The 57671-nt window shown below is 53.9% G+C and carries 48 protein-coding genes, 1 tRNA gene and 4 pseudogenes (2 of these 53 only partly in view); 29 read left to right on the top strand and 24 right to left on the bottom strand.

Translation table 11 applies throughout. The features are described from left to right. From K6K13_RS01840 to K6K13_RS01830, 3 genes and pseudogenes are all read right to left on the bottom strand, one after another. On the bottom strand, positions 1–856 hold the beginning of the coding sequence (locus K6K13_RS01840; protein ID WP_222159299.1) for an exo-rhamnogalacturonan lyase family protein. 1874 nt of this gene lie to the left of the window's left edge; only the first 856 of its 2730 coding nucleotides appear in the window; it begins with the start codon at positions 854–856; its stop codon lies beyond the left edge, outside the window. A gap of 4 nt (positions 857–860) precedes the next feature. After that, positions 861–2745 (bottom strand): annotated as a pseudogene (locus K6K13_RS01835) (TonB-dependent receptor). A gap of 87 nt (positions 2746–2832) precedes the next feature. After that, positions 2833–3840 (bottom strand): ABC transporter substrate-binding protein, encoded by a 1008-nt coding sequence (locus K6K13_RS01830; RefSeq protein ID WP_222159298.1) that lies wholly within the window; start codon positions 3838–3840, stop codon positions 2833–2835. Positions 3841–4303: 463 nt separating this feature from the next. Here K6K13_RS01830 and K6K13_RS01825 point away from each other — a divergent pair, with 463 nt between their 5' ends. The 5 genes from K6K13_RS01825 to K6K13_RS01805 are packed head-to-tail and all read left to right on the top strand — an operon-like array spanning position 4304 to position 8638. Next, a complete protein-coding gene (locus K6K13_RS01825) occupies positions 4304–5143 on the top strand; it encodes an energy transducer TonB (RefSeq protein ID WP_222159297.1) in 840 nt (279 codons plus the stop codon). A 10-nt stretch (positions 5144–5153) separates the two neighbouring features. Further along, positions 5154–5852 (top strand): MotA/TolQ/ExbB proton channel family protein, encoded by a 699-nt coding sequence (locus K6K13_RS01820; RefSeq protein ID WP_222159296.1) that lies wholly within the window; start codon positions 5154–5156, stop codon positions 5850–5852. 1 nt (position 5853) lies between these two features. After that, positions 5854–6255, top strand: coding sequence for an ExbD/TolR family protein (locus K6K13_RS01815; RefSeq protein ID WP_222159295.1), 402 nt, complete (start codon positions 5854–5856; stop codon positions 6253–6255). Between the two features lie 21 nt (positions 6256–6276). After that, a complete protein-coding gene (locus tag K6K13_RS01810; RefSeq protein WP_222160931.1) occupies positions 6277–7857 on the top strand; it encodes an ABC transporter permease in 1581 nt (526 codons plus the stop codon). Positions 7858–7876: 19 nt separating this feature from the next. Then, entirely contained in the window at positions 7877–8638 is a 762-nt protein-coding gene (locus K6K13_RS01805) for an ABC transporter ATP-binding protein (RefSeq protein WP_222159294.1), read from the top strand. Positions 8639–8649: 11 nt separating this feature from the next. Here K6K13_RS01805 and K6K13_RS01800 read toward each other — a convergent pair whose 3' ends face one another. From K6K13_RS01800 to K6K13_RS01785, 4 genes are all read right to left on the bottom strand, one after another. Further along, positions 8650–9420: a DeoR/GlpR family DNA-binding transcription regulator gene (locus K6K13_RS01800; protein ID WP_222159293.1), complete on the bottom strand. Its 771-nt coding sequence runs from the start codon at positions 9418–9420 to the stop codon at positions 8650–8652. Positions 9421–9457: 37 nt separating this feature from the next. Next, positions 9458–11104: an ABC transporter permease subunit gene (locus K6K13_RS01795; RefSeq protein WP_222159292.1), complete on the bottom strand. Its 1647-nt coding sequence runs from the start codon at positions 11102–11104 to the stop codon at positions 9458–9460. After that, positions 11101–12099 carry an ABC transporter ATP-binding protein gene (locus tag K6K13_RS01790; protein WP_222159291.1) on the bottom strand — a complete coding sequence of 333 codons (999 nt, stop codon included), beginning with the start codon at positions 12097–12099 and terminating at the stop codon, positions 11101–11103. The genes K6K13_RS01795 and K6K13_RS01790 overlap by 4 nt, the downstream gene beginning before the upstream one ends. Positions 12100–12206: 107 nt before the next feature. Continuing rightward, a complete protein-coding gene (locus tag K6K13_RS01785; protein ID WP_222159290.1) occupies positions 12207–13223 on the bottom strand; it encodes an ABC transporter substrate-binding protein in 1017 nt (338 codons plus the stop codon). A 407-nt stretch (positions 13224–13630) separates the two neighbouring features. Here K6K13_RS01785 and K6K13_RS01780 point away from each other — a divergent pair, with 407 nt between their 5' ends. Continuing rightward, the gene (locus K6K13_RS01780) at positions 13631–14968 is read left to right on the top strand and encodes an aspartate aminotransferase family protein (protein WP_222159289.1); all 1338 of its coding nucleotides are present in this window, start codon (positions 13631–13633) and stop codon (positions 14966–14968) included. A gap of 51 nt (positions 14969–15019) precedes the next feature. Here the strand turns inward: K6K13_RS01780 and K6K13_RS01775 are convergent, their stop codons facing one another. Beyond that, complete coding sequence (locus K6K13_RS01775; RefSeq protein WP_222159288.1) at positions 15020–16132, bottom strand: hypothetical protein; 1113 nt, start codon at positions 16130–16132, stop codon at positions 15020–15022. A gap of 108 nt (positions 16133–16240) precedes the next feature. After that, positions 16241–16441 carry a hypothetical protein gene (locus K6K13_RS01770; protein ID WP_222159287.1) on the bottom strand — a complete coding sequence of 67 codons (201 nt, stop codon included), beginning with the start codon at positions 16439–16441 and terminating at the stop codon, positions 16241–16243. 139 nt (positions 16442–16580) lie between these two features. Here K6K13_RS01770 and K6K13_RS23495 point away from each other — a divergent pair, with 139 nt between their 5' ends. The 6 genes from K6K13_RS23495 to K6K13_RS01740 all read left to right on the top strand — a co-directional run bounded on the left by K6K13_RS23495 (position 16581) and on the right by K6K13_RS01740 (position 22348). Then, complete coding sequence (locus K6K13_RS23495; RefSeq protein ID WP_350338147.1) at positions 16581–16991, top strand: helix-turn-helix domain-containing protein; 411 nt, start codon at positions 16581–16583, stop codon at positions 16989–16991. Between the two features lie 323 nt (positions 16992–17314). Further along, positions 17315–18481, top strand: a complete 1167-nt coding sequence (locus tag K6K13_RS01760; RefSeq protein ID WP_222159286.1) for an iron-containing alcohol dehydrogenase — start codon at positions 17315–17317, stop codon at positions 18479–18481. 305 nt (positions 18482–18786) lie between these two features. Beyond that, positions 18787–19995: an MFS transporter gene (locus tag K6K13_RS01755; protein WP_222159285.1), complete on the top strand. Its 1209-nt coding sequence runs from the start codon at positions 18787–18789 to the stop codon at positions 19993–19995. Between the two features lie 189 nt (positions 19996–20184). Then, positions 20185–20940, top strand: a complete 756-nt coding sequence (gene modA / locus K6K13_RS01750) for a molybdate ABC transporter substrate-binding protein (protein WP_222159284.1) — start codon at positions 20185–20187, stop codon at positions 20938–20940. Positions 20941–20967: 27 nt separating this feature from the next. Next, positions 20968–21753 carry an ABC transporter permease gene (locus K6K13_RS01745; RefSeq protein ID WP_222159283.1) on the top strand — a complete coding sequence of 262 codons (786 nt, stop codon included), beginning with the start codon at positions 20968–20970 and terminating at the stop codon, positions 21751–21753. Then, positions 21737–22348 carry an ATP-binding cassette domain-containing protein gene (locus tag K6K13_RS01740; protein WP_222159282.1) on the top strand — a complete coding sequence of 204 codons (612 nt, stop codon included), beginning with the start codon at positions 21737–21739 and terminating at the stop codon, positions 22346–22348. The genes K6K13_RS01745 and K6K13_RS01740 overlap by 17 nt, the downstream gene beginning before the upstream one ends. Positions 22349–22450: 102 nt before the next feature. Here K6K13_RS01740 and K6K13_RS01735 read toward each other — a convergent pair. From K6K13_RS01735 to lptF, 3 genes are all read right to left on the bottom strand, one after another. Continuing rightward, positions 22451–22535: transfer RNA gene (locus K6K13_RS01735), tRNA-Leu, on the bottom strand. A gap of 154 nt (positions 22536–22689) precedes the next feature. Beyond that, entirely contained in the window at positions 22690–23766 is a 1077-nt protein-coding gene (lptG, locus tag K6K13_RS01730; protein WP_222159281.1) for an LPS export ABC transporter permease LptG, read from the bottom strand. After that, the gene (gene lptF, locus K6K13_RS01725; RefSeq protein ID WP_222159280.1) at positions 23766–24866 is read right to left on the bottom strand and encodes an LPS export ABC transporter permease LptF; all 1101 of its coding nucleotides are present in this window, start codon (positions 24864–24866) and stop codon (positions 23766–23768) included. Before lptF ends, lptG begins: the two co-directional genes overlap by 1 nt. 281 nt (positions 24867–25147) lie before the next feature. Here lptF and pepA point away from each other — a divergent pair, with 281 nt between their 5' ends. The 3 genes from pepA to K6K13_RS01710 all read left to right on the top strand — a co-directional run bounded on the left by pepA (position 25148) and on the right by K6K13_RS01710 (position 30089). Beyond that, positions 25148–26659: a leucyl aminopeptidase gene (gene pepA, locus K6K13_RS01720; RefSeq protein ID WP_222159279.1), complete on the top strand. Its 1512-nt coding sequence runs from the start codon at positions 25148–25150 to the stop codon at positions 26657–26659. Positions 26660–26771: 112 nt separating this feature from the next. Further along, complete coding sequence (locus tag K6K13_RS01715) at positions 26772–27221, top strand: DNA polymerase III subunit chi (RefSeq protein WP_222159278.1); 450 nt, start codon at positions 26772–26774, stop codon at positions 27219–27221. A 12-nt stretch (positions 27222–27233) separates the two neighbouring features. Beyond that, on the top strand, positions 27234–30089 hold the full coding sequence (locus K6K13_RS01710) for a valine--tRNA ligase (protein ID WP_222159277.1): 2856 nt from the start codon (positions 27234–27236) through the stop codon (positions 30087–30089). A gap of 65 nt (positions 30090–30154) precedes the next feature. Here the strand turns inward: K6K13_RS01710 and K6K13_RS01705 are convergent, their stop codons facing one another. The 4 genes and pseudogenes from K6K13_RS01705 to K6K13_RS01690 form a co-directional block, all read right to left on the bottom strand. Beyond that, positions 30155–31189 carry a M48 family metallopeptidase gene (locus K6K13_RS01705; RefSeq protein ID WP_222159276.1) on the bottom strand — a complete coding sequence of 345 codons (1035 nt, stop codon included), beginning with the start codon at positions 31187–31189 and terminating at the stop codon, positions 30155–30157. A 9-nt stretch (positions 31190–31198) separates the two neighbouring features. Then, positions 31199–32380 (bottom strand): annotated as a pseudogene (locus K6K13_RS01700) (YjgN family protein). 436 nt (positions 32381–32816) lie between these two features. Next, entirely contained in the window at positions 32817–34433 is a 1617-nt protein-coding gene (locus K6K13_RS01695; protein ID WP_222159275.1) for a methyl-accepting chemotaxis protein, read from the bottom strand. 84 nt (positions 34434–34517) lie between these two features. Continuing rightward, entirely contained in the window at positions 34518–35579 is a 1062-nt protein-coding gene (locus K6K13_RS01690) for an alpha/beta fold hydrolase (RefSeq protein WP_222159274.1), read from the bottom strand. Positions 35580–35958: 379 nt separating this feature from the next. Here K6K13_RS01690 and K6K13_RS01685 point away from each other — a divergent pair, with 379 nt between their 5' ends. Then, the gene (locus K6K13_RS01685) at positions 35959–36444 is read left to right on the top strand and encodes a GNAT family N-acetyltransferase (RefSeq protein WP_222159273.1); all 486 of its coding nucleotides are present in this window, start codon (positions 35959–35961) and stop codon (positions 36442–36444) included. Positions 36445–36484: 40 nt separating this feature from the next. Here the strand turns inward: K6K13_RS01685 and rraB are convergent, their stop codons facing one another. Continuing rightward, positions 36485–36919, bottom strand: a complete 435-nt coding sequence (rraB, locus tag K6K13_RS01680) for a ribonuclease E inhibitor RraB (protein WP_222159272.1) — start codon at positions 36917–36919, stop codon at positions 36485–36487. Positions 36920–37082: 163 nt separating this feature from the next. Between rraB and argF the strand changes: the two genes are divergently transcribed. Beyond that, on the top strand, positions 37083–38090 hold the full coding sequence (gene argF / locus K6K13_RS01675) for an ornithine carbamoyltransferase (RefSeq protein ID WP_222159271.1): 1008 nt from the start codon (positions 37083–37085) through the stop codon (positions 38088–38090). 21 nt (positions 38091–38111) lie between these two features. Here the strand turns inward: argF and K6K13_RS01670 are convergent, their stop codons facing one another. Together K6K13_RS01670 and K6K13_RS01665 are read right to left on the bottom strand one after the other, a co-directional pair. Continuing rightward, complete coding sequence (locus K6K13_RS01670; protein WP_222159270.1) at positions 38112–39119, bottom strand: LacI family DNA-binding transcriptional regulator; 1008 nt, start codon at positions 39117–39119, stop codon at positions 38112–38114. Between the two features lie 203 nt (positions 39120–39322). Further along, positions 39323–39790, bottom strand: coding sequence for a NanQ anomerase/TabA/YiaL family protein (locus K6K13_RS01665; RefSeq protein ID WP_222159269.1), 468 nt, complete (start codon positions 39788–39790; stop codon positions 39323–39325). 460 nt (positions 39791–40250) lie between these two features. Here K6K13_RS01665 and pyrB point away from each other — a divergent pair, with 460 nt between their 5' ends. The 5 genes and pseudogenes from pyrB to nrdG all read left to right on the top strand — a co-directional run bounded on the left by pyrB (position 40251) and on the right by nrdG (position 45406). Continuing rightward, positions 40251–41186, top strand: coding sequence for an aspartate carbamoyltransferase (gene pyrB / locus K6K13_RS01660; protein ID WP_222159268.1), 936 nt, complete (start codon positions 40251–40253; stop codon positions 41184–41186). A 14-nt stretch (positions 41187–41200) separates the two neighbouring features. After that, positions 41201–41665, top strand: a complete 465-nt coding sequence (gene pyrI / locus K6K13_RS01655) for an aspartate carbamoyltransferase regulatory subunit (RefSeq protein ID WP_195314358.1) — start codon at positions 41201–41203, stop codon at positions 41663–41665. Between the two features lie 143 nt (positions 41666–41808). Beyond that, positions 41809–42195: a 2-iminobutanoate/2-iminopropanoate deaminase gene (ridA, locus tag K6K13_RS01650; RefSeq protein WP_222159267.1), complete on the top strand. Its 387-nt coding sequence runs from the start codon at positions 41809–41811 to the stop codon at positions 42193–42195. 482 nt (positions 42196–42677) lie between these two features. Next, positions 42678–44816: pseudogene (gene nrdD, locus K6K13_RS01645) on the top strand (anaerobic ribonucleoside-triphosphate reductase). 125 nt (positions 44817–44941) lie between these two features. Further along, positions 44942–45406, top strand: a complete 465-nt coding sequence (nrdG, locus tag K6K13_RS01640; protein ID WP_222159266.1) for an anaerobic ribonucleoside-triphosphate reductase-activating protein — start codon at positions 44942–44944, stop codon at positions 45404–45406. An 11-nt stretch (positions 45407–45417) separates the two neighbouring features. On the opposite strand, the gene K6K13_RS01635 is transcribed toward nrdG, so the two are convergent. The 4 genes from K6K13_RS01635 to exbB all read right to left on the bottom strand — a co-directional run bounded on the left by K6K13_RS01635 (position 45418) and on the right by exbB (position 48487). Further along, positions 45418–46083 (bottom strand): NAD(P)H-binding protein, encoded by a 666-nt coding sequence (locus K6K13_RS01635; RefSeq protein ID WP_222159265.1) that lies wholly within the window; start codon positions 46081–46083, stop codon positions 45418–45420. Positions 46084–46111: 28 nt separating this feature from the next. Further along, positions 46112–46561 carry a YhbP family protein gene (locus K6K13_RS01630; RefSeq protein WP_222159264.1) on the bottom strand — a complete coding sequence of 150 codons (450 nt, stop codon included), beginning with the start codon at positions 46559–46561 and terminating at the stop codon, positions 46112–46114. A gap of 462 nt (positions 46562–47023) precedes the next feature. Further along, positions 47024–47446: a TonB system transport protein ExbD gene (gene exbD / locus K6K13_RS01625; RefSeq protein WP_222159263.1), complete on the bottom strand. Its 423-nt coding sequence runs from the start codon at positions 47444–47446 to the stop codon at positions 47024–47026. A gap of 3 nt (positions 47447–47449) precedes the next feature. Continuing rightward, a complete protein-coding gene (exbB, locus tag K6K13_RS01620; RefSeq protein WP_252120391.1) occupies positions 47450–48487 on the bottom strand; it encodes a tol-pal system-associated acyl-CoA thioesterase in 1038 nt (345 codons plus the stop codon). A gap of 572 nt (positions 48488–49059) precedes the next feature. Between exbB and K6K13_RS01615 the strand changes: the two are divergent. The 6 genes and pseudogenes from K6K13_RS01615 (at position 49060) to dkgA (ending at position 55416) form a co-directional block, all read left to right on the top strand. Beyond that, a pseudogene (locus K6K13_RS01615) lies at positions 49060–50037 on the top strand (TRAP transporter substrate-binding protein). A gap of 178 nt (positions 50038–50215) precedes the next feature. Further along, positions 50216–50722 (top strand): TRAP transporter small permease, encoded by a 507-nt coding sequence (locus K6K13_RS01610; protein ID WP_222159262.1) that lies wholly within the window; start codon positions 50216–50218, stop codon positions 50720–50722. Positions 50723–50737: 15 nt separating this feature from the next. After that, positions 50738–52030 carry a TRAP transporter large permease gene (locus K6K13_RS01605; protein WP_222159261.1) on the top strand — a complete coding sequence of 431 codons (1293 nt, stop codon included), beginning with the start codon at positions 50738–50740 and terminating at the stop codon, positions 52028–52030. A 191-nt stretch (positions 52031–52221) separates the two neighbouring features. Beyond that, on the top strand, positions 52222–53415 hold the full coding sequence (gene metC / locus K6K13_RS01600; protein WP_222159260.1) for a cystathionine beta-lyase: 1194 nt from the start codon (positions 52222–52224) through the stop codon (positions 53413–53415). Positions 53416–53656: 241 nt separating this feature from the next. Further along, entirely contained in the window at positions 53657–54316 is a 660-nt protein-coding gene (locus tag K6K13_RS01595; protein ID WP_222159259.1) for a DedA family protein, read from the top strand. 254 nt (positions 54317–54570) lie between these two features. Next, positions 54571–55416, top strand: coding sequence for a 2,5-didehydrogluconate reductase DkgA (dkgA, locus tag K6K13_RS01590; RefSeq protein ID WP_222159258.1), 846 nt, complete (start codon positions 54571–54573; stop codon positions 55414–55416). Between the two features lie 443 nt (positions 55417–55859). Here the strand turns inward: dkgA and K6K13_RS01585 are convergent, their stop codons facing one another. Then, positions 55860–56597 carry a GntR family transcriptional regulator gene (locus K6K13_RS01585; protein ID WP_222159257.1) on the bottom strand — a complete coding sequence of 246 codons (738 nt, stop codon included), beginning with the start codon at positions 56595–56597 and terminating at the stop codon, positions 55860–55862. A gap of 806 nt (positions 56598–57403) precedes the next feature. Here K6K13_RS01585 and K6K13_RS01580 point away from each other — a divergent pair. Beyond that, on the top strand, positions 57404–57671 hold the beginning of the coding sequence (locus tag K6K13_RS01580; protein ID WP_222159256.1) for a purine-cytosine permease family protein. Its footprint extends 1133 nt past the window's final position; only the first 268 of its 1401 coding nucleotides appear in the window; its start codon is at positions 57404–57406; its stop codon lies beyond the right edge, outside the window.

Genomic DNA, 57671 nt, shown 5'->3' with positions numbered 1-57671 from the left:
AGACAAAACGCACGTGACGATCGTGCAACTCGCCCGCCAAGGGGACATCAAACGCCAACCCAATCCCCGCCAACTGTTGTCGTGCCTCATCGAGATCGTAGATCAACGTATGCACCACACGCAGCGAAGCCGAGCCAGCATAGGCGTACAGGCGAATAACGAAGGGAATGCGGTTTGCGCCTGGCTGTTGATGGTGCCCCCACAGCGCGATCACCGTTCGCTGTGAGCCTTTTTGTTCAACCTCCACGCGGTCGATCTGGCTGTGGTACGTGTGTCGCGCCAGCGTGTCTGCCTCTTCATCGCCCTGCTGCACGCGCAGCACTAACCGCGCACGCGTTAAGGCCAATCGATCCCCTTGCCATACGTCATCGATCAGATAGCGGCCGGAGCGCGCAATGCGGCAGCGGATACGTCCGGTATCTACCGTCCAGTCGGTGTCGTCTTCGCTGACGCCGTGCGATAGATCCGCCGTTATGGCAGACACGGGGCGCAGGGCCAAACCGATGCCCGGAGGCTGTTCGCCCCCCAACGCGTGCGCGGACCATTTCAGCGAACCGTCCGGCCAGCGTGCCAACACCCAGCTTTGCAGGGGATAGTCGCGCTGCTGTGCATCGCGCAATTGGAAACCACTGTCGCTGGCTACCTGGCCTTGCGGCCAGGGAACCCCCCAGGTTACCCCCGCAAACGCCGCAGGCACCTCCCCATCAAGCCAGCGCAGGCTGACGGGCGTTACGCCGTGTATCGCGCTGTCGCCGCGCGATGGCTGTGCCAGCGCCTGTGACCAGAGCGGCGCGGACAGCGCCAACAACGTGCCATCGCGCAGAAAGCGGCGGCGGGAGAAAGAGAAATGACGCATATCATCAACCCTTGAAGTCATAGCCAAAGGTGACACCAAAGGTACGCGGCTCACCCAATACCCCATAGGCCGAACTGTAATCGCCGTTTCTCACCGTGCGGTAATAGGTTTCATCCAAGGCATTTTTCAGCCACAGCGAGACGCGCCAGCGGTTATCCCCCTGCTTCCCGCTGATCCCCGTGGAGAGATTGAGAATGCCGTAGGCCGGAATGCGCGAGAAAGCAGAGTTGTTCACGGTACCGTAAGACCAGTCGCGCCATGACCACTGACCAGAGACAAAAGCATCCAGATTATTGGCCGTTTGCCAGTCATAGCGTATGCGCGAGTTGTAGCTGAAACGCGGTGATTTAAACACGCGTTGACCAGACAGATCGCACGATGCCGGCGCACCCGACACCAGCGTCACCTCTGCCGGGCAACGGGCGTTGTTAAAGGTGAGATAGCGAGCATCGAGCAACGTCCCCGCCATGCTGATGCTTAACCCATCAAGCGGGCGCAACGTCAGCTGCGTTTCTCCACCGCGAGAGCGGAATTTACCAGCGTTAATCAGGTAGCTGGTATCCGTTTCCACGTCATAAGCGTTGGTCTGGAAATCTTCCACCACGCTCCAGAACAGCGCGGTATTCCATTCCACTTTGCGCTGCAACCAGTTGGTTTTCACCCCAAGCTCCGCCGAGCGGGTCTTCTCCGGTTTAACGTACAGAGAATCGATACCCAACGCTTTTGCCGCCCCGGACGAGACGTTCAATCCACCCGATTTTTCGCCATACGCCAACGTCAGATAAGGCGTGACGTTCGGTGCGGCAAACCAGTTAAAACTCAACATGCCGGAAGGCAGGCGGTTAGAAATGCATCGGCAGATTGCGGCAATACGCGGAAATAGCGCAGCGAAGAGAGCGAATTCAGTGTGTAACCACTCTTTAGCGTCCAGTTGGCTTCAACAGAGCCACCGCCTTGTGCTACATGGCTTTCGCTTTCATCATCAAGCGCCACCTGCCGCCCTTTGATGGTATTAATTCCCAGACTGTCCGCCTTGGTACGGAAAGGATCGCTCCCGCCTACCGAGTAGCTGTCGATCAGCGTCATCACCGGGTTTTCTTTGATATCACTGTAATCGCCGGTGATTCGCAGGCTAAACGCGTCACTTGGCTGGTATAACAGTTGACCCCGTACCCCGTTTCGCGTGCTGCCACCGAGCTTATTGCCATTGAGCACATTGGTGACAAACCCGTCACGCTCGGTGCGCGACAGGTTAAGCCTGCCCGCCCAATGCTCGCTCAGCGGGCCAGATGCCATCAATCTCGACTGTAAATAGCCGCGCTGTCCCACTGACTGCTCCAGCGCGTATTCTGGTTTAAAGGTGGGTTTACGGGTGTGGATATCGATGGCACCGCCAGTGGTGTTGAAACCAAACCCTGCGCCCCTTTCAGGACGCGAATGTTGTCGATATCCAGCAAATCGTTGGAGACCGCCCCCGGACGCGACAGATAGACGCCATCAAGAAATACGCCCACGCTGCCCGGCATCCCGATATTGGTGCCGCTCTCGCCGCCATCGCCAATGCCGCGAATGGTGACAGTGGTATCCATGGCATCCACCGCATCAATATCCAAGCCAGTGACCAGTTGCGACAAATCTTCAAAGCGATACAGCCGCTCCTGCTCCAACGTTTGACCGTCGATCACCGAGGCCAGCGTAGCAGGGGGCTGCGACTGAGCCCGGCGCGCATTGACCGTTACGCGCTTGAGCTGAACCGCCGAGGCAGGGGCGGGAGTGGTGGTGGCGGGTTCGGGCGTGTCGCTGTCAGCCGCGAACGCGTTAACGGGAACCGCCAGCGCGCAACCGATTAATGCCGGGTGTAGCCATAGCGACTTCTTGGTAAACATCATGTGTGACTCCGCACAGACAAAAGGGTGCCTATTGCCGTGAATGCCACGGCAATAAGGGCGTAATAGAAGAATGAGGAAACGAAAGAATCAGGGCGTGGCTTGCAGGTGACGTTTATCCAGCCAGCTATCCACATCAAAAGGTTGGCGAATCAGGCGCGTTTCATAGGCCAGCTCCACCGCTTTTTTCAATTTCGCCACATAGGGGGCATCCAACTCAGGAGACAGCCGCTCTGATAACGGGGGCAAGGTATCCCACTCCACACGCAGAATATTTTCCGGATAGCCAGATTGGGTCGCCAGCAGACCAATGAACGCGTCTTTGTTTTTATCATCGCTGGCCCAAGCCGCCGCTTCTCGCTGCACCTTCACAAAGCGTTTGATGATCTCCGGATTCGCATTGGCGAAAGCGCCATCCGCCAGCACAAAACCACTTAATTGCCCAGCCCCTTGCAAGTCTCGCGTTGAGAGCGGAATATCCGCCAGCCCCTTGTCGCGCAGAGAGAGCGTGTTGCTGCCGCCCCAGGTGGCATCAATTTGTCCGGCCGCCAACGCCGCACTGGCCGCGGCAAAATCCAGGTTAATGATTTTGATATCGGCGGGTTTTACCCCCTGTGAATCCAGTGCGTTCACAAACGACAGCTCAGCGGCAGTACCGCGAAACAGGCCGACACGTTTCCCTTTAAGATCGGCAAGTTGCGTGATGCCAGAGCCTTTGGCAACCGCCAGATAGTGGTTAATGCCGCGCGATGCTACCGCGATCACACGCGTATCCAGCCCACGTGCGCGGCCTATGATACTGGCCAGATCCCCCAGATACGCCACATCGACCTGATGGTTACCAAAGGCTTCATTGATAATGGGGCCAGCGCCTTTGATAAAGGTCCAGCGCACTGTAATACCGTCCTTGGCAAATTCATGTTCCAGCAATTGTTGACTATGAATCACATCCAGTAATCCGCCGCCGCTGGGTTTGCTACCTGCGCCAATATCGGGCGCGGCAATGCGGATCTCAGTCAGCGCCAATGCGTCACTTACGGCTGCCAGCCCAAATGCCAGCAGCCCTGCCAATGCCCACGTTCTTCCTCGTTTTGTCATATTTATATATCCGCTGGTTGTCATTTCCCGCATAACGTTTCTTGTCATGAAACATTGCATCAAACGTTATGGTATTTTCCCTATCTGTCGCGGCGACAGCGCCGCAGTGAATAGAACAACGCGCTATCGCATCACATTATTTCCCTGTCAGATGTAAACGCTGACAAATAAACTGACTAATACAAAAAACGCATTTCTATGTTAGTTAATCAGATAAATCAGGCGACACGGCGGCTTTCATCCGGTATGCAACGTGTGAAATAAAACTATGCCAAGAATGCATTAGCGATAACGCAATTATTTCCCTTACGCTGCATGGGTAATAAATAGCCCCGAGAAAATAACGCGCCTTGTAAATAAACGCATTAATGCATATCCATATGCAAATACATGCTTTGACATTAATGAGTGAGCGAGAAAAATCGGACTATAGATAAATTAACGCGGTCAGGAGTCATTATTCATGACGCAACTCGTGTATGCCGAAAATAATGTCGGCCCGTATTCTTATGACGTTGCTCAGACAGCGTTGACATCGCCCTCTCTGGCAGGGTTCCGCTTGCAACGGCTGGCGATACTGCACAGTTCGACGCCGGAGCGCGTATTGGCCGTCATCCTCATTGTGACGCTACATGCGATTGTGCTGACGCTGCTGGCACGCGCTGTGGATATGCCGGTTACTGTGCCTGCACAGCCACAACCCGTGAGCGTGGAGTTGGTGGCAGCGGCACCCCCTGTAGAGACGCCGCCCAGTGTCGCAGAAACGGCGCCCCCGGAAGAGGCCGTGTTACCTGAAGCGGTGGCGCAACCAGAGCCAAAGGAAACGGTAAAACCGGTGGATGACAATGCGGTTACTCCCGCACCGCCGGAAAAGAAAACGCCGCCGCCCGTCAACAAAGCCGCACCGGCCAAGCGTAAACCCACACCGCGGCCCGTGCGGCAGGAGCCTGTCGCATCGGCCAATAACGCCCCCAGCGCCACAGCTGCGCCCACCGTCAACGCGGCACAGGACGCGCCCCTGACGCCACCGCTGGCTAACGCCGATTACCTGCGCAACCCTCCACCACCTTACCCTGACGTGGCGATCAGTCGCGGTCAGGAAGGCACGGTATTGCTGAATGTTCAGGTACGCCCCGATGGCAAGGTACAAACATTAACTATCCAAAAATCCAGCGGCTATCCGGCACTGGACAACGCCGCCCGAGACACGGTGCTGCGCTGGTCCTTTGTTCCAGCACGGCGCGGTAGCCAGGCTGTCAGCGGTTGGGTAGTGGTTCCCGTCGATTTTTCGCTTAATTCATGAGGTAGTGGTTATGACTTTCGGACACGTAGAACTCCTTTCCCCTGAAGGGGGCGTTATTCTGCTGTTACTGCTGTTCTCCGTGCTGACCTGGACGCTCGGTGTACTAAAACTACTGCAATACCGCCGTTTACAACGGCGCGCTCGGCAATTTCGTGCCCTTTTTTGGCAACAGGACGATCTGAGCCACTCGCTGAGCCACAGTATTGCTGAAACCGGCGCGTTCGCGAACCTCGCCCAAGCCGCTCTGCAAGCGCCACAACCCGTAAACGGTAAACTCACACCCGGGCTTCATCTGCCCGATCGCGTAGAACGCGCATTGCAACAGCAGATCCAACGCGAGCGCCGCACGTTGGAAACCGGACTTGCCGTGCTGGCCAGTGTCGGTACCACATCGCCGTTTATCGGCCTGTTCGGCACAGTGTGGGGCATCATGGCAGCGCTACAACAAATTGGGCTGTCTGGCTCAGCCAGTCTGGATACCGTTGCGGGCCCCATCGGTAATGCCCTGATTGCAACCGGCATTGGTATTGCCGTCGCCGTTCCTGCGGTATTGATTTATAACTATTTTTTGCGGCGTTTGAAACTGGCGATAGCAGACATGGATGATTTCGCCCACGATATTTTCAGCCTGTTGCAGGCGCACGACTTTCAGGTAACACCACAATCCGCGACGCCTTATAGTGTAAAAAACATCAGGGAGGTGGTGTGATATGGCTTTCGCCTCTCGTAGTGATGACGACATGATGAGTGAAATGAACATTACCCCGCTGGTAGACGTGATGCTGGTGCTCTTGGTGGTGTTTATCGTCACGGCACCGATGTTGACCAACGCGATTCCGGTGCAGTTACCAAAAACCGCGGCCGTCGCGCCTGCCGAGCGAACCGATCCCTTGGTGATCAGCATTGATGCCCAGCAGCAGTTGTTTATCAATAAAGATCCTTTCCCACGCGATCGGTTGGCTGCCCACTTGCAACAGGCCAAAGCAAATAATGCCAATCTGGTGGTACAGGTGCAGGCAGACAAAGAGGCCAACTACGGCGAGGTTGCCGCGTTGTTGGCCGATGTGGAGCAGGCAGGGATTACGCGCCTTTCCCTGTTGACCCAGAAATAACCCACGCGGAACGCCAGCATGATGATCCCTCAACAGGCGCCACGGACAGGGGCGGTTTCCCCCCTGCCGTACCGCTTTTCCGACGCCGGTTACAGCGCCTGGCTGGTCCCGTTGCTGCTGCTCGCCGTGTGGTGGCTGGCCAGCCGTCATCAGTGGATGTCAGAACAGATCCTGCCCTCTCCGCTGACCGTTGCCAGCGGCGCATTAACCTTTATCCCTGAAGAGTTGCTACACCAGTTGCCCATCAGCCTGGCACGCTTGTTTATCGGCCTTGGTGGCGGCATCCTGTGCGGTCTGCTGTTGGGTTGCCTGTTCGGTTTACACCGCCGCAGTCATTCGCTGTTTATGCCGCTGTTCACCGTGGTGGCGCAAATTCCTACGCTGGCCTGGATCCCGCTGTTGATGCTGCTGCTGGGTATCGGAGAAGCGCTAAAGCTGGCGATATTGATCAAATCCATCACCGTTCCGGTCACGCTCTACACCTGTGCTGGCATTCAACAAACACCGCAAAAGCTGTATGAGATGGCACGCAGCCTGCGTCTTCCTCCCACGCTATTTTTACGTCGTCTGATTATCCCGACGATGTTGCCTTACGTCATGACCGGCGTCCGGCTGGCATTCTCGCAGGGCTGGGTGTCGCTGATTGCCGTCGAACTGCTCGCCTCGAGTGAAGGGCTGGGTTACCTGCTGGTACAAAGCCGCCAACTGTTTATGTTGGATTTTGTGTTTGTCTGCATTCTGATTATCGGCCTGTGTGGGTATTTGGGGGAACGGTTGCTGCTCAGGCTGGAGCAGCGCTGGATTCACTGGCCCGCGCCGGTGTTAGGGCGAGACAGCCTAAGCCCCAGTGTCGCCTTCACCTCGTTAACGCCCTGGTATGCGCCGCTAACGCTATTGCTGTTGTGGAGCATGGGCAGCCAGCTTGCCTGGTTTAACACCGCCTTTCTGCCAGCACCACAGCACGTGGTTGAGACGTTGGTGGAGGGATTAACCCAGGGGGATTTGCGCACCGATCTGCTTGCCAGCCTGACACACGCGCTGCAAGGATTTCTGCTCGGCAGCCTGCTTGGCATCGGTGCTGGAGCCTTGCTCGGCGGTTTGCCACTCGCCGATCGGCTATTCAGCCCGGTACTTTCCGCCGTGCGCAGCGTAGCGCTCTTCGCCTGGCTGCCGCTGATCACCGCCTGGTTCGGGCTGGATGACACCGCCAAGGTGGTGTTCGTGGCTGTCGCGGCCTTCTTTCCGCTACTACTTGCCACGCGTCAGGGGATTGCGCAATTACCGCCAACGCTGCGTGAAGCCGCGTATGTGTTACGTCTTTCTCCGCACCGCACCTTAAGCAAGTTGGTGCTGCCTTCGGTGATGCCACCGGTGTTCTCCGGCCTGCGGCTGGCGCTGATGCACGCCTGGACAGGCGCAATTGGTGCTGAAGATTTCATTCCGTCTGGTGCGGGGTTGGGGGGCATGATGATTCGTGCTCAACAATTGCTGGCATCCGATCGGATTATTGCTGGCGTGGTGTTGATCGCGCTGGTCGCCGCACTGTTTTCCCGCCTGATCACCTTCGCTGAACGTCGCCTGACCGCCTGGCGCTTCCAGTAACCGACATTAAGGAGACGTCATGCCTTTGCAATTTCATCACATTACCAAGCAATTTACCGTACAACATCAGCCCTTCACGGTGTTGCAGGATGTCTCGCTGTCGTTGGCACCCGGCGAACTGGTCGCCATTATCGGCAGCAGTGGCTGTGGCAAATCGACATTATTGCGGCTGGCCGCCGGGCTGGAGCAGGCGCAGCAAGGTTCAATTACCATTGATGGGCAACCGCTGGCGGGCATTCATCCTGACGTCAGTCTGGTGTTTCAAGAGCCACGGCTGTTCCCGTGGTTAAGTGTGAAGGAAAATATTCGTCTGGGGATGATTAACCTGCCCCTTTCCGCCGCACAATCCGAACAGCAGATTGCGCACTATCTTGAGATCATGGGATTAGAAGACTTTGCCAATGCCTGGCCACATCAGTTGTCAGGCGGCATGGCGCAGCGCGTGGCCATCGCGCGCGGGTTAGCCTCGCGCCCCAAAATACTGTTGCTCGACGAGCCGTTTGGTGCGCTCGATGCCATGACCAAACAGCAGCTACAGCATCGGCTGGCCGAGATCCGGCGTCATACCACGCTGACCATTCTGCTGGTAACTCATGACGTGGAAGAGGCGGTCTTTCTGGCCGACAGCGTGGTGGTGATGTCGCCCAGACCGGGGCGTATCAGCGCGCTATTGCCCATTTCGCTGCCCTACCCGCGCGATCGCACCAGCCAGACGTTACTGGCTCACAGACAAGCATTGGGAGAAGCACTGCAACACGCTGAAGTGCCAGCGACGGCGTAAACCGTTGCTGGTTACGTCACGATGGCGTGGGCACACTGCGCCAGAAGCAGTTCCCATTCAGGTTTCGCGGCCGCACTGGCATCGGTAATGATGATATCGATTTCCTGCGGTGTCGCGTAAATCACTCGACTAGTAACCCCTATCTTGCTGTTGTCCGCCAAGATAATACGCGTTTTGGCATTCTTGACCATGGCACGGGCAATGGCAGCTTCATGGTGCGCAAAACTGCTGGCGCCCGAAGCGCTGGTGATCCCCACCGGTGACAACAGCGCAACGTCAGCGCGGTAGCGCTGGATCTCGCTCACCGTCAAATCACCGCTGGTGGCCTGCATGGACGGCCCCATATGGCCACCCAACAGAATCACCTCATGGTGCATCGTCGATTCCGCCGTGGTCAGCTTCAGCGCAACACTCAGGCTATTGGTTATCACCGTCATGCCCGGCATCGACAGCAGCTCATCGGCCAACAGCGCCGTGGTGCTGCCCGCGTCAATAAACAGCGTTTGCCCAGCGCTAAGCTGCTGCACCGCGGCACGGGCAATATCCTGCTTCTCTTTTTCACGCACCGCATTGCGCACCGACAGCGGCGGTTCAGGCTCCAGCGATGTCGCGACAATCCCGCCGTGGACGCGGCGTAACACGCCCATGGATTCGAGCTTCAGAATGTCGCGCCGCACCGTCTCTCGCGAGACACCGAGATGCTGGATGATTTTTTCCGTACTGACACGATTCAACGTGGACAGCAGCGCGCGAATACGGTGTAAGCGAGTCTCTTCTAGCATGAATAGTGATTCTCTGGCGTAAAGGCGTAAACGGCGGTCATTGGCGTTTCCCCGTCAAGAGATGAAGCAGCAGCGCCATTATAGCGACAATCCCCATGATGCACGTAGAAAAAGCCGCTGCCTGCGAGGTGAAACCCGCTTCATCCAGGCGCATCACGGTTACCGCTCCGAGCGGTAGCGACGGCGTCACCAGAAAAATCACCGCAGAGAGCGTGACCATGGAGCGCATAAACAGGAACATGGCGACAGAGATCAGGGTCAGTCGCATGGCAGGCAAATACACATCGCGCAGGATACGCACCACGCCGCCGCCCAGCACGGTGGTGGCATCCTCCATGGCGTTAGGCACATTGCGCATCCCCATCATCATCGTGGTATACCCTTGCGTGTGATAATGGTAGTAGTTACACAGCGCCACCAGAATCGCCGAGCCATACAACATCCCCCACGGCAGATCGGCGGTGTTGAACGTGAACACATACGATAGCCCGAGCACCAGCCCCGGTACGCCCACGGGCAGTGCGCTGAGCAACGCGGCAAAATCCGCGCTTTTCCCCGGCTGGCGACGAATGCCAAACGTCAGCAAAAACAGCAGCAGCGTGCCAATCACCGCCGCTAACGCCGAGATCCAGATGGATGTCCAGAGCGGTGCATCCCCCCCGGCAAGATCGATGTTGTAATGCTTAAGCGTCAAATCCAAGCGATAAGGCCACAGGCGAATCATGCTGGCAATCACCACCGTGGCAATAACTGTCACAATCAACAGTGCAATGGTCATATTCACCAGATAAAACGGAATATCGCGGCGTTGCAATGGTTGAGGAACATGCGGGATGGCGGATGACGTGCCAATGGTTTTCTGGCGACGCGAAGCGGCACGCTCGATCCAGATGGATGCCGCTGCAGGTAGCAGTAACAGAATCCCGACCACGGCCCCCATGCCAAACTTCATTTGCCCGCTGACCTGACTGTAAATCTCCGTCGCCAACACCGAGAAATCACCGCCAATCACCACCGCATTACCAAAATCGGTGATGGTGATGGTAAACACCACAAAGGCCGCACTCAAAATGCCGTAGCGCACGCCCGGCAGGGTGATGTCCAGAAACTGCCGCCAGTCCTTGGCACCCAGCACATTCGCCGCCTCATACTGTCGTGTATCGCTTTGGCGCAGCGTGACGCGAATGATCAAGATAGCCTGCGGCAAGGCATACAGCACGTTGGCGATCAGTAATCCCCAAAAACCGTAGATATTGAGGCGCACGCCGAGCAGGTTCCCCACAATGCCGTTACGACCGAGCAGAAAAATCAGCCCGAGACCGAGCACCAACGATGGCGCCAATACCGGCAGCGACGTGGCAAAGACGATAAAGCGTTTGGCCGGCATAGCGGTGCATTCCAGCCCATACGCGACGATAAACCCCAGTACCAGCGTCACCAGCGTGGTAACGACACCCAGCACCAGACTGTTCCACATCGCACGCCAGACGCCCGGCGCGTTCATCAGCGCCAGATAGTTCGACACACCAAAGGTGCCGCTGCGATCGTCGAGCAGGCTGTGCCACAAAATGCTGAGCATCGGCGCGCCAAAAAACGTCAGCAATGCGGCCAGCGGCAGATAGAGGCAGAGGCGGGATAACCAGCGGTCAGCCGCCGTTTGCGGCGGAAGAAGTGAATAACTCATGCTTGCACCCAGGCGCAATCTTGCGCAGCAATGGAGAGCGTAACGCGATCGCCCACCGACCAGTTGAGGGCACTGCTGGTTTCCACCAGCAACGGGTGTGATTTCCACAGCACTTCAACCCGCTGAATGCTAACCAAAAAGCTGGTACTCACCACCTGCCCCTCGGCATCAGGCGCTTTCGCCATGGCGATGCGTTCAGGGCGGATAAACAGTTCGGCATTCTCTGGCGCAGAGGTCTGCAACAGTTCCGGCATCCACTGCTGGACCGTCGCCTTGGGCAACAGGTTGCTGTGCCCCATAAATTCAGCCACAAAGCGGGTGCGCGGTGCAGTATAAAGCTCGCGCGGCGTACCTTCCTGCACGATCAGACCGCCCTGCATACAGACGATTTTATCGGCCATGCTCATGGCTTCTTCCTGATCGTGAGTCACCATCAGCGTGGGAATGCCTAACCGTTGTTGGACTTCACGCAGCTCCTGGCGCAATCCGGCACGTACGCGCGCATCCAGTGCGGAAAGCGGCTCATCCAGTAACAGCAACGACGGATTGACGGCTAACGCGCGCGCTATCGCCACACGCTGCTGCTGACCGCCGGAAAGCTGATTAGGATAACGATCGCCAAATCCGCCAAGGCGCACCGTGTCCAACAGGCTATTGACGCGATCGCGAATCTCCGCCTCCGGCGTGTGACGAATTTTCAACCCATAACCGATGTTTTGCGCAATGGTCATGTGCGGGAACAATGAGTAAGACTGGAACACAATGCCAAACCCGCGATCGCGGGCGGGCACGTTAATCAAATCGCGGCCATCCAGACTGATTTTTCCGCCATCGCTGCTAAGCAATCCGGCGATAATCCACAGTAGCGTGGTTTTCCCACAGCCACTGGGCCCGAGTAAACAAACAAACTCCGCATTCTCAATCGACAAGTTAATGCGATCGAGCGCTACGTGGCCGTCAAAACTTTTATAGAGATTCTGAATCACCAGCGCCATGTACTTACTATCCTCTTTAAACAACGTCTGGGACAAAGACGCCTTGTATTACAACGGCCTCAACGCTGGCCTGACAGCCAGCGTTGGTACAGAAAAACAGCCTGTTATCAGCGACCAATCGCCTTTCGCCAGGTTTCCAAAATAGCATCACGCTGTTTGGCGCTCTTGGCGAAATCAACCGGGAACAGTACGCTGGAGAGATCGGCAGGCAGGCCCGCCAGCTTGGCGGCTTTCGATTGTTCGACGCCGGGGATGGTGACGATCTCTTTGTATTTGGTGTACAGCGTCGCGGCGCTGTTAGATAAGGTCCAATCCAGGAAACGCTGGGCGTCGGCTTTATTTTTTGATGCGGCCATCAGACCGGAGGCTTCCAGCTCATAGCCTGCACCATCGCTGGGAATGACCATTTTGACCGGATATCCTTCTTCGATAGATTGCATTGCGGCAAACGCCAACGACACGCCAATAGCGTATTCACCGGTGCGCGCCGCTTTACACGGGCGAGAGCCGGATTTGGTGTATTGGGCAATATTGCCATCCAGCGATTTGAGGAATTCCCACCCTTTATCGTCCCCTTTGGATTGCAGCAGCGCGGCGATTTGCAGATACCCTGTACCCGATGAAACCGGGTTCGGCATCACCACTTCGCCTTTGTAAATCGGGTTGGTCAGATCTTGCCAGGTGGCAGGAACCGGCAGGTTTTTCGCTTTGAGCGCTTCAGTGTTCACACAGAACGCCGCCATGTAACCGGTGGCCGCAAACCATTTGTTATCCGGTGCGCGATAGGTTTCATCCAGTTTTTCACTGCCTTTGGCAGCATACGGCTCAAGCAGCGCGGAAATACGCGGGTCCATCACGTTGGTCAGCGCCCATCCCCAGACTACGTCGTGCTGTGGGTTCTTGGCTTCTGCCAGGATGCGCGGACCGAGATCGCCCGTCGACAAACGCAGCACATTCACGGTGACATCCGGCATGTCCTTCTTCGCCTGCGCCACGTAATCCTTGATTTCATCCTCCTCCAACGAGGTATACACCGTGATGGTGCCTGCCTGTGCCGCTCCCACCAGGGTCGCAAAGGCGCATGCCGCCATCAGACTGGTACGGCGTAATGAAAAACGTTTCATAAATGTTCCCCTTAATGGTTGCGGAAGTCATAACTCGGTGGCGTAGCCCTGAGAAAGTGAGCACTTTTGTGCATTTCACATTCTGCGTTTTTCTGTGCGTTATTTTGCATCTGTGTAGTTTTAAGCACTAATCATGCCAATCCGCGAAAAAGCGCTCCCATCAGAGTAATAGAGGCTAATAAAACAAGGTATTGCTTAATTATCGTGGTGTAATCGGAGAGTAGTAACGCAGAATGGTGTGTAAAGGATTGCACTTTTTTGGTGTTTTACACGCATCAAAAAAGTGCATTTAAATGTTTTTGTGTATTTTGTTGCCTTTCAATCGCGTTAGTGCGTAAGCTATTCCCATCCTGTTTATGCACGGTGTCTGACAGAAATACGGTGCTTAACCGAAATTTGGAGTCATCATGGCAACACGTTCAACTATCATGGATACCAATAGCTTTCGCGCAGAACACGCGGATGCGTTGGATGCCGAAACGCGCAAACTGACCGATAAACGCAGCCGACTGCTCGGTGAATCCTACCGTTTGTTTTATCGCAACCCCGTGCATTTGGTCCGCGGTGAAGGGCAATACCTGTGGGATGCCGCTGGCGATAAATATCTGGATGTCTATAACAACGTTGCCAGCATCGGACACTGCCACCCCGCTGTCATTGCCGCCGTGCATGAGCAGATGAGCCAGCTTAATACCCACACCCGCTATTTGCATGAACGGATTCTGGATTACACCGCCGACCTGCTGACGACCGTACCTGACGACATCAACAAAGCGATGTACATGTGCACCGGCTCGGAAGCCAACGATCTGGCGATCCGTATCGCCAAAGCGTACAGCGGCGGTACCGGCATCATCGTCAGCCAGGAGGCCTACCACGGCACCAGCAAACTGACCTCCGGCGCATCACAGTCACTGGGCAGCGGCCAACCGCTCGCCCCCACCACGCGTCTGGTGCCGCCCCCCGATCGTTACCGCGTTGACACACCCGATTTAGGCATCTGGTTTGCCAATGAAATCCAAAAACAGATCGACGACATGGCCGCGCATGGCATCAAATTCGCGGGTCTGCTGGTCGATTCGATCTTCTCTTCTGATGGCGTGCTGCCAGGGCCGGCAGGCTTTCTGAAACCAGCACTCGACGTGGTGCATGCCAATGGCGGTATTTTTATCGCCGACGAGGTACAACCGGGATTTGCACGCACTGGCGACAGCTTCTGGGGATTCGCACGTCACGGCATCGTGCCAGATGTGGTGACGCTGGGTAAACCAATGGGTAACGGGATTCCGGTGTCTGGCCTACTGGCCAAAGCCGATGTATTGGCCGCCTTTAGCGATGAAATCCCCTATTTCAACACCTTTGGCGGCAATCCGGTCTCCATGGCGGCGGCGCAGGCAGTGTTGCGCGTGATCCGCGAAGAGAAGTTGCAGGAGCACAGCCTGATTGTCGGTGAAAAACTGCGGCAAGAACTGGCACAACTCGCCGATCGCCATGAATGCGTGGGCGATGTGCGCGGAGCCGGACTGTTTATCGGTTTCGAGCTGGTGAGCGATCGCGCCGCCAAAACCCCTGACAAAGCACTGGCGCTGGATGTGATTGAACGCCTGAGGGCCGAGCGGGTACTGACCTCGGTAGCAGGCCCGTATGGCAACGTATTGAAATTGCGCCCACCCTTGGCGTTTCAGGCGCAGGATATCGACTGGCTGGTCGGGTCGTTGGACAAGGTGCTGAGTGCCGTGCGTTAATTCAGCTTGCGCACGTTCTCCACTCAAGCGGGGAACGTGCGCCAAGAGAGATCACTTCACCAGCGTCACATCGTCAAAGGCAAAGCGTTTTTTCTCACCGCCTTCGTGATAACCGATACGAATAAACACGTGCAGATCCTCAAGATAAGCATAGTCACTGCTCATCGGGCGGCCATCACCGCGATCGTCAGTACAGGTGAATTCCAGATAGCGACCGGGGAAATGCGGGCTAATGGCCACGGCGCTGCGCCATGCGCTATCTGCACGGCACTGCTGACCGGTCGATTTGTTATCGCTCTGGCTATTCTTCCAGCGATACGTGGTGTCCGCCGCCAAAGGCAGCACAAATGTGTTTTCCAGCGTATGACTGATAACCGGTTGTTCTGCCAGCGAATCCCATTTTTTAACGTCCACGATATTAAACAGACGTACATGTTGTGAATAAAACACCACACCACCCAACGTCATCTTATCCAACGTCAGTACGGTTCCGTCCGGTAGGACATCGATTTGTACCACAAACGCGGCGAGATCCTCGCCCGGTGATTTTTGGGCATAGCTCAGGCGCTTAAATGTCGGGCGCTGCTGCGGTGTCGCAACCGCCTGTTGCACGGTATCCGCCACGGCCTGTGGCAGTGGATGGCTTTGGATCGGTGCCGGATCGTTTTGCGCAAAATCAGGTCGTAACGGCAAATCCTCCGCCATCGGCTTTTCACGCCATGCCAGCGTGCCGTTACCGCCAAGCTGACGAATATCGTTAACTGCGCAAAGCCTTTTTGCGAGCGCGGCGTCGTCAGCGGAAAGCGCGGTGAATGCAGGGTTTTCTTCAGACTGGCTATCCGTTATTCGTCCCTGATTATCCAACGCCAGCTGATTAAGGGTTTGGCCCTTATCCAGTGCACAGTCAAAAACCTTATCCGTTATTTTCACCGAATAGGGCGCGAGGTATTTTTCATCTTGATGGATACGCCCGTAGTCCGTTGCAAGACGGACCTGAAGCCGATCGCCCACTCTGGTACTGTTGGTCACATCAATAAAGGGTCGATTACCCTGCGCATCGGCTTCAGCAAGCGCAACCCATTTGGGGATGGGAACGTTTTGTTGGCACACATCCAGTGCAGGATCGGTGCTATAGGGGCTGTCTGCCTCTGGTTCGAAAGGCATGCCAGGGACATAACGCGCCAGTGAGCCCGCGCCATAGACCCGAATGCTTGGCCGGTGTGGTACGGGAGGGGTAATACTGGCAAACAGATGTGTTTTTTGGCCGGTATCTCAATCGACATTAAGCCATAAATCCGTCGTCCCATTCCCCAGCGTGGAAATACGAAAAAGGGCGTTAATGGCATTGCCCACTCTCACCGTAGTACCGGACACCAAGGTCACATCTTTGATAACCACCGCCGGCAGTTGTGGCTGTGCAAACGCCGGTGCAGACAGTACCCATCCCAGAGTCAATAGTGTTAGCCGCTTCATCGAGCATCCTGTTATTTCATCATTCCATTACCAGCCCGCTATCGGGCAAAACGCGCTACATGATGCAATTGATTATCAAAGGCTGGCAACGGGCATGCTCTGATTTTTATGCACTTTTGGTGGGAGCTTAACGTTGTGAATGTCATCAACAAGCGCTTTAGCGCCTTCGGGCTTCAGGTCGGGCTGGTACCCACTTCACCGCATCGACTTGCAGCGGTGCTATCACCAGAATGAAGCAACACATGAAAATGCAGATTGCACAGATAACGTTCTACTTTGGGTGGGTTATAATGATGAATCACACAGACAGCAACAACAGGACAGTGTCGATATGCAGAACACCGGTGACGTTACGCGGCGCTTTGGACAACGCATCAAAACGCTGCGCGTTGAGGCCGGACTCACGCAGATGGCACTGGCCAGTAGATGTAATCTGGATCGAACTTACTTAAGTGGTATTGAACGTGGCGTCAGAAATCCAACCTTAGAAATCATCAGTATCATCGCCGCAGGACTTGGTACTTCTCTCGCTGCACTCTTCGACTATTAATGCTCTCCCATCGTTTCGTGTTCCCCCTGCGTTCCATTCCACGCTTCCCACTACAACGCTTATCTTTGGTCAGTTTTAAACATCTCGCAAATTAGTTGTAAAAACAATGTCACTTATTGTTAAAAACAATCGAACATAATGTGATGCAAATCAAAGTTCATCACCACTATTCCCTTACACTGCCCACAGATGTTCACCCTCTGCTTTTGTTACTCATATCTGGTGCTGCTTAATGTTGGCGCTAAGTGGCTATTTTTTAACAAAATGACCAGAAGCTCTGATGAACATACTGACAACCATCATTTATAAATAGGGGAAATTGTATGTCGACATATTATTTTCTACCCACACGAAATGTATTTGGTGAGGGCAGCGTTCAGGAAGCAGGCAGTCTTGCAAAAACGTTAAATGCTAAAAAGATCCTTATTGTCACCGATGCCTTTCTCGCCAAAAGCGGAATGGCGGATAAGGTTGCTGAAATTTATAAAAAGGCAGGTATTGGCGTTCATATATTTGGCGGTGCGGAGCCCAACCCGACGGATAAAAACGTTGCCGAAGGCATCAAGTCTTATCGGGAAAATGACTGCAACGCGATTGTTTCTCTCGGTGGTGGCTCGTCGCATGACTGTGCGAAAGGGATTGGCCTTATCGCCGCTAACGGTGGAAATATTCGCGACTTTGAAGGCGTCGATAAATCGATCAATGACATGATCCCGCTGATGGCCATTAACACCACCGCGGGCACCGCATCGGAAATTACCCGGTTTTGTATTATTACCGATACAGAACGCAAAGTGAAAATGGCGATCGTTGACTGGCGCGTTACGCCACAGATCTCCATAAACGATCCGGAGTTAATGGTCGGCATGCCGCCATCATTAACCGCGGCGACCGGGATGGATGCACTAACACACGCCATTGAAGCTTATGTTTCTACTATGGCAAACCCGCTTACCGATGCCGCCGCCTTAAAAGCCATCAAAATGATCACCCAATATTTGCCAAAGGCCGTTGCCAATGGTGAATATATGAAAGCCAGGGACAATATGGCTTACGCGCAATATCTGGCGGGAATTGCCTTCAACAACGCGTCACTGGGCTATGTACATGCCATGGCGCATCAGCTCGGCGGTTTTTATAATCTGCCGCACGGTGTGTGTAATGCTATTCTGCTGCCGTACGTTGAATCCTTCAACCTCATCGGCAACCTCAACCGGTTCAGGGATATCGCCGAAGCCATGGGCGAAAAGGTGGATGGGCTGTCGACAGATGAAGCCGCATTGAAAGCCATTAGCGCGATTCAACGCTTGGGCCAACAGGTGGGCATTCCGCGCGACCTCAAGAGCCTTGGCGTCAAACCGGAAGATTTTGCCATCATGGCTGAGAATGCGAAGAAAGACGTGTGCCAACTGACCAACCCACGCAAAGCCACCAAAGAACAGGTTATTGAGCTGTATCGTCAGGCCTATGAAGGCGAGGCGATTTTGTAATTAATACATTACCAAGAGGGAGTTACCCGACGCGGCAGGGCCTGTGAGTCCGAAATAACGCGTAGAGCAACCCCCTCTACAGCCTTCACCCGATATCCCTCTCAGTATTTTCATCGATAATAACTAACTGGCATTGCCATCAGTCTGCCACTTTTCGCAAAAGTGTTTTTTATTTTTCTACGTTTATCTCCTCGCTTAATCGCGGCAGAATGCCGAGTTCAAATCGCAAGCGCTGATGGATGCCTGTCGTTCCGGGGCGATTCAATGCTGGTGGCGTTCAAATCGCAACGATTAGGAAGCAAATCATGCCGACAAGCCGTACCTCTTCACGCACCCATTCTACCCTGCCATTGCTCTCGCTCGCCGTTGGCGCATTTGGTATTGGCACCACCGAATTCGGCCCCATGGGCATGCTCCCGACCATCGCTCAGGGTATGGATGTATCCATCCCGACCGCAGGAATGCTGATTTCTGCTTATGCCATCGGCGTGATGGTCGGTGCGCCGGTGATGACGCTGCTGTTCGCTCGCTGGCCGCGCCGCAGAGCCTTGATGGCGCTGATGGCAATTTTTACCCTGGGCAATCTGGCCTCCGCCATAGCCCCCAATTACACCAGCCTGGTGATTGCACGTATCATCACAAGCTTAAACCACGGGGCATTCTTTGGTATTGGTTCAATTGTGGCGGCAAGCCTCGTGCCTCGAGAGAAACAGGCCAGTGCCGTTGCCGCCATGTTTATGGGGTTAACCATCGCCAATATCGGCGGCGTTCCCGTGGCAACCTGGTTTGGCCAAGTGGTCGGGTGGCGTGAATCTTTTCTGGGTATCGCGTTGTTGGGCGTAGCGGCAATGCTGTCACTGGGTGCCTTCCTGCCCAAAGGCGGCCATGGAGAAAGGCCCAATGTGCGAGCTGAACTGCGCGTGCTCACACAGCCCGTGGTGTTAGTGATCCTGGCGACCACCGTTATGGGGGCTGGGGCCATGTTCACACTCTACACCTACATTGCCCCTTCGCTCGAATCGATTACGCAAGTTTCTCCCGGCTATGTGACTGGCATGTTGGTGTTGATTGGCATTGGCTTCACCCTCGGAGCCAAGTTAGGCGGCAAACTGGCAGACCGTTCAGTCAAAGGCTCGCTGATGGTATTTTTAAGCCTGATCGCCATCAGCATGGTGGCATTCCCCTGGCTGGCAACCACCAAGGCAGGTGCCGCCATCGGCCTGGTCATCTGGGGAACCGCGGCTTTTGCCGTAGTCCCGCCATTGCAAACCTGGGTAATGCGTGAAGCGGCAGGTGCTCCTGGGCTGGCCTCATCGGTTAATATCGGTGCATTTAACCTCGGCAACGCGCTGGGCGCCGCATTAGGCAGTGCCGTGCTGAACCTCGGCGGAAGCTACGGTGCTGTTTCCATTTCCGGTGCCGTGCTGGCATTACTCGCTCTGCTGCTGGTGCTAACGCAGTTGCGACGCAAGCAACCGGATACTGCGCGGGAAACCACGGCAGAACTGGGTTGATTTCACTGGGTTAAAGAGAGTGGCTGCGGGGATAAACCCTGTTCAACATGACCAGGATCATCCTTTTGCCACTTTAGCTTTATCGCCATCCCGATTATTTTGCTTGTCGTTATGTAATGTAATATATAGGGATCTAACGATTCGTTCGGCTATCCCTTTCCCAGAATGTTAACGATAAGAGAATTCCCCATGCCTAAACGCGTAATAAAATCCCTTATGGTGCTGCCTTTACTCATGGCCAGTTATACGGCCAGTGCGGTCGAGTTACATCTGTATGCCGGAGCGGGGTTGAGACAGCCAGTAGAATCCGTGGTGGGAGTGTTTGAAAAAGACACCGGCCATAAGGTGGTTATTGAATACGGTGGCTCAGGGCAAATTCTCACGCGTTTTAATCTGACCAAGACGGGGGATGTTTTCCTGCCGGGTTCTGAAGACTACGTTGAAAAATTACAGCAAGACGGGCAGGTGACGTCTTCTTATCCGCTGGTGTATCACACCCCCGTGATGGCCGTCAGGAAAGCAACCGGCGGAGACGTTAAAACGTTGGCCGATCTTGCTAAAAGTCATTTAAAAATCGGCATGGGTGACCCTAAAGCGATTGCGCTGGGAAAAAGTGGAGAACAATTGCTGGTCGCCAGTGGGTATGAGAAAGAACTGAAAGAAAAAGTGGTGGTACAAGCAACCACGATCAAACAATTGCTGATTTACTTAATGAACGGTGATGTTGATGCTGCGGTTATTGGGCTTTCTGATGCAATGAAGAATCAGGATACGCTAACCTTGTTACCTTCCCCGCCAGGAACCCCGGAAGAAGTGGCTACTATCGCCGTATTAAAAACCAGTGCCCATCCAGATGCCGCTAAACAGCTTGCTGAATTCTTTGCATCACCGCAGGGCATCAAGATGTTTACCGATCAAGGTTATCTGCCGATTAAGAAGCATTAATTGAATCTGAGTCGGGTAGATAACTGAATGGCTAAGCTGGCATTAATTCCGCTGGTGCTTTTGCTTTTTTTGATTGGCGGATCGCTGCTTGCACTTTTCTCCCAGCTTAGCCTTAGCCAATTTATTCAGTTATTATTCGATGATGAAATTCGGTTTGCGCTGTTGCTCTCAGTCAGCACAGCGCTAACGTCGTTATTGCTATCGAGCGTAATCAGCCTTCCTGCCGCCTGGGCAATGTCTCGCCTCTCATTCCCAGGAAAGAACATAATAAACATCCTACTGGATTTACCCATGGTCATGCCGCCACTGGTCGTGGGGATTGGTCTATTACTCCTCCTGGGGCAAGAAGGGTATGTAGGGCAGTTAGTTCCAACACTCTCCAAGTGGTTATTTTCTCCCTTGGGTATCATCATTGCGCAAACCTACGTTGCCTGTTCAATACAAACGCGCAATGCCTACAGTGCGTTGATCTCTATTTCACCACCTTATATACACACGGCTTATAACCTAGGTTTACCACCGCTAAAAACGTTTTTCCTGGTAGAAATCCCCCTCGTCTGGCGCTCATTACTGAGTGGCTGTGTGTTGGCGATGTCACGGGCACTGGGTGAATTCGGTGCCACGCTGATGCTAGCTGGCGCGACCAGAATGAAAACGGAAACCTTACCTATTGCGGTTTTCCTGAATATTGCCAGCGGTGATTTTTCTTTGGCTGTCGGCTGTGCCCTGTTGCTGATTATCTTTTCGATTTTTCTCTTAGTGATATTGCATCTATTGCAACAACGAGGAAGGCTGAATGTTAAAGGTGAATAATCTTTCCTGCGGCATTCTGGAAAATATCAGTTTCTCAGTGGAGCCGGGTAGCTGCACCGCTATTTGTGGCCCTTCTGGCAGTGGGAAAACGACGTTGCTGAACGCTATCGTAGGGAACATTGATTATCGGGGCTCTATATCAATAGCGGGTCAATGTATCGATAAACGGCCTATCTGGCAGCGTCCTTGTCGTTATTTGAATCAGCACTTGTATTTGTTTCCTTATTTATCGGTTGATAATAATCTGCGCCTTGCTCAGTACGCGGCTAAAAAGCCACAGTTCAGTGAGAAACGTCACGACCTGTTAAAATTACTTGAAATAGAACATTTGGCTAAACGCTACCCCACACACATTTCGGGCGGGGAACAGCAGAGAGCGGCTCTGGCGAGGGCATTAATCAGTGAGCCTCAGGTTCTGTTGCTTGATGAGCCCTTCTCCAGTCTCGATTGGCCCGTGAGGTTACGGCTATGGCAGGCGATGAAGGAAATACAGCAGATCTTTTCGGTAACGCTTTTATTGGTGTCGCATGAACCTCGGGAAGTCGAGGCGTTAGCTCAGCAGCAGTTGAGCCTGGCTAAAGGGTGTCTTTTATAGGCTTTATGCGCTTCATTTAGCGATACACAGAGCAAAGAGGTATAGCCAGTAGATTTCAGACATAAAAAAAGCCACCTTGCGGTGACTTGATTTTCATACTAATGGTGCCGAAGGCCGGACTCGAACCGGCACGTCTTTCAACGGTTGATTTTGAATCAACTGCGTCTACCGATTTCGCCACTTCGGCACTGAAGTAGTGTGCGGAAAACGAGGTGCATTATACCGTTTGAGATTGATGACACAACACTATTCCGCACTCTGGCGCGTTGAATGCTGAAAAAAACAGCGCCAGCACACTTTTTTGCGCATTTTCCCGGCACGCAGTAGCGTGCCGGATGCACTCAGCGCCGTTTTAGCAGCAGCAGCAGACTGATCATCATAAACAGCAGGCTAGGCACCAATGCCCCCAGCACCGGCGGCAAGCCATACACCAGGCTGAGCTGACCAAATACCTTGTCCAGCACGTAAAACAGGAAGCCAAAGCTGATACCGGTGACGATACGCACGCCCGCAGGCACATTGCGCAGTGGCCCAAAGATAAAAGAGAGCGCCATCAGCATCATTACCGCTACCGAAAGTGGGGCGAACGTCTTGTTCCACATATTCAGCTTGTAGCGGCCCGCCTCCTGCCCACTTTGCTTCAGGTAGTTGACGTAGTCGTACAGGCAGCGGATCGAGAGCGCATCCGGGTCCAGCGCCACTACGCCGAGTTTGTCCGGCGTCAATGTGGTTTTCCACTCTCCGCTGATGGTCTGGCTGCCCGAAATCTGTTTGCCATCGCGCAGGTCTGATTCATCAACCTGAGACAGCCGCCACAGCTTGGCGTCATCATCAAATTCCGCGGATGCCGCGTAGCGTACGGAGAGCAATTTCTGTTCCGGGTCGAACTGGTAGATATTCACCCCCGCCAGCTCTTTATCCCCCACCACGCGTTCAATATAAATAAAGTCGTTGCCATCTTTCGCCCACAGCCCGTTCTGGGTTGAAAGCATCGAGCCGCCGTACATCATCTGTGAACGGTAGTTGCGCGCCATCTGTTCACCGGCAGGTGAAATCCATTCGCCAATCGCCATGGTAAGCAACACCAGAGGAATGGCGGTTTTCATCACTGCACCCGCAATCTGTAAGCGGGTAAAGCCAGAGGCCTGCATCACCACCAGTTCACTGCGTGTCGCCAGCGTCCCCAACCCCAGCAGCGCACCGAGCAGCGCCGCCATTGGGAAAAAGATTTCAATATCCTTAGGCACGCTCAGCAAGGTATAGAGACCCGCGCCCAGCGCGGTATAGTCGCCGCGCCCAACTTTGCGCAACTGATCGACAAACTTGATGATGCCAGAGAGAGAAACCAGCATGAACAGCGTCATCATGATGGTGTTAAAGATAGTTTTGCCGATATAGCGATCCAGTACGCCAAACATCAGGCTGCTCCTTGTACTTTCATCCGCGCGCGCAGCCGGCGCAGAGGTACGCTGTCCCAGACATTGAGCAGCAGCGCAATCCCGATATAGGCCAGATTGGTCAGCCAGATCCACACCACGGGATCGATTCTTCCCTTACTGCCATTGGAACGCAGCGAGCTTTGCAACAGGAAGAAAATCAGATAAAGCAACATGGCGGGCAGCATGCTCAGTACGCGCCCTTGGCGTGGGTTTACCGCACTGAGCGGCACCACGATAATCGCCATGATCAGCACTGAAAGCACCAGCGTTATGCGCCAATGGAACTCGGCCCGCGCGGCATTATCATCCGACTGCCACAGTTGGTGCATCGTCATCTGTTCTACGCCAGTGTTCTGGATAGACACGTTCTGATGCCCGATAATTGCCTGATAGTTGGTGAAATCCGTGATGCGGAAATCCCTCAACATCGCTGTACCTTCGTAGCGAGAGCCTTTATTGAGCGTCACCACCTGTGTGCCATTTTGGTCAACGTCCACACGCCCACGATCGGCAATGACCACCGAAGGGCGCGCGTTGCCGCTCGGGCGCAGCTGCGCCAGAAACACATGCTCAAACTCTTGCCCTTTGACATCGCCGACAAACAGCACGGCATTGCCGCCCTGCGCCGATTGAAACTGCCCTTCCACCAGCGCCGCGACGCTCGGGTTAGCCTTGGCTTCTGCCATCACGATGTCCTGATGACGAGAAGACCACGGGCTGACCCACAGCGCATTGATCATCGCCATCACACCGGTTATCACCGCCAGAATAAAGGCAGCCTTGAGCAGCACCGTTTTGCCCAATCCACAGGCATACATGACGGTGATTTCGCTCTCGGTATACATGCGGCTGAACGTCATCAGCAGCCCTAAAAACAGGCTCAAGGGCAGAATGAGCTGCGCCATTTCAGGCACACCCAGCCCCAGCAGGGAGAGCACTAAATTTGTCGGGATTTCCCCATCAACCGCCGCACCCAGTATTCGCACCAGCTTCTGACAAAAGAAGATCAGTAACAGAATAAACAGGATGGCCAGTTGGCTCTTAAAGGTTTCCCGTACCAGATATCGAATGATGATCACGCTTAATTAAACCTGTGAAAACTTGTCTTTTTGCAGGAAAGTCGATAATTTCATCGCTAACTCGCCATTTATATGCATTTGTGGCAACCTTTGTCGCTATGATGCATTACAGCATACTGCGCACCCGGCGTTGTATCAGAACCTGCTTATCATCACCAAAACAGATTCGCCGCGCCGTTAAGATTAACACAGGTTAGATAAGTGTAACGGCGGGAAAGTATTACGGAGTGTCACATTCTAGCCGTTGGCCCCGTCTTTGTCTTTAAGATTCAGGAGAGTACATGGAGTTCAGTGTAAAAAGCGGTAGCCCGGAAAAACAACGCAGTGCCTGCATTGTCGTCGGCGTGTTTGAGCCTCGCCGCCTGTCCCCTATTGCCGAACAATTGGACAAAATCAGCGACGGTTATATCAGCGCACTCCTGCGCCGCGGCGAGTTAGAAGGCAAAGTGGGGCAATCCCTGCTGTTGCACTACGTGCCGAACATTCTGTCAGAACGTATTCTGCTGATTGGCTGCGGGAAAGAGCGTGAACTGGATGAGCGTCAATATAAGCAAATCATTCAGAAAACCATCAATGCATTGAATGATACCGGTTCAATGGAAGCCGTTTGCTTCCTCACCGAACTGCATGTCAAAGGACGCAACACCTACGGGAAAGTGCGTCAGGCGGTAGAGACAGCAAAAGAGACGCTCTACACCTTCGATCAGTTGAAAAGCAATAAGGTCGAACTGCGCCGTCCGCTGCGCAAACTGGTGTTCAATGTACCCACGCGCCGTGAACTCACCAGCGGCGAGCGCGCCATCCAGCACGGACTTGTCATTGCCGCAGGCATCAAAGCCGCGAAAGATCTCGGCAACATGCCGCCGAATATCTGCAATGCGGGCTATCTGGCCTCGCAGGCACGTCAACTGGCGGATACCTACAGCCCGAACATCGTGACGCGCGTGATTGGCGAACAGCAGATGAAAGAGCTGGGCATGAACGCCTATCTGGCCGTTGGACAAGGCTCGCAAAATGAATCACTGATGTCGGTGATTGAGTACAAAGGCGACCCGAATCCAGAAAATCGTCCTATCGTACTGGTTGGCAAAGGCCTGACCTTTGACTCCGGCGGTATTTCGATCAAGCCTGCTGACAGCATGGATGAAATGAAATACGACATGTGCGGTGCCGCGACGGTATACGGCGTAATGCGCATGGCCGCCGAGCTGGCGCTGCCGCTGAATATTGTCGGGGTGTTGGCCGGCTGTGAAAACATGGTTGATGGCCGCGCCTATCGTCCGGGTGATGTGTTAACCACCATGTCGGGTCAAACGGTTGAAGTGCTGAATACCGATGCCGAAGGCCGTTTGGTGCTGTGCGATGCGCTGACCTATGTGGAACGCTACGAGCCGGAGCTGGTAATTGATATCGCGACCCTGACCGGTGCCTGTGTGATTGCGCTCGGACATCACCTCACCGGGTTGATGTCAAACCATAACCCGCTGGCGCACGAGTTGCTCGGCGCATCAGAACAAGCGGGCGACCGCGCCTGGCGCTTGCCGTTGGGCGATGAGTTTCAAGAGCAGTTGGAGTCGAACTTCGCTGATATGGCGAACATCGGCGGTCGTCCGGGCGGTGCCATTACCGCCGCCTGCTTCCTGTCGCGCTTTACCCGCAAATATAACTGGGCGCACCTGGATATCGCGGGCACGGCCTGGCGTTCCGGTAAGGCCAAAGGGGCAACGGGCCGTCCGGTGGCCATGCTGTCGCAGTTCCTGCTTAATCGCGCCGGGTTAAATGACGTAGAATAAACTATGCCTGCTAACGCGCCCATGGCCGTGAGCATTGATAGTCATCACCGTGGGCCGGGGTTATCCCGGCCCTTATCGTCAGGCTTTTCGGCCCTGATCAATAGTGTAAACAATGAAAAACGCAACGTTCTACCTTCTCGAACACAGTGACGATGTCGATGGGCTTAGCGCCTGTGAGGCGCTGGCCTGCGAGCTGGCGGCGGAACGTTGGCGCAGTGGGCAGCGTGTGCTTATTGCCTGTGAAGACGAGCAGCAAGCGTTGCGGCTGGACGATGCGCTGTGGCAGCGCGACGCCAGCGCCTTTGTGCCGCATAACCTCGCCGGTGAAGGCCCGCGACAAGGTGCACCCGTCGAGCTGGCCTGGCCGCAACGCCGGGGCAGCACCTCACGCGATGTGCTGATCAGCCTGCTGCCGCAGTTCGCAGATTTTGCCACCGCTTTCCATGAAGTGATAGACTTTGTCCCTCATGAAGAATCCCTGAAACCGTTGGCGCGCGATCGCTACAAAGCGTATCGCAGCGTCGGCTTTCAATTGACTACGGCGACGCCGCCAACGCACTGAATAGTAGACATAATGGATACCAAATATAACCCGAAAGATATCGAACAGCCGCTCTATGAGCGCTGGGAACAGCAAGGCTACTTTAAGCCAAACGGTGACACGAGCCAGGAAAGCTTCAGCATCATGATCCCGCCGCCGAACGTCACCGGCAGCTTGCATATGGGCCATGCGTTCCAGCAAACCATTATGGATACCCTGATTCGCTATCAGCGTATGCAAGGGAAAAACACGCTGTGGCAGGCGGGTACTGACCACGCGGGCATCGCCACCCAGATGGTGGTTGAGCGTAAAATCGCCGCCGAAGAGGGCAAAACGCGCCACGATTATGGCCGCGACGCCTTTATCGAAAAAATCTGGCAGTGGAAAGCTGAATCCGGCGGCACCATTACCCGCCAAATGCGCCGTCTGGGCAACTCGGTAGACTGGGAGCGCGAGCGCTTCACCATGGATGAAGGCCTGTCCAACGCGGTGAAAGAGGTGTTCGTTCGCCTGTATAAAGAAGACCTGATCTACCGTGGCAAGCGCCTGGTGAACTGGGACCCGAAACTGCGCACCGCCATCTCCGATCTGGAAGTGGAAAACCGCGAGAGCAAAGGCTCGATGTGGCACCTGCGCTATCCGCTGGCCGATGGCGCAAAAACCGCTGATGGCAAAGACTATCTGGTGGTCGCCACCACGCGTCCGGAAACCGTGTTGGGGGATACCGGTGTTGCGGTCAACCCGGAAGATCCGCGCTACAAAGATCTGATCGGCAAGTTCCTGATCCTGCCGCTGGTGGATCGTCGTATTCCGATCGTCGCCGATGAACACGCCGACATGGAAAAGGGCACTGGCTGCGTGAAGATCACCCCGGCGCACGATTTTAACGACTACGAAGTCGGTAAACGTCACCAGTTGCCCATGATCAATATCCTGACGTTCGATGGCGATATCCGTCAGGAAGCTGAAGTGTTTGATACCAATGGCGAAGCCAGCACGGTATACAGCAACGACATTCCTGATTTCCTGCGCGGCGTCGAGCGTTTTGCCGCGCGTAAAGCGATAGTTGCCAAGCTCGATGAGCTGGGCTTGCTCGATGAGATCAAACCGCACGATCTGACCGTGCCCTACGGCGATCGCGGTGGTGTGGTCATCGAACCGATGCTGACCGACCAGTGGTACGTGCGCGCTGGCGTACTGGCGAAACCGGCGGTGGAAGCGGTGGAAGATGGCCGTATCCAGTTTGTGCCGAAGCAGTACGAGAACATGTATTTTAGCTGGATGCGTGACATCCAGGACTGGTGTATCTCGCGCCAATTATGGTGGGGCCACCGTATTCCGGCATGGTATGACAACAGCGGCAAGGTGTACGTCGGCCGTGATGAAGCGGAAGTGCGCCGCGACTATCAGCTCGGCGACACGGTTGAACTGCGCCAGGACGAAGACGTACTGGACACCTGGTTCTCTTCCGGGCTGTGGACCTTCTCCACCCTCGGCTGGCCGGAGCAGACGCCGGAGTTGAAAGCGTTCCATCCGAGCAGCGTGATGGTGAGCGGCTTCGACATCATCTTCTTCTGGATTGCGCGCATGATCATGCTGACCATGCACTTCGTGAAAGATGACGAAGGCAAACCGCAGGTGCCGTTCCACACCGTCTACATGACCGGGCTTATCCGCGATGATGAAGGACAGAAGATGTCCAAGTCCAAAGGGAACGTGATCGACCCACTGGACATGGTGGACGGTATCTCGTTGCCTGAGTTGCTGGAGAAACGCACCGGCAACATGATGCAACCGCAGTTGGCGGAGAAAATCCGTAAACGCACCGAGAAGCAATTCCCGAACGGTATTGAACCTCACGGTACCGATGCCCTGCGCTTCACGCTTGCGGCACTGGCCTCGACCGGTCGTGATATCAACTGGGACATGAAGCGTCTGGAAGGATACCGCAACTTCTGTAACAAGCTGTGGAACGCCAGCCGTTTTGTACTGATGAACACCGAAGGGCAAGATTGTGGCTTTAACGGCGGTGAGAAAGTGCTGTCACTGGCCGATCGTTGGATTCTGGCCGAATTCAACCGCACGGTGAAAGCCTTCCGCGACGCGCTGGACGGTTACCGCTTCGATATTGCCGCCGGTATCCTGTATGAGTTCACCTGGAACCAGTTCTGCGACTGGTATCTGGAGCTGGCTAAACCGGTGATGAACGGCGGCAGCGCGGCGGAACTGCGCGGCACGCGCCACACGCTGGTTACCGTGTTGGAAGCGCTGCTGCGTCTGGCGCACCCGATCATTCCGTTTATCACGGAAACCATCTGGCAACAGGTAAAAGTGCTGAAGGGCGTTACTGGCGATACCATCATGCTGCAACCGTTCCCGAGCTACGATGCTGCCGCAGAAGATGCGCAGGCGCTGGCCGATCTGGAATGGATCAAGCAAGCGATCACCGCCGTGCGTAATATTCGCGCCGAGATGAACATCGCGCCGGGCAAACCGCTCGATGTGCTGTTGCGTGATGCCACGCCGGAAAAGCAACGTCGCGTGGAAGCAAACCGCAGCTTTATCCAAACCCTGGCGCGTCTGGCAAGTGTGCAACTGCTGCCTGCCGGTGAAAAAGGCCCGGTGGCAGTCACGTCCCTGCTGGACGGCGCGGAGTTGCTGATCCCGATGCTTGATCTGGTCGACAAAGACGTAGAACTGGAGCGTTTGGCCAAGGAAGTTGCCAAGGTTGAAGCGGAAATCAACCGCATCGACAGCAAGCTCTCCAATGAAGGCTTTGTTGCGCGCGCACCGGAGGCGGTGATTGCCAAAGAGCGTGAAAAACGTGACGGCTATGCGGTAGCGAAAGCCAAACTGTTGGAACAGCAGGCCACCATTGCCGCGCTGTAATTCATAAGTATCTTGTGCAAATAAGAAACCCGGACCGCTAAGTCCGGGTTTTTTTATGAGGCGAACTACTTTTCTTGTGCCTTGATGGCATCAAGGCGCTGTTGCATGTCGGGATGTGTACTGAGCCAATCCGGCATCATGCGCCCGATGTGATGCTCTTTTTCTGACGCCGCCATCAATTGTTGATAGATATCCTGCATCGCCTGAAGCGAACGTCCCTGCCGCTGCATTTCCGCTATCGCCCACGCATCGGCTTCACGCTCCATGTCACGGGAGAATTGCAGTTCATTCACGAAGGCTGCGGACTGTAACAGCGTATCCCCCACACCGCTGACATCACCGGTGATCCACATAAACGTCAATGACACCAATGAGGAACGCACCAGCATGCGCATTGGATGGCGATATGCATGGTGCCCCATTTCATGCAGCATCACAGCAACCAGCCCATCATCGTGGCGCGACAGCGTAACCAACTCATCGCTGACGATCAGCGTTCCATCTGCCAGCATAAACGCATTTGGGCCCATGCCCGGCGCACTCATCAGGCGCAGACGCAACGGGGTGCGCGCCTGACGCATTTCCGGCGGCTGCGCTTGTTCAAACAGGCGCTGCAACGATTGCTGGCGCGCTTCAGGAAGGGTTGACGGCGCGAGCTCGGTGCGCTCCAGCAAAGCAAGCGTATGCGCCCCAAGCTGCTGCTCCACGGCGGTGGGGATATGCAACGCAACAGTGGTGCTCAGCCAGGGCAGCACCACATACACATAGCTCAGCGCCACCAGCACCGTCGTCAGTAGAGCAAACAGCGCGCCCCGTTTGTACTTCTCCAGCCGATACACCAGGCCGCGAGACTGATGCTGCGCAACCCAGGCGCGAAATACGGCATCATCAGCAGGACGAAAGCGCCCGCCATCAGGGAAGGTCAACGTCAAGGGTATCGACCCTAACGCTTGCGAGACCGCAACCTGCGCCAGCATAAACCCCTGTGAAGCCACGTCGTGGCGCGCCAGTACCAATGAGGCATCCAGCTCGCCAAGCGTCACGCGTGCCGCCTCCTGTGCGGCACGCCCCGGATACTGATAGTATCCCTCGATAATCATCAGGTCGCCTTAGATGCCCACGTTAAGATCCAGCGCGCTAATCGCCTCTTCCGCCACCGCCGAACGCGCGGTATCACCGTGCGCCTGCACGTTCAGCAGAGAAAGGTCACCGCTCACTTGCGTGGCATTCGCCATAAAGCGCGCTTAGCGCACCTGTGCTACCGGTGCGGCCAGCCCCAAAGAAAATAGCGTAATCAGGGTATTGGTGAATAACAGCATCAGATAAGCACCCAATTTTAGGTTGGAGTGCACCTGCACATTGTCGCTGAGCGTGGTATTGCCAAAGATATAGTTGCGTTCCGCCACCACGATATAGCACTTGGCAACCAGACCGCCAATAATCAGCGACACATACGCCGCGATCAGCTTGAAAATACCACCATAGGGTGACGTGTAATCCGCACGATGCGTGGTATGCCCACCGGTTTGTGCATATTCCATGACGGAAAGCAGTACCTCTCCTGAAAACCACAGCGTCCATATCAGGAAGGGAAGAAAAGCCAACAGGCTGAAAAAGGCAATTTTAATAAATGCCGCTTTGCTGATTGCTGCATTAAAGGCTGCGGTGCCAAACCGCAGGTTATTCACATACAGATCGGCAATCATATACTTCATCACACCGCCCAGCGCAATCAACGCGGGGATGTAAAGCAGTGCAGTAACAATTAGCGGTATCGGATTGCTGATAAAGGAAGAAAAACTGCCGACCGTGGTCAATAACAGCAGCAGCACCGCGACCATTAATAGCGGAACCGCAAAAAACGTCCAATAGCCACGTTTTACGCTGCCCAAATAGTTAAAACGCACGCCACGATAACTGGTCATAATGGCGTTATAGCGCCAATTACGAATAATCAGCATCGGCAGCAGCGCGGTAAACACCAGCAATACCGCCAACCCGACCAAAGGAGTAAACAGCAGCAAAAGATACAGCAGTACCAGCGCACCAATCACGATGATGCGCCCTTTCAAGATCTGGATGGGCTCGGCGTGATAATCAAAACGATCGCCATTAATCTCAGTATTGCCATAAAAATAACGACGGGTGCGCACCGTTGCCCAAGCAGAATAAATACCCAGGGTGATCGTGGTTAATAACGCATTGACCAGCCAGATTAAAAAATATTCTCCCGATTTCCCATGAAAAACCACGGCATGTTTGCCGTTCCCTTGCGAGATATTGTCACTCATAACACTTTCATCCTAAAAGAAGTATCCCCGTCATACTTCACGTTACAGGTGTGTTGGCTGCGTTCGCTCACCCGAATCACTGACTTGTGTAAGCGCATCGGGATTCACTCACTTGCCGCCTTCCTGCAACGCGAATTATTTGGGGTATAGAAAAATCCAAAAAATGAAAATAAGTCAAATTTATTGATGCGATATAATAAAGGCACCTGATTTGAACACGCAGAATAGAAAAAATACACTTTTTTTTGCATTTGATAAATGCATCGATATAAAGATGAATTATGCACTGCGATAAATCTGATAAATCCGGCAAAGAGACAATATTATTGCGCAGGGAAATGCCGGTGTCTGATAGGGCTATTTCGTTAGCAGAGTAAATATTTTATAGTGATTTAAAAACAGGCTCCACTAATACGGAGCCTGTGTGGTTTACCGATTAACGCACGCGCATCAATGCCACAGGCGGTACCGCAGGCAGCAGCCCATTCTCGGAGACATGCCCATCATCCAGTTGAAAACTGGCGATAGCATGCTGCAAATGAGAAACCTGCTCCTGCAGCGATCCTGCCGCAGTTGCCACCTCGGCCACCAGCCCGGCGTTCTGCTGCGTCACGCCATCCATCTGATTGATAGCGATATTGATTTGCGAAATCCCCCGGCTCTGCTCACCGGATGCCATCATGATTTCATCCATGATGTCTGCCACTTTCCTGACGTCATCCAGCACTTCGTTCATGGTTTTCCCCGCCACTTCCACCAGGCCAGCGCCTTGCTGAATGCTGGTCAGCGAGTTATCAATCATCGAGCCTATTTCTTTGGCTGCCGTGGCGCTGCGCTGCGCCAGCGTGCGGACTTCGGTCGCCACCACTGCGAACCCTTTACCTTGCTCTCCGGCGCGTGCGGCTTCCACGGCGGCATTGAGCGCCAGCAGGTTGGTTTGGAAGGCAATGCCGTCGATAACCCCAACAATATCGGAGATCTTGGCAGAACTGCGCTGAATGGTGCGCATAGTATCCACCACTTCAGAGACCACACCGCCGCCACGCGCCGCCGAGGCCGAGGCCTGCTGCGCCAAATCGTTAGCCTTGCGCGTGTTATCTTCGTTATTGCTGACCGTCGAGAGGATCTGCTCCATGCTCGATGCCGTTTCATCCAACGATGCCGCCTGCTGCTCGGTGCGGCTGGAGAGATCGATATTGCCAGATGCAATTTCGCCTACGCAAATCCCTATCGCGTCGGTACCGTTACGCACCACGCGCACCATATTCTCTAACCCATCACGCATACGCTGCGCGGCGCCAAACAGCTGCGCGATCTCATTTTTACCCTGCATTTCAAAACGAGCACGCAGATCGCCTTGTGCGATGCGATCGAACACACCAATGGCCTGATTCAATGGCTTGACCACCAGATGTGTCATCACCAGCCAGGAGAGCAGCGCCAATACCAGCGCCAGCGCAATCGCCACCGTCAGCATAATCTCCATGCGATTAATGCTGTCGTTGGAGGCGGTATAGGCGTCGTCGATATTCTGTCGTTTGAACTGCACCAGTTTCTTGGACGCAGCATCAAAATCGGCATAGAGCACGGTGGATTTACCCGCGCGCTGGCGATATTCATCCAGATTTCCGGCCTCCAGCGCGGCAAGCGCCGGGGTGATAAAGGAGGTCATCAAGGTTTCACGCTTGCTGGCCATCTCGGCGGAAATTGCTTTCTCTTGTTCCGCCTGCGGATAGGTCAAATACGCCTGCCATTTTTCACTGGCTCCGTCGATTTTCCCTTTGGCGCGTTTTAATGCCACCGTTGCCGCATCCTGCGAACCGTTGCTCATCAGCGATTCATACAAGCGCAGATCGAGACGCGCACGCAGCAGTAATTCCGAACTTTCATTCAATGCGACCAGGCCGGGCAGCACTTCTTTATCCACTCTGGCGAAGGAGTGATTCCCTGATTGGGCAGCAAACAGCCCCAGCATCCCGACAAACAGCAACAGCGCCGTCAACGATAAGACCATGATGCTGAGCGTCGTGCGGATCTTTATCTTACGAAACATACATCGTCCCTAGTGATTGGTCATCAAGAGCAAGCCGGACAGGCGATTTATCATGGATGCGCCTGCCCGGAAGAAAAACCGCCGTTATTGATGGGAAGGGGCTTTCGCCAGGAATTCACCCAGCGCGGTGCGATAGAAACGGGCCGACATCATGGTTCCGTGGCCGCTGGTTTCCGCACTGGCCGGAATCAAGAACAGCGAGGCCTGTTTGACCGTCTTCAACGCGGGTTCCAGCGAGCCAATTTCCACCGGATTGCGCTCATCATCCGCAGCGTTGATCACCAGCATCGGGGCTTTGATGCGCTCCAGGCCGGACATCGCGTTGTAGTCCGCAGAGGAATTCCAGATATAGATGAAGTCATTGGCATCACTGGTCACAGGCGCCGCAAGACGCGCATCCACCAGCTTATCCGCCAGCTCACGCGTCGGTGCTTTACTCTGGTAAGCCAGAGTGCCGCCCGTTGTGGCGATACTGAACATGATATTGGCGGTCTGCAATGCTGGCGGTTGGGTCTGATAATCGCCGTTTTTCCAGGCCGGATCGCGTTTGATGGATTCGATCAGCATGCGGCGCAGCATCCAGTTACGACCTGACAGCGCATTGGGCTGTGAGGCCATCGGCACCAGCGCATCCATCATGTCCGGGTATTTTTGCCCCCACAGCCAGGTGTGCATACCGCCCATGGAATACCCCATGACCAGACGCAAATGTTTGATACCCAACGCTTCCGTCACCAGCCGATATTGTGCCAGCACCATATCATCGTAGTTATAGTGCGGGAATTGCGTGCGCAAACCGTCGGAGGGTTTGGAGGATTTTCCCGATCCGATACTTTCGGGAATGATAATAAAGTGTTTCGCCACATCCAACGGTTGGCCGGGCCCAAACAGCTCACCGCCAAATCCGTCCGCCAGCAGCGCGCTCACCGGCTGGTTGGTGCCGTGCAGCAACAGCACCGCAGGCTTACTGCGGTCACCCAAGGTGTAATAATGCAGGCGGAGGTCGTTACGCGTTTCACCGGTATGAAAACGGAACTCGGCAGGCCGCCAGTCTCCTTCCTGAGGCTGTAAGGGTTGTGCGTAAGCGAGGGGGGATAAAAACAGTAAAAACAGGCTAATCCAGCCTGACAACATGCGATGGGCCATACTACTCGTCATCCATAGGGGTAAATGGATTTCAATAATAATGTGTCCCAAGTCACATCCCAATATGGATTGCAGGCTAACCATTAAATAACAATAATATATTGCCATAAGGTAAATTTCTGGCGCATCCTACACAATTGGCTAATAATCATCATGTTATGATTAAACAACGTGCAAAACGGCCATATCCGCACAATAACTGTGCCTAATCCATTAGACAAGAAAAAATGAGCGGACAAAAAATCAACATCAGGGATGTAGATCGTGGTGAGACGGCTGGTGACCAACGCTTATTAATCCGGTATTGCACAAAAACCCCGTTCAATGCTATTACAGCGTAAGAAAATGTAATTAGCCCCTATCAGTAAGAGTAAGCACCATGACAATCGCCCTTTCCCTTTCTTTGCGAATGCGCCCCATTACCGCACAGGACAATGCCGCCATTGCGGCAGTGATCCGCCGTGTTTCTGCGGAATTTGGCCTGACGGCAGATAAGGGAAACCTGGATAACCTGTTTCAGTTGTACAATCAGCCAAATAGCGCTTATTGGGTCATTGAATACGACGGTGAAGTGGTCGGCGGCGGCGGTGTCGCCCCTTTACAGGAGGGGGAAGCAGACGTGTGTGAACTGCAAAAGATGTACTTTTTGCCGGTCTTGCGTGGTAAAGGGTTGGCGCGCCAATTGGCGCTGCAAGCACTCGATTTCGCTCGCCAGAAGGGATTCCGACGCTGCTATCTGGAAACCACCAGCACATTGACACAGGCGATTGCGCTATATCGCAAACTGGGGTTTGAACACATTCCGCACGCGATGGGCAACACCGGTCACGGTGACTGCGAAGTCACCATGCTCAAGCAACTCTAAGACAGCATGCCGAAGGCCACTTCGGCATGCCTGCGAGACATTAATGACGCTTGCCGTCATCGTCCTCATCATAAAAATCGTCGTCTTCGCCTTCTTCACCCTCTTCGCCGTCTTCACCATCCGGATCTTCGAAGTAGGTGCCCCACCCGTCGTAATTGACGTTGTGACGCGCAGCCAGTTCGATTAACTGTTCTACCTGCTCATCAATCAGCTCGGCATTGAGCGCCACTTCGCTAATGGCGTCGCAGCACATCAGCAGTTTGCCCTCTTCCACTTCCAACTCTTCCGCGTCCGTCACTTCGTAGCCCATTTTAAAGGCATCAACAGCGACCTTTTCCAACGCGTCAAAGTTTTCTGCCGAAAAGTGGTGTTCGATAGTGTACAGTGCGTCCGGATCGCTACCATCATCCAGCAGTTCTTCGATGATCAGGCGCGTTTCTTCCCGTTGTTCGTCCAGTAAATCGCGGTTTGCCATGAGTCTGTCCCCCGTTAATCTCTACGTTATTACCGTATTCTCCCACACCCCCGACGCCCTCTCCACCATAAAGTTTGACGCCGCCCCTTGAAATTGAATAATTAAACATATAAAGTGAATTTTAATTCAACCAACAGCGTTGAGCCACATGGAGATAACTACAATGAACTCGTTTCACCAGCGTCACTTCTTAAGATTAATGGATTTTTCCCCCGCTGAGATCGGCGCACTGTTAACCTTATCTGCCCAACTAAAAGCCGGCAAAAAGAACGGCACAGAAAAACGCTACCTGCAAAATAAAAACATCGCACTCATCTTCGAAAAAGATTCGACCCGTACTCGTTGCTCTTTCGAAGTTGCTGCATACGATCAGGGCGCGCGCGTCACGTATCTCGGCCCCAGCGGCAGCCAGATCGGCCACAAAGAGTCGATGAAGGATACCGCCCGCGTACTGGGCAGAATTTATGATGGTATTCAATACCGTGGTTACGGTCAGGCACTGGTGGAAACACTAGCGGAGTACGCCGGTGTACCGGTATGGAACGGGCTGACCAACGAATTTCACCCGACACAGCTGCTGGCGGATTTACTGACCATGCAGGAGCATCTGCCTGAGCGCGCTTTTAGCGACATGACGCTGGTCTACGCGGGCGATGCGCGTAACAACATGGGTAATACCATGCTGGAAGCCGCTGCGTTGACCGGTTTGGATCTGCGTTTGGTCGCGCCCAAAGCTTGCTGGCCCGATGCCAATCTGGTGGCCGAGTGCCGTGCTGCTGCCGCACTGACGGGCGGGAAAATCACGTTGACAGAAGATATCGCCGCAGGCGTGGCCGGTGCTGATTTCATCTACACCGACGTGTGGGTTTCCATGGGAGAGGCCAAAGAGGTGTGGCAGGAGCGGATTGCGCTGCTAAAACCCTATCAGGTCAATATGGCGATGCTCGCCGCCACCGGTAACCCGCAGGTGAAATTCTTGCACTGCCTGCCCGCGTTCCATGACGATCACACCACCATCGGCAAGCAGATGGCCGAGCAGTATGGTTTGCACGGCGGCATGGAAGTGACCGACGAGGTGTTTGAATCAGCACACAGCATTGTGTTCGATCAGGCAGAAAACCGCATGCACACCATCAAAGCGGTGATGGTCGCCACGCTCGGCCAAGAGTAAAGGTCGCGCGGCGCGCCATGCTCAGCGCCTGGCGACGGACTCTCGGATGACCAAACGTCCTTGATGGTGACAAGGCGGTGTCGGCATGGCATCGCCTTGTGACGCCGCCACCAGACGGCCAATGGCATCCTGAATCATGGCGACAATCGGCACATGCACCGTCGTTAAGGCGGGAGAAAAGTAGCGCCCAATCAGCATGTCATCGAATCCCGCCAACGACATATCCTGCGGCACCCGCATTCCGGCATCAAGAAACACCTTCGCCGCGCCAATCGCCATATCATCATTGGCTGCCAGCACACAGGTGACGTCCAGATTACGCGCCAGCAGCGTTTGGGCGGCGCGATAGCCGCTCTCTGGCGTCCAGTCCCCTTCCAAAAGTAACGCCTCATCATGTTCGATACCCGCCGCTTTCAGCGTATCAAGGAATCCGGCAAGCCGCTGTTCACCAGATGGAGAACCGGGCAGCCCGGCAATAAAGGCGATGCGCCTATGCCCCTGTTCAAGCAGATAGTGTGTCATCAGTTGGCTGCTGTGGTAGTGCTCGATATACACCGCGTGATTCTGGTGATGGGGCAGTTTACGGTTAATCACGATGATCGGCGTCTCATGCTGCTCGATCAGCGTTTCCAATGCCTCTGCCGATAAGAATTTGGGATAAACGATAATGGCTTCGCAGCGCAGCGCCAGCAGCATACCGATAGCATTGCGCTCATCCTCCGCACTGTTTTTGCCATCCGCCAAAATCAGTTGGCGCTGATGCTTTTCACTGCATGACGCCGCCTGATACGTCATTTCTGAAAAAAACGGCCCCTGATACAGAGAGTTGGTGATCACCAAACCCATCGAGTTGGTTTTGCGGGTGGCCAGCTGGCGGGCCAGCAGGTTTGGACTAAACCCGGTTTCCTCAATGGCGCGAAACACGCGCTGCCGCATATCTTCACGCACCACGTTTTTACCGTTGAGCACGCGGGACACCGTCGCTTTGGATACGCCCGCCTTTTTCGCCACATCCTGTATCGTAACCATGTTAACTCCTTCCTTAGGACGCGCGCAGTCACGGCGAGGCCATCATCAACGGTCAGCGAGGAGACGGCACAAACCGCAGCATCACTGGACGGGACGATATTTATATAGGTGATTATGGATGAATTGACGGAGAGGGATCAATTATCCCAATGACGCACCGTGCGCGGCACCGAACGTTCCCGGCGTCGCGCACAGTAACAAGATTACAGCACCAGTGACGCGTCGATCTTCACGACGGCTTTGCGCACGCGTGCAGGTTCACCCACGGCACACAGCGGCTTGTGCACTTCGCCTGGGAAGAAGACAACAAAATCACCCGGTTGCATGACAAAGGTTTTTTCCTGCTCACCGGCAGACAAAAACGCGATGTCTTTATCCGCCAACCAATCGGTGTCAGGCGTACCCGCAGGCAGGTTGCTGAAGGTCATGCCTTCAACGCCGTTGAGCACAATCTGAATATCCAGATATTTGGCATGGTATTCGGCACGACGCTGTTCAAACGCTTCAGTGCTGTCGTTGGAAACCAGCACAAACACGTTGTTGCCATCGACATCGTGCTTGCCCAGCGGGGTATCAGCCGTAATGTTGGCTTTTACGTACTCGATCGCTTCGCGCAGTTTGGCAGGCAGATAAGGAACCAATTCAAGCTGGTGGATATTCCCGGTGATCATAGTAAGTCCTCTCGTGAAAAGTAAAACGTCGTTTTAGCGAACTTTATACTCCGCCATAGGCATTCTCGCTAGTCTACAGTGGCAAAAGTGCTACCTATCCCCTTTATTTTCATGGGTCGAACGCGTAAGGTTTTCCATAAGCAACCGATTGCCAAACACTAAAAATGCGATTATCGCGCATAAATTAGCGCTTGAAATAGCGAATCTCGCGCGTATAATGCGCCACAATTTGCCAGGAGGAACCATGTGCGCTTGCATCACCACATGCTGTATTTATCACGCTGCTGACCCCTTTTTTCGTCAGCGCGCCGCCTCTTTTCCGGCAATCACCGATCGTTTAAAAAAAGCCCCTCGTTGAAGGGGCTTTTTTTTGCCTGTTATACCGGGCGAACCTCGTCGACCGACAGCGGCTGGACGAGAGAAAAATGTTTCAGGGCTCACCGTTAGGAGAAAAGCAAACATGGTCAATCCGCTTTATCAAAAACACATCATCTCGATTAACGACCTCACCCGTGAAGATTTGGAACTGGCGTTGCAGGTGGCCGCCAGCCTGAAAGCTAAGCCGCAGCCGGAGTTGTTAAAACATAAAGTGATCGCCAGCTGTTTCTTTGAGGCCTCGACGCGCACCCGGCTCTCTTTTGAAACTGCGATGCACCGTCTGGGCGCTTCCGTGGTCGGTTTTGCTGACAGTAACAACACGTCGCTCGGCAAGAAGGGCGAGACACTAGCGGATACCATCTCAGTTATCGGCCACTATGTGGATGCCATTGTGATGCGCCACCCGCAGGAAGGCGCGGCGCGTCTTGCCACCGAGTTCTCCAGCGGCGTTCCGGTGCTCAACGCCGGAGACGGTGCTAACCAGCACCCGACGCAAACCCTGCTCGACCTGTTCACCATTCAGGAAACCCAGGGCCGTTTGAATAACATCAATATCGCCATGGTCGGTGACCTGAAATATGGCCGTACCGTGCACTCTTTGACGCAGGCATTGGCGAAATTCGACGGTAACCGCTTCTACTTTATCGCCCCCGACGCACTGGCGATGCCGGATTACATTCTGGCGATGCTGGAAGAGAAGAACATCACCTATAGCCTGCACACCAGCATTGAAGAGGTGGTATCGGAGCTGGATATTCTGTACATGACGCGCGTACAGAAAGAGCGGCTGGACCCGTCCGAATACATCAATATCAAATCGCAGTTTGTGCTGCGCGCCGCCGATCTGGAGACTGCCCGCGACAATCTGAAAGTGCTGCATCCGCTGCCGCGCGTGGATGAGATAACGACGGATGTCGACAGCACGCCTTACGCCTATTACTTCCAACAGGCAGGCAACGGCATCTTTGCACGTCAGGCGCTGTTGGCGCTGGTATTAAATCGCGAACTGGTTCTGTGAGAGGGGAAAGCATCATGACTCAGGATAACAAATTACAGGTTGAAGCCATCAAACGCGGCACCGTTATCGACCATATCCCAGCGCAGGTTGGCTTCAAGCTGCTGACGCTGTTCAAGCTGACCGCCACCGACCAGCGCATCACCATCGGGCTGAACCTGCCGTCCAATCATCTGGGGCGCAAGGATCTGATCAAGATAGAGAACATCTTCCTGACAGAGCAGCAGGCTAACCAGTTGGCGATCTACGCCCCGCAGGCGACCGTCAACCAGATTGACGACTACGCGGTGGTACGTAAGCTGGTTCCCAGCCTGCCGGAACGTATTGATGGCGTGCTGACCTGCCCGAACAGCAACTGCATCAGCCGCAGTGAGCCCGTCACCTCATCGTTCAGCGTCAAACAACGCGATGGCGATGCGCACCTCAAGTGCAAATACTGCGAGAAAGAGTTTGAACGTCAGGCCGTGCTGGCTGACCGCTAAGCCACCGTGCGGCGCGCGCAGGAGAATCAACGCCATTGCCTGCGTCGCGCTTTTCTGAATAATGGTAAGCTGTATCCCGCCCGGCGCAGGCCCGGCGGGAATTGTCCCTTCGAAAACCGTCACGTCGAAATTCAGGAGAAACCATGTCACGTAGCATCAGCACGGAACACGCCCCAGCCGCTATCGGCCCTTATGTACAAGGTGTCGATCTGGGCAGCATGATCATCACTTCCGGTCAGATCCCGGTAAACCCGAAAAGCGGCCTGATTGCCGAGGACATCGTCGCCCAAACGCGTCAGTCTCTTGAAAACGTGCAGGCCATTGTGGAAGCGGCAGGCCTGAAAGTTGCCGATATCGTGAAAACCACGGTATTTGTGAAAGACCTGCAAGATTTCGCCACCGTTAACGCCACTTACGAAGCCTTCTTCACTCAACATCAGGCACCGTTCCCGGCACGCTCCTGTGTGGAAGTGGCGCGTCTGCCGAAAGATGTGAAGATCGAAATCGAAGCCATCGCAGTACGCCGCTAAGCATCGATTGGTGCAGCTCGGGGCGAGACCGTCGCCCCGTCAGACTGATGACAACGCGCGTTGTTAGGTAAAGTGCGGCGATGGGGTCATAGCGGCGTAAGCCGTAGGCGCGTCCCTGGTCGTGATTCATCAGGAAACACAGACATACCCCGCGATATTATTGCCCTGCTTATTGTTATTTCCCTACGTTTATTATGCTTTTTTGTTCGTCATTTGCCTTATGGCGCAGAGATAAAAAACTACTAATCAAATCAATATATTATTTTTATTTCGCTCAACGCCATTGCACACCCTTTCTACGCTGCTCGAAATTCTTTGTTCCAGGTCAATAAATCGCGAATTTCTTTTCACCCAAAACTACATATAGTGTCTATCATAAATACAGACACTACATGTAGTACTTATCCACAATATCATCCACAACCCCCCGCAGCCCTTGTCCGCTGCGGATTCCGCTTGTGGACAACTCTGAGGAACGAACGTTGAAACCAGTAGTGATTAAACGGGACGGTTGCCAGGTGCCTTTTGATGAGATGCTCATCAAGCAGGCGGTCGAACGTGCTGCGCATGCAGCAGGAGTTGATGATACAGATTACTGTGCAACTGTGGCCTGTGCGGTCGCTCAACAAATGCAAGGGAAAGCACGTGTGGATATCCGCGATATCCAGAACGCCGTTGAAAACCTGCTGATGTCTGGCCAGTATAAGCAGCTTGCACGTACCTACATTGAGTACCGTCACGATCGTGATGTCGCCCGCGAACAGCGCGGCCGCTTGAATCAGGAAATTCGTGGTCTGGTTGAACAGAGCAACATGGCTCTGCTTAACGAGAACGCCAACAAAGACAGTAAAGTGATCCCCACCCAGCGCGACCTGCTGGCCGGTATCGTTGCCAAACACTATGCCAAGCAACATATCCTGCCGCGCGACGTGGTGCTTGCCCATGAACGCGGTGAAATTCACTACCACGATCTGGACTACTCCCTGTTCTTCCCGATGTTCAACTGTATGCTGATCGATCTTGAAGGCATGTTGACCAAAGGGTTCAAGATGGGCAATGCGGAGATTGAGCCGCCGAAATCCATCTCAACCGCGACAGCGGTGACGGCACAAATCATCGCGCAGGTGGCAAGCCACATCTACGGCGGTACCACCATTAACCGCATCGATGAAATTTTGGCGCCGTTCGTCACCGCCAGCCATAAAAAGCACCGGGAAACTGCGGATGAATGGCACATTCCCGATGCGGACGCCTATGCGTTGTCTCGTACCGAAAAAGAGTGCTATGACGCCTTCCAATCGCTGGAATATGAAGTGAATACGCTGCACACCGCCAATGGTCAGACGCCGTTTGTCACCTTTGGTTTCGGCCTCGGCACCCGTTGGGAATCGCGCCTGATTCAGCAATCTATCCTGCGCAACCGCATTGCCGGTCTGGGTAAAAATCGCAAAACCGCGGTGTTCCCCAAACTGGTGTTTGCTATCCGCGACGGCGTCAATCACAAGGCTGCCGATCCGAACTATGACATCAAGCAACTGGCTTTGGATTGCGCCAGCAAGCGGATGTACCCGGATATCCTCAATTACGATCAAGTGGTTAAGGTTACCGGTTCGTTTAAAACGCCCATGGGCTGCCGCAGCTTCCTTGGCGTGTATGAGGAAGAGGGCAAGCAGATTCACGATGGCCGCAACAACCTCGGGGTAATCAGCCTCAACCTGCCACGCATTGCGCTGGAAGCGGAACACAACGAAGAGCGTTTCTGGAACCTGTTGGATAATCGTCTGCAACTGGCGAAAAAAGCGCTGATGACGCGCATCGCGCGTTTGGAAAACGTCAAAGCCCGCGTTGCTCCGATCCTGTACATGGAAGGTGCCTGCGGTGTACGCCTGAAAGCGGACGACAACGTCGCTGAGATCTTCAAAAACGGTCGGGCATCGATCTCATTAGGCTATATCGGGGTTCATGAAACCATTAACGCGCTGTTCGGCAACCAGACACACGTGTTCGACAATGAGCAACTGCGTGAAAAAGCGGTCGCCATCGTCGCACGCCTGAAAGCCGCGACCGACCAGTGGAAAGAAGAAACCGGGTACGGTTTCAGCCTTTACAGTACGCCGAGCGAAAACCTGTGTGACCGTTTCTGCCGTATCGACACCGCTGAGTTTGGCGTGATACCGGGTGTGACCGATAAGGGCTACTACACCAACAGCTTCCACCTCGATGTGGAGAAGAAGGTGAATCCTTACCAGAAAATCGACTTTGAACTGCCCTACCCGCCGCTGGCAAACGGGGGCTTCATTTGCTAGGGCGAGTATCCGAACCTGCAACATAACCTCAAAGCGCTGGAAGATGTCTGGGACTACAGCTATAGCCGTGTGCCCTATTACGGCACCAATACGCCGATCGATGAGTGTTATGAGTGTGGTTTCACCGGTGAATTTGAGTGCACCAGCAAAGGCTTCACCTGCCCGAAATGTGGCAATCACGACTCCGCACGCGTCTCTGTGACGCGCCGGGTGTGCGGCTATCTGGGCAGTCCGGATGCGCGCCCGTTTAACACCGGGAAACAGGAAGAGGTCAAACGCCGGATCAAGCATCTCGGCAATGGTCAACTGGGCTAAACAGTCCGCACCGTGCCTGATGGCCGCAAGGATGTGGCCAGCTCTGCACGTTTACCGGCGTCAATGGACGCCGGCTATCTCCAACATTATTTATCAAACCATTACCCAGCAAACAAAGCCATACCATGAATTATCATCAGTACTACCCGGTTGACGTGGTCAACGGGCCCGGCACGCGCTGTACGCTGTTTGTTTCCGGTTGCGTGCACCAATGCCCAGGTTGCTACAACAAAAGCACCTGGCGGCTCAATTCCGGCCAGCCTTTTACTCAGGCGCTGGAAGACCAGATCATTGCCGATTTGCAGGATACACAGATTCCGCGCCAGGGCTTGACGCTCTCCGGCGGCGATCCGCTCCATCCGCAAAACGTACCGGATGTGCTGCGTCTGGTTGAGCGTATTCATGCCGAATGCCCCGGAAAAGACATCTGGATGTGGACTGGCTACCTGCTCGCTGAGCTTACGCCCGCACAACAACAGGTTGTGGCACTTATCAACGTACTGGTGGACGGTAAATTTGTACAGGATCTCAAAGATCCTGCGTTAATCTGGCGCGGCAGCAGCAATCAGGTTGTCCATCGCCTGCGATGACAGACGCAGCGTTAACCGTGCAGTTCCGGCGCAAGCGGTGGGCTGCCCCAGGCGCGCAGTTCCTCGGCTTCGAGCACCGTCACACTGGCTTTCGGTTCGGGTGAAAAGGCGTGATTCATCAGTGCCCGCGCTACGGCTTTACCTTCTATCGCTCGCCATTTGGCCGGTAACCATTTGAACAACGGCGCTGACACGTGCTCCAGCGGCCGCGGCGTTGTGCGCTCACCCAACAACAGTGAAGGGCGCACCAGTGTCAAATGTCGCCAGCCTTGCTGACGCAGTGCCGCTTCCATTTCACCTTTGATGCGTGAATAGAAAAACGGTGACGTAGCATTGGCGCTCATGGCGCTCACCGTAAGCAGGTGAGTGGCTCCCAGCGCCTTGGCATGCGCAGCACTGTCGACCACCAGCGTGTAATCCACAAAGCGAAACGCCTGTTTGCTGCCCGCCTGCTTGCGCGTGGTCCCCAGGCAACAAAACACGATATCGACCGGCTCATGCAATTGCGCCAGCGCAACGCGCACATCCTCATGACAAGGATTGACCAGTTTGTTCTGTGTGGGCAGCGGCCTGCGCGTGGGCGCGTAGATAACCTCTACCCGGCTATTGGCTTGCAGCAGCTTCAGCAATTCCTGCCCAATCAATCCTGTCGCGCCTAGCAGCACTACTCGACTCATGGCTCCTCCTGTTGCCAGATGCATTCAGTTACCCGTCGTTTTCCTCATCGCGGCGCCAATGGCGCTTGGTGCCAAAACCCAGCGTATTGTCTGTCATCTTCAGGGTATCGATCCCCAAGCGCCAAACGGGTGAGGTGGCCCCTCGCGCGATGGGGAAGCGCTGGGTGTAGCGCTCGCGGGCCGACACGGCTTCTTCGCCCTGTAGCAGTAATGCCTGACCGCTGAACTGCACACCTTTGATCAGCATGACGGTTTTGGGTTGACCAGCAATCGTCCCGGCCACTGCCGGGTAGCGCAGCATCATTTCACCATGGCGCGTCGAGGTTTCTGTCATGATGTAGAAAGCGACCTCATTTTCGTCATAAGTATAGAAGCAGCTCGCACACCATAATTCCGAATCTCTCCCTACGCATAGCGTCAACACATGCAGCTTTTTCATATAGCGGGAAATAATCGACAGCTCATTTCCTTTGCTCATCAGGCCTCTCCTGGTGCTATGACACGCATGACACACCCGCGCGCGTTAAAACAAAAATCAGAATATTACGCATTACCGATTCCACCGCTATATTCCCTGTGCTATGCGTGATTGCACGGTAAAACCTTATCGTAGTTCGATAAGTTACTCGTAACCTCTCATAATGCGTCATGGCGATGAAAAATCAACCTGTTGTAATCATTACACCGTGCTGTAGTGCAAACAAGCAGCGTCACCGCTGCCGAAAGCGCAAGCCATGTCTTCAGGATAAAAAACCGGTGTGGAATCGTGAATGACGTAGGCACGTTGCTGACGGCACACTTTACACGATGTGTTGGGGAGAGAGTTTGACGTTGATGGGGTTATACGGGGACGCTGTAGGCAAAGGGGCAATATACGCGTTTTACCTGAGCACACAGAATGACAAGCCGTCCCGCAAGAAGCGCGGGACGGTACAGGCAATTATTTACCCGCTGACTCCATACCCACCAATCCGACTTTCAGATAGCCCGCTTTGCGCAAGGTATCCATAACACGCATCATGGTTTCGTAATCGACGGTTTTATCGGCCTGAAAGAAAATGGTGGTCTCTTTGTTGGCACCCGTTTGCTCATCCAGCAGAGTCGTGAGCCCTGTCTCGCTCACGGCAATATCCCCCACATACAGCTGCTTGTCCGCCTTCACCGTCAAATATACCGGCTTTTCCGGACGAGGTTGCGGCACTGCCGTGGACGCTGGCAAGTCGACACGAATATCGACGGTCGCCAGCGGCGCTGCCACCATGAAGATGATCAGCAGCACCAGCATCACGTCAATGAACGGCGTGACGTTGATGTCATGCATCTCGCTGTCACCGCTCGTATCATCGTGCAAATGCATCGCCATAACTTAACCCACCCGCAGTTTTTGATTAGCGGCGGTCAAACGGTTACCGTTACTCGCAGCCACGTCTAAATCGCGGCTCACCAGCAAAAGCACCTGTGCCGCCACATCACCCATCAGCGCTTTATAGCTGCCGATACCGCGAGCAAACACGTTGTAAATCACTACTGCCGGGATGGCGGCAACCAGACCAATCGCGGTGGCCAACAGCGCCTCAGCGATCCCCGGTGCGACGACGGCCAGATTGGTGGTTTGCGTTTGCGCAATACCGATAAAGCTGTTCATGATGCCCCAGACCGTACCGAACAGCCCAACAAAGGGGGCTACCGCGCCGACCGTTGCCAGATAGCCGTTACCGCGCCCCATATGGCGACCGGCCGCCGCTACGCGACGCTCCAGACGGAAGGCGGTACGCTCTTTGATGCCATTATTGTCATCAGAACGGGCAGAAAGGGTTAACTCATTTTGCGCATCGGCCAGCAATATCGCCGCTGTGCTGTCGGCTTTGAAGGCCTCAACGATATCTGCCGCATCATCTAAGGTGCGCGCCTGCTCCAACGCCGTGTATTCACGACGCAGGCGACGTTTGGCACCCACCAACTCGACGCTTTTACCAAAAAAGATTGCCCAGGTGATCACGGAAGCCAGCAGCAAACCGATCATGACGGTTTTCACTACCATATCCGCGTGCTGATACATGCCCCAGACGGAAAGATCGGTTTTCATGATGTTGCCCGCACTGCCCTGCGGCAGAGCCAACGGCGATACAGGCGCCGCCGCAGCGTCTGCGACGACGGGTTCAGCCGACAAAGGCGTCGATGCTGCAGCGGGGCTGGCGGTAGCCGTGTTCGCTGCGGGCGTATTGGTAACGGGCGTAGAGGCAGGTGCCGCGAACGCATTTCCACTTAGTCCTGCTGACGTGACCAGCCCCGCCGTTAAAACCACAGCCGTCAACATGCTACGGGAAAATGCGCTGAACGCGCCGCGATGTGTAAGCCAGGCTGGCAATGCCTGGAAAGTAATATGACCGACAGCCGTTTTCACGCTGTGCCTCCACCTATACCAATGAATAGTACAACACCAATGAGCAGTGCAACGAATCGACGGGAAATGATAGCAAACTGAGCACGAATTGATAGTAGTTCTCATTACTATTTATGCGTTTTGAGCACAAAAAACCATAATATCGATAAGGGAAAACGCTGATTTGGTATGACGTCTTCGACGGGTCTGCCAATTTGCCAGTGCTGAAACAACAAAAGTCGCATTCTGTGATCGACTTTGAGTTATTACACCATTGTTGCGTAGAGAACGATAAGTTGTCTTACAGGAAAAACCTTATCAGCAATAATTAATAGCACTAAAAACAATGCTATAGACATTAAAATGACACCTTAGAAATCAATTACAACCAATTGTTTCATTCAGTTACCTACATTGCGCTTTTGTGATACGAGTCATTCCGTAAAGTGGTATAATAGGTTAGTTTACCCCTGAATATAAGGGGAAATTATTTTGACTTAATTTTTTAATTCCCTTCATTACGCACCGGGTTTTATTTATAGAACAATAATAGTCGCACCACGAATATATCCTCGAGACTTCTGGAGACCCGAATGAAGCTATCCAAAACACTGATAGGCATCTGCCTAAGCTCCGCCACGCTGTTTATGAGTTATTCAGCCAGTGCATTGCAAATCAAAGCATCCGATGTTCACCCCGAAGGCTATCCCAATGTGGTAGCCGTACAAAAAATGGGAGAGAAATTAAAAGCCGCCACGGATGGAAAACTGGAAATAAAAACCTTTCCAGGCGGGGTATTAGGTGATGAGAAGCAAATGATTGAGCAGGCGCAATTAGGTGCCATCGATATTATTCGTGTATCCATGACCCCCGTTGCCGCCATTTTGCCAGAAATCGAAGTGTTTACCCTGCCCTATATTTTCCGTGATGAAGATCATATGCACAAAGTGCTGGACGGAAAAATTGGTCAGGAAATTGGTGACAAGATTACCAATAACAGTAAATCCAAGCTGGTGTTCCTTGGCTGGATGGATGCCGGTACACGTAACCTGATCACCAAAGCCCCGGTTGCCAAACCAGAAGACCTCAAAGGCATGAAGATTCGTGTCCAGAGCAGCCCGGTAGCACTGGCTACGCTGAAAGCCATGGGTGCCAACTCTATCGCTATGGGAACCAGTGAAGTGTTCAGCGGCATGCAAACCGGCGTTATCGATGGCACGGAAAACAATCCGCCCACATTCGTCGCGCACAACTACATGCCGGTCGCTAAAAACTTTACCTGGAGCCGTCATTTTATTATTCCGGAACTGTTCCTCTATTCAAAAACCAAATGGGATAAACTCACCAAAGATCAACAGGAATTGATTCTTAAATTAGCCAAAGAAGCACAACTTGAACAGCGTGAATTGTGGAATGCCTATAACTAGCAGTCGTTAGATAAAATGAAGGCTGGCGGCGTGAATTTCTACGACATTGATACCGATTACTATTACAAAGCGACACAACCGGTACGCGATCAGTTTGGCGCAAAATACCAAGATCTGATCAAAGCTGTGGAAGCCGTGAAATAGTTTATCGTTAATAATGCGAGCCGGTTTAGCACTGGCTCGCCCATTATCCCTAATAGCATAAGTTACCCCGGCAGACATTATTACGTTGCACAGTCTGAATTTTGTCATGGGCTAAAGGCACGGACGATATCCCAATAATGGCACAGGATAATGGCGCAGGGTCGTACAGGTGGAAGCAATGGGCCGTATTTATATTTCAGCAATGGATATTCTCTATCTTATTGCCATGTGGGTTTCCGGGCTAACGTTATTGGTCATGACGCTGATCATTCCCGTTGGCATTTTCGCACGCTATGTCTTGAACTCCGCGCTCTCCTGGCCGGAGCCGGTTGCCATTATCTGTATGGTGACCTTTACCTTTGTCGGTGCCGCCGTCAGTTACCGCGCCTGTTCGCATATTGCCGTGAGCATGGTGACCGATCGTCTGCCTGAAAGCGGCAAGCGCCTATGCAGCTTTCTGACCAATATGCTGATGCTACTGATCAGCGGGTTTATCCTCTATTACAGCACGCAACTTTGCATCGAACTGTGGGAACAGCCCGTGGCTGAATTTCCGGTACTGACAGCCGGCGAGACCTATCTGCCGCTGCCGATCGGCTCTTTAATCACGCTGCTGTTTATTGTCGAAAGAATATGCTTTGGTCCGCAGGATAAACGTCCTGTCGTGATGCTGGGCAGCGCTTAATTCGGAGGCATTACCATGGATGCATTTATTTTAGTTGCCGCGCTGGCGGTACTGCTCGCCGTTGGCGTCCCCGTCGCCTATGCCGTCGGGCTGAGCGCCATTGTCGGCGCATTCTGGATTGACCTGCCGCTTGAAGCGGTGATGATCCAGATAACCAATGGGGTGAACAAATTCTCCCTGTTAGCCATTCCGTTCTTTATTCTGGCCGGGGCCATCATGGCGGAAGGCGGTATCGCCCGTCGATTGGTGAACTTCGCCTATATTTTTGTTGGCTTTATTCGAGGCGGCCTGTCGCTGGTGAACATTGTCGCTTCCACCTTCTTTGGTGCCATTTCTGGCTCATCGGTTGCAGACACCGCCTCCATCGGCTCAGTAATGATTCCTGAAATGGAGAAAAAAGGGTATCCGCGTGATTTTGCCGCCGCCGTGACCGCCAGCGGTTCGGTACAGGCTATCCTCACGCCGCCTAGCCATAACTCGGTCATCTACTCGCTGGCCACCGGCGGCACCGTATCCATCGCCTCGTTGTTTATCGCGGGTATCATGCCTGGGCTGCTGCTAAGCTTTACCATTATGGTGATGTGCGTCGGGTTTGCCCATAAACGCGGCTATCCCAAAGGTGAGCGGGTGCCTTTCAAGCAGGCGCTGAAAATCTTTGTTGATACGCTGTGGGGGCTGATGACCGTGGTCATCATCATGGGGGGGATCCTCTCAGGGATCTTTACCGCCACCGAATCCGCGGCGATTGCCTGCGTATGGTCATTCTTTGTCACCATGTTTATCTACAAAGATTATACTTGGGCAGAGCTGCCGAAGCTGATGTACCGCACCGTGAAAACCGTCACTATCGTGATGATCCTGATCGGTTTTGCTGCGGCCTTCGGCGCCATCATGACCTACATGCAGTTACCGAGTCGCATTACCGACTTCTTCACCTCTATCTCGGATAACAAATACGTCATTCTGATGTGGATCAACATCATGCTGCTGCTGGTCGGCACGCTGATGGATATGGCCCCGCTGATCCTGATCCTGACACCGGTACTGTTACCTGTCGCCATTTCACTCGGTGTCGATCCGGTGCATTTCGGCATGATCATGCTGGTTAACTTAGGGATTGGTTTGATCACACCGCCGGTGAGTTCCGTGCTGTTTGTTGCCAGCGCTGTGAGTAAACAGAAGATAGAGCAGGTGGTGAAGGCGATGGTGCCGTTTTACTGCGGCCTGTTCTTCGTCTTGATGCTGGTCACCTACATACCGGCCATTTCCCTGTGGCTGCCCAAATTTTTCGGCGTCCATACCGGGTAACTCGGTTTCAATGCCGCCAGCCCTTCTGGTAAGAGGGGCTGGCACTTCCCTACTTTCTCCAGCATGACATCATTTCTACCTCTTCAAAAACAGTGACTCTGACCGTTTTTCTTTTAGATGAAAAAACGTCATCCCTCTCTTCTTTGCACCATGCTAACGTAGCCGTTTCCATTCTCTTGGGTGAAACAGACATGAGCAGCAAGAAAACAGCAACGGCGCTAGTTTCAGCAGGACGCAGCAAAAGATACACACAGGGATCGGTCAACAGCGTTATCCAACGCGCTTCATCGCTGATTTTTGAGACGGTTGCCGACAAGAAACAGGCCACCCTCAACCGGGCCAAAAGTGGCCTGTTTTACGGACGTCGCGGCACCCTGACACACTTCTCCTTTCAGGATGCGATGACGGAGCTGGAAGGCGGCGCGGGCTGTGCACTGTATCCCTGCGGCGCGGCAGCGATAGCCAATGCGATCCTCTCATTTGTTTCAGGCGGCGATCATGTACTGGTGACCGGTTCCGTCTACGAACCGACTCAAGCGTTCTGCGATAATGTGCTGAGTAAATTCAACGTTACCACCCGCTACTTTGATCCGCTGATCGGTGCCGGTATTGCTGACCTGATTCAGGAAAACACCAAAGTGGTGTTCCTCGAATCGCCAGGTTCAATCACCATGGAAGTGCACGATGTGCCAGCCATCGTCAGCGCAGTGCGTCGCGTTAACCCCGACATCGTTATCATCATGGATAATACCTGGGCGGCGGGCATTCTGTTTAAAGCACTCGAGTTTGGAATTGATATCTCCGTGCAATCCGGCACCAAATATATCGTTGGTCACTCAGATGCCATGCTGGGTACCGCCGTTGCCAACGCACGCTGCTGGGATCAGTTGCGTGAGCACTCCTATCTGATGGGACAAATGGTCGATGCCGATACTGCTTACGTCGCCAGTCGCGGCCTGCGCACCCTCGGGGTTCGCCTCAAGCAGCATCAGGAGAGCAGCCTGCGCATCGCCCACTGGCTCGCTGCACGGCCAGAAGTGGCGGTGGTCAACCATCCGGCACTGCCGAGCTGTAAAGGGCATGCGTTTTATGTGCGTGATTTCACCGGATGTAACGGATTGTTCTCGTTTGTGTTAAAGCAGAAGCTAAGCAAGGAGCAGCTGTCCGACTATCTGGATAATTTTGCGCATTTCAGCATGGCCTATTCCTGGGGTGGTTTCGAATCCTTGATCCTGGCTAATCAGCCGGAGGATCTGGCGTCGATTCGTCCCGCGGGTGGCGTCGACTTCACCGGCACACTTATTCGGTTACATATCGGGCTTGAAGACTGCGATGATCTGATCGATGATTTGACAGCCGGATTCAACAGAATTCACAAAGTGTGACGGCGATATCCCTTGATATGGCTGCGGTGGTGTGTGTAAAGCGTGTATGATGAACGGAATAAGCAAGACAAAAAAACCGCTTTACACGAATAACAGAGCTTATGTCTGTCGCTGAAAGGCGTTCGTATTGGCGACACTAAGATCTTGGCCCTACGCTATTGCTTAGCGACACAGATTGATCCGTTCGACATTTGTGCGAGCAGGGTTGTGCTTTGGGCCCCTACACCTGGCAGGAAGTAATATGAGTGTGGTTCACGACATCATTCAGGCGCTGTGGCAGCAAGATTTCAGTGCGTTGGCCGATCCCAATGTTATCTGGGTTATCTACGGTATTCTTTTCACGACATTGTTTCTGGAAAATGGCTTGCTGCCAGCCTCGTTTCTGCCGGGAGACAGCCTGCTGCTGCTCACCGGCGCCATGATCGCCAAAGGCGTGATGAGTTTCGTGCCCACCATGTGCCTGCTTACCGTCGCAGCCAGTCTCGGCTGCTGGCTCAGCTACTTGCAAGGTCGCTGGCTGGGCGATACGCGCATCGTGAAAGGGTGGCTGCTGCAACTGCCCGCACACTATCACCAACGTGCCTACCATATGTTCCACCGTCATGGACTGGTGGCATTGTTGATTGGTCGTTTTTTGGCCTTTATCCGCACTCTGTTGCCGACCATGGCGGGCATTTCTGGCCTCAACAGCCTGCGTTTTCAGCTGTTTAACTGGCTAAGCGGCTTCCTGTGGGTGTTTGGTATTGTCACACTGGGCTATGCCATTAGCCATGTACCGCTGGTCAAACGCTATGAAGACCAGGTGATGACCGCTCTGATCATTCTCCCTATTGTTCTACTGATCAGTGGATTAGTTGGCATGCTGGTGATGTTGTGGCACAGAAGGCGTTCCGCCGCCTGACGCAGTACCTCTCCAGACACTTCATCAACGGTACCCGCTACCCTCTGATTTTCTTAATGTTACGCGCAAGAAAAGCAGGTACCGTTATATCTCCTCGCCGCTTTGCTGCTATTTTCGGCTAGACTTAACCGACATGTCCTGTCCATTACGAACAGGGTTGAAGGGATACCATTCATCACCGTATCCGGTGGCTGAAATCCAACCGAGCCCTTGCCGACCTCGGCAGGGAGGATTCTCGAATGAAGGAGAATGACATGACAACGCAACCCATGATCAAACTGGCCGACGGCAACATTATGCCGCAGCTCGGCCTGGGCGTGTGGCAGGCGACACACGACCAAACCGTGGCCGCAGTGAGCGATGCGCTAAACATTGGCTACCGGGCTATTGATACCGCCGCGATTTACAAAAACGAAGCAGGCGTTGGAGAGGCGCTACAGGCCAGCTCGCTGCCCCGCGACCAGCTGTTTATCACCACCAAACTGTGGAATACCGATCAGTCCGATCCACAAAAAGCGCTGGAAGAGAGCCTGCAAAAGCTGCGGCTGGATTTTGTCGATCTCTATCTGATCCACTGGCCAGTGCCGGATCAGGATACTTACGTTGATGCCTGGCGCGGCCTGCTGCGTTTACAGGAGCAGGGGCTAGTGAAAAGCATTGGCGTGAGCAATTTTCATCCACACCATTTACAACGCCTGAAAGCAGAAACCGGCGTATTCCCGGTCATCAATCAGGTTGAGCTACACCCCCTGTTCCAGCAGCGCCAATTACACGCCTGGAATGCCACACACCAGATTCAAACCGAGTCATGGAGTCCGCTGGCACAAGGAGGAGAAGGGGTATTCGATCAGCCGCTGATTCGTCAGCTCGCGCTGAAATACGGCAAAACGCCTGCGCAAATCGTGATCCGCTGGCATCTGGATTCCGGTCTGGTGGTGATCCCCAAATCCGTTACCTCCACGCGCATCCGTGAAAATTTCGATGTGTTCGATTTCCGTCTCGACAAAGACGAACTGGGCGAGATCGCCAAGCTGGATGCGGGCAAACGGCTGGGACCCGATCCGGATGTGCCACGCACCACGTTTCCGACCAAAGACTAAGCGAGCTTCCGCCACTGCGTGTGGCGGAAATCCTTTTTTCCGCTGCTCTGACCTGCGTTCTAACGATCGCTATCAAATAACAATCAGAATTCCCTCCAACATTAACAGACACCAAACGAGCGCCCCGCATCCATTGATCAGATAAAAACCCCATTCCATCCTTCATGGCACAGTTCAGGCGTTCGAGTAATACCCAAACCCTATGAATGATGGAGATGTTACCGATGAAAAATGCAATCAAATATCTGCTCCTGGCGAGCATCTTGAGCCTTACCGCAGGCGTTAACGCGCACATAGGCTACGATCGGATGTATTTCGACGACCCGGCAACAGGTCCGGATGTGGGTTCAGCAGAGTGGGTACGCTGCCGTGCCCACGGCGGTTGTCAATAATCTGACGAGACAGCCAGCCTCAACGACAATGAGGCTGGCTGAGACCCGGATTCAGTCCGATATCTGTATTTCGTAGATATCACTGCGGCAGTAAATTTCACAATATTCGAGCAAGCCATTTTGCGCGTTATAGGTATGCTGGCGATAAAACAGCAGCGGCATGCCTGGCTGAATATTTAACAAACGCGCTGTTTCCGCCTGACAGGCAATCGCCTTGATGCGCACCTTCTTTTTTGCCGGAAGGATCCCGCGCTCCGCCCAGTATTGATAGAGCGAGTGCTCCAGAATCTCCGGGGCAGGTAACAACGCCAACGGGATCCATGTGGTTTCCAGCGACACGGGTTCACCGTTGATCAATCGTACACGCCGCAGTTTGGTCACGCGCTCACCTTTCAAGGCAGGAACGCTGCTGGCGACCTCATCCGGCAACAGCGTGGTCGTGCGCTCCAGCCAACGATTACCGGCAATACCTCCGGCTTGCAACACCAGCTTGGTGAACCCGGCTTCTTCATCATCCAGTGAATAGTCTAGATGCTGACTGATGCGCGTCCCAACACCCTGCTGGCGCACAATCAATCCTTTTTCTTCCAACAACGACAACGCACGAGAGACCGTAACGCGAGAAATATCCAACTGTTGCGCGATCACGCGCTCAGCAGGAAAGAATTGCCCCGCCAGCGCTTTGTTCTGGTTGATACCCTGCTCCAAAACCATCGCCAATTGCATATAGCGCGGCGCTGTAGAAGGTTTCTCAAGTGTTTGCCTGACCCAACGAAATAGCTCCTGCATAGTACGGCCTTTTAGTGTTTTTTTGCGCCACGGGTAGCATCCCCCCGACAGGTGTCAGCATGGCAAGAGCACATTACCACGAAACAAGACTCAGGACTGGTATTGGTATCTCAATGGCATTTAATTGGACTTGCTTTTGTACTGTGGATTGTATACATTAAATACAGACGTGCCAACACCAGGGGGTCATTTAGTTGACCACAAAACAGCGTCTCACGACACAGATCACAATAATGTTCTTGTTATTTAAGTAGATCGTGCGATGAGAACAGTGCTCAGAGCAGAAAATGCGAACTGAGCAGGTATGCCAGCGGTTGTTTCAATGGCATACGAAAGGACTCTTAGCAACACCAGGAAAAATACGCAGTAAAAATGTCGTGCAGTAGCGAAGAATACAACCAGAAAGACAGTCCATTAACATGAAATGGCATAAAGACAACACACAGCAATAAACAGTACTTGGTGCCAGCACCTTCGGCACATAACAACACCTTTAACAGTCGTTTTATTTTGTCACTCGGTATCACTCGTTTCACCCACGCATGAACTGAGAACAGGGGCAGTCATTCTATTTTGGCTGCTCCTTTATTTTTCCACACCGCCATCCACCGTGATAACTCACCCGCGCCACGCGCACTCCTCACACCGCAATTCAACAAACGCATAAAATTACTGTCTGTCCTGCCGTTCCGCTGCTATGTTTTAACATCGGACTCTCTCTTCGGCATGGCTGCCATTAGCAATAGTCACTGCATGCCTGCCCTTTCCGCCACCCGCTTCATTAAGGCCAACAAGGAGCCGCCGTCATGGGTGAAACACAGCAGAATAAGACCTGGCAAGTTGAAAATACGGGAATTGATATTGTTCCCGCTGCGGAACGCACAGGAAAACCCTTAGAACTGTTCTGGATTTGGTGCGCTGCGAATATTGGTATTCTCGGCATCGTTTATGGTGCCATCATCGTCTCATTCGGATTATCGTTTATTCAGTCGCTGCTCGTCGCCATTGTAGGCGTTGCCAGCTTCGCACTGGTGGGATACACCTCGTTTGCCGGGCAGACGGGCCGCACGGCCA

The sequence above is a fragment of the Symbiopectobacterium purcellii genome, from assembly GCF_019797845.1.
Lineage (GTDB): Bacteria > Pseudomonadota > Gammaproteobacteria > Enterobacterales > Enterobacteriaceae > Symbiopectobacterium > Symbiopectobacterium purcellii.
This window is presented reverse-complemented; position numbering and strand designations above follow the sequence as displayed.

Bases quoted from the DNA above. Each gene is read 5' to 3' on its own strand.
- K6K13_RS01830 (WP_222159298.1), bottom strand. From the start codon at position 3,840: ATGACAAAACGAGGAAGAACGTGGGCATTGGCAGGGCTGCTGGCATTT.
- K6K13_RS01825 (WP_222159297.1), top strand. From the start codon at position 4,304: ATGACGCAACTCGTGTATGCCGAAAATAATGTCGGCCCGTATTCTTAT.
- K6K13_RS01820 (WP_222159296.1), top strand. From the start codon at position 5,154: ATGACTTTCGGACACGTAGAACTCCTTTCCCCTGAAGGGGGCGTTATT.
- K6K13_RS01815 (WP_222159295.1), top strand. From the start codon at position 5,854: ATGGCTTTCGCCTCTCGTAGTGATGACGACATGATGAGTGAAATGAAC.
- K6K13_RS01810 (WP_222160931.1), top strand. From the start codon at position 6,277: ATGATCCCTCAACAGGCGCCACGGACAGGGGCGGTTTCCCCCCTGCCG.
- K6K13_RS01805 (WP_222159294.1), top strand. From the start codon at position 7,877: ATGCCTTTGCAATTTCATCACATTACCAAGCAATTTACCGTACAACAT.
- K6K13_RS01800 (WP_222159293.1), bottom strand. From the start codon at position 9,420: ATGCTAGAAGAGACTCGCTTACACCGTATTCGCGCGCTGCTGTCCACG.
- K6K13_RS01795 (WP_222159292.1), bottom strand. From the start codon at position 11,104: ATGAGTTATTCACTTCTTCCGCCGCAAACGGCGGCTGACCGCTGGTTA.
- K6K13_RS01790 (WP_222159291.1), bottom strand. From the start codon at position 12,099: ATGGCGCTGGTGATTCAGAATCTCTATAAAAGTTTTGACGGCCACGTA.
- K6K13_RS01785 (WP_222159290.1), bottom strand. From the start codon at position 13,223: ATGAAACGTTTTTCATTACGCCGTACCAGTCTGATGGCGGCATGCGCC.
- K6K13_RS01780 (WP_222159289.1), top strand. From the start codon at position 13,631: ATGGCAACACGTTCAACTATCATGGATACCAATAGCTTTCGCGCAGAA.
- K6K13_RS01775 (WP_222159288.1), bottom strand. From the start codon at position 16,132: ATGCCTTTCGAACCAGAGGCAGACAGCCCCTATAGCACCGATCCTGCA.
- K6K13_RS01770 (WP_222159287.1), bottom strand. From the start codon at position 16,441: ATGAAGCGGCTAACACTATTGACTCTGGGATGGGTACTGTCTGCACCG.
- K6K13_RS23495 (WP_350338147.1), top strand. From the start codon at position 16,581: ATGTCATCAACAAGCGCTTTAGCGCCTTCGGGCTTCAGGTCGGGCTGG.
- K6K13_RS01760 (WP_222159286.1), top strand. From the start codon at position 17,315: ATGTCGACATATTATTTTCTACCCACACGAAATGTATTTGGTGAGGGC.
- K6K13_RS01755 (WP_222159285.1), top strand. From the start codon at position 18,787: ATGCCGACAAGCCGTACCTCTTCACGCACCCATTCTACCCTGCCATTG.
- modA (WP_222159284.1), top strand. From the start codon at position 20,185: ATGCCTAAACGCGTAATAAAATCCCTTATGGTGCTGCCTTTACTCATG.
- K6K13_RS01745 (WP_222159283.1), top strand. From the start codon at position 20,968: ATGGCTAAGCTGGCATTAATTCCGCTGGTGCTTTTGCTTTTTTTGATT.
- K6K13_RS01740 (WP_222159282.1), top strand. From the start codon at position 21,737: ATGTTAAAGGTGAATAATCTTTCCTGCGGCATTCTGGAAAATATCAGT.
- lptG (WP_222159281.1), bottom strand. From the start codon at position 23,766: ATGTTTGGCGTACTGGATCGCTATATCGGCAAAACTATCTTTAACACC.
- pepA (WP_222159279.1), top strand. From the start codon at position 25,148: ATGGAGTTCAGTGTAAAAAGCGGTAGCCCGGAAAAACAACGCAGTGCC.
- K6K13_RS01715 (WP_222159278.1), top strand. From the start codon at position 26,772: ATGAAAAACGCAACGTTCTACCTTCTCGAACACAGTGACGATGTCGAT.
- K6K13_RS01710 (WP_222159277.1), top strand. From the start codon at position 27,234: ATGGATACCAAATATAACCCGAAAGATATCGAACAGCCGCTCTATGAG.
- K6K13_RS01705 (WP_222159276.1), bottom strand. From the start codon at position 31,189: ATGATTATCGAGGGATACTATCAGTATCCGGGGCGTGCCGCACAGGAG.
- K6K13_RS01695 (WP_222159275.1), bottom strand. From the start codon at position 34,433: ATGTTTCGTAAGATAAAGATCCGCACGACGCTCAGCATCATGGTCTTA.
- K6K13_RS01690 (WP_222159274.1), bottom strand. From the start codon at position 35,579: ATGGCCCATCGCATGTTGTCAGGCTGGATTAGCCTGTTTTTACTGTTT.
- K6K13_RS01685 (WP_222159273.1), top strand. From the start codon at position 35,959: ATGACAATCGCCCTTTCCCTTTCTTTGCGAATGCGCCCCATTACCGCA.
- rraB (WP_222159272.1), bottom strand. From the start codon at position 36,919: ATGGCAAACCGCGATTTACTGGACGAACAACGGGAAGAAACGCGCCTG.
- argF (WP_222159271.1), top strand. From the start codon at position 37,083: ATGAACTCGTTTCACCAGCGTCACTTCTTAAGATTAATGGATTTTTCC.
- K6K13_RS01670 (WP_222159270.1), bottom strand. From the start codon at position 39,119: ATGGTTACGATACAGGATGTGGCGAAAAAGGCGGGCGTATCCAAAGCG.
- K6K13_RS01665 (WP_222159269.1), bottom strand. From the start codon at position 39,790: ATGATCACCGGGAATATCCACCAGCTTGAATTGGTTCCTTATCTGCCT.
- pyrB (WP_222159268.1), top strand. From the start codon at position 40,251: ATGGTCAATCCGCTTTATCAAAAACACATCATCTCGATTAACGACCTC.
- pyrI (WP_195314358.1), top strand. From the start codon at position 41,201: ATGACTCAGGATAACAAATTACAGGTTGAAGCCATCAAACGCGGCACC.
- ridA (WP_222159267.1), top strand. From the start codon at position 41,809: ATGTCACGTAGCATCAGCACGGAACACGCCCCAGCCGCTATCGGCCCT.
- nrdG (WP_222159266.1), top strand. From the start codon at position 44,942: ATGAATTATCATCAGTACTACCCGGTTGACGTGGTCAACGGGCCCGGC.
- K6K13_RS01635 (WP_222159265.1), bottom strand. From the start codon at position 46,083: ATGAGTCGAGTAGTGCTGCTAGGCGCGACAGGATTGATTGGGCAGGAA.
- K6K13_RS01630 (WP_222159264.1), bottom strand. From the start codon at position 46,561: ATGAGCAAAGGAAATGAGCTGTCGATTATTTCCCGCTATATGAAAAAG.
- exbD (WP_222159263.1), bottom strand. From the start codon at position 47,446: ATGGCGATGCATTTGCACGATGATACGAGCGGTGACAGCGAGATGCAT.
- K6K13_RS01610 (WP_222159262.1), top strand. From the start codon at position 50,216: ATGGGCCGTATTTATATTTCAGCAATGGATATTCTCTATCTTATTGCC.
- K6K13_RS01605 (WP_222159261.1), top strand. From the start codon at position 50,738: ATGGATGCATTTATTTTAGTTGCCGCGCTGGCGGTACTGCTCGCCGTT.
- metC (WP_222159260.1), top strand. From the start codon at position 52,222: ATGAGCAGCAAGAAAACAGCAACGGCGCTAGTTTCAGCAGGACGCAGC.
- K6K13_RS01595 (WP_222159259.1), top strand. From the start codon at position 53,657: ATGAGTGTGGTTCACGACATCATTCAGGCGCTGTGGCAGCAAGATTTC.
- dkgA (WP_222159258.1), top strand. From the start codon at position 54,571: ATGACAACGCAACCCATGATCAAACTGGCCGACGGCAACATTATGCCG.
- K6K13_RS01585 (WP_222159257.1), bottom strand. From the start codon at position 56,597: ATGCAGGAGCTATTTCGTTGGGTCAGGCAAACACTTGAGAAACCTTCT.